This is a genomic window from Thalassotalea fusca (genome assembly GCF_053485835.1).
The window spans coordinates 115,344-173,014 of record NZ_JBQRUN010000004.1 but is presented as its reverse complement, the minus strand read 5'-3'; the positions used below and the strand labels follow the sequence as shown (position 1 = coordinate 173,014).

At 41.6% G+C, this 57,671-nt stretch carries 49 protein-coding genes (2 of these 49 cut by a window edge); 27 read left to right on the top strand and 22 right to left on the bottom strand.

The window, feature by feature from the left end; all coding sequences use genetic code 11:
- Positions 1-1,634, top strand: partial view of an Ig-like domain-containing protein gene (locus ACSLUK_RS06845; protein WP_448547797.1) — the 3' portion only. 544 nt of this gene lie to the left of the window's left edge; the window shows 1,634 of its 2,178 coding nt (coding positions 545-2,178); its start codon lies beyond the left edge, outside the window; its stop codon occupies positions 1,632-1,634.
- Positions 1,635-1,714: 80 nt separating this feature from the next.
- Here ACSLUK_RS06845 and ACSLUK_RS06840 read toward each other — a convergent pair whose 3' ends face one another.
- Positions 1,715-2,824 carry an arginase family protein gene (locus ACSLUK_RS06840; protein WP_448547796.1) on the bottom strand — a complete coding sequence of 370 codons (1,110 nt, stop codon included), beginning with the start codon at positions 2,822-2,824 and terminating at the stop codon, positions 1,715-1,717.
- A gap of 403 nt (positions 2,825-3,227) precedes the next feature.
- Here ACSLUK_RS06840 and topA point away from each other — a divergent pair, with 403 nt between their 5' ends.
- Positions 3,228-5,882, top strand: coding sequence for a type I DNA topoisomerase (gene topA / locus ACSLUK_RS06835; protein WP_448547795.1), 2,655 nt, complete (start codon positions 3,228-3,230; stop codon positions 5,880-5,882).
- A 344-nt stretch (positions 5,883-6,226) separates the two neighbouring features.
- Here the strand turns inward: topA and ACSLUK_RS06830 are convergent, their stop codons facing one another.
- Positions 6,227-6,595 (bottom strand): ribosome recycling factor family protein, encoded by a 369-nt coding sequence (locus ACSLUK_RS06830; RefSeq protein WP_448547794.1) that lies wholly within the window; start codon positions 6,593-6,595, stop codon positions 6,227-6,229.
- Positions 6,596-6,694: 99 nt separating this feature from the next.
- On the bottom strand, positions 6,695-7,459 hold the full coding sequence (locus tag ACSLUK_RS06825; RefSeq protein ID WP_448547793.1) for a hypothetical protein: 765 nt from the start codon (positions 7,457-7,459) through the stop codon (positions 6,695-6,697).
- Positions 7,460-7,781: 322 nt separating this feature from the next.
- On the opposite strand from ACSLUK_RS06825, the gene cysB reads away from it, so the two are divergent.
- On the top strand, positions 7,782-8,756 hold the full coding sequence (gene cysB / locus ACSLUK_RS06820; protein WP_448547792.1) for an HTH-type transcriptional regulator CysB: 975 nt from the start codon (positions 7,782-7,784) through the stop codon (positions 8,754-8,756).
- Positions 8,757-8,833: 77 nt separating this feature from the next.
- Here cysB and ACSLUK_RS06815 read toward each other — a convergent pair whose 3' ends face one another.
- The 3 genes from ACSLUK_RS06815 to pabB form a co-directional block, all read right to left on the bottom strand.
- A complete protein-coding gene (locus ACSLUK_RS06815; RefSeq protein ID WP_448547791.1) occupies positions 8,834-10,210 on the bottom strand; it encodes an L-serine ammonia-lyase in 1,377 nt (458 codons plus the stop codon).
- A 154-nt stretch (positions 10,211-10,364) separates the two neighbouring features.
- Complete coding sequence (locus ACSLUK_RS06810) at positions 10,365-10,955, bottom strand: CoA pyrophosphatase (protein ID WP_448547790.1); 591 nt, start codon at positions 10,953-10,955, stop codon at positions 10,365-10,367.
- 58 nt (positions 10,956-11,013) lie between these two features.
- Positions 11,014-12,402 carry an aminodeoxychorismate synthase component I gene (gene pabB / locus ACSLUK_RS06805; RefSeq protein WP_448547789.1) on the bottom strand — a complete coding sequence of 463 codons (1,389 nt, stop codon included), beginning with the start codon at positions 12,400-12,402 and terminating at the stop codon, positions 11,014-11,016.
- Positions 12,403-12,530: 128 nt separating this feature from the next.
- Between pabB and ACSLUK_RS06800 the strand changes: the two genes are divergently transcribed.
- From ACSLUK_RS06800 to ACSLUK_RS06785, 4 genes are all read left to right on the top strand, one after another.
- Positions 12,531-14,063 carry a fumarate hydratase gene (locus tag ACSLUK_RS06800; protein ID WP_448547788.1) on the top strand — a complete coding sequence of 511 codons (1,533 nt, stop codon included), beginning with the start codon at positions 12,531-12,533 and terminating at the stop codon, positions 14,061-14,063.
- Between the two features lie 148 nt (positions 14,064-14,211).
- On the top strand, positions 14,212-16,308 hold the full coding sequence (locus ACSLUK_RS06795) for a S9 family peptidase (protein WP_448547787.1): 2,097 nt from the start codon (positions 14,212-14,214) through the stop codon (positions 16,306-16,308).
- 156 nt (positions 16,309-16,464) lie between these two features.
- Entirely contained in the window at positions 16,465-17,856 is a 1,392-nt protein-coding gene (locus ACSLUK_RS06790; protein ID WP_448547786.1) for a DNA recombination protein RmuC, read from the top strand.
- 119 nt (positions 17,857-17,975) lie between these two features.
- On the top strand, positions 17,976-19,166 hold the full coding sequence (locus ACSLUK_RS06785; protein ID WP_448547785.1) for a GGDEF domain-containing protein: 1,191 nt from the start codon (positions 17,976-17,978) through the stop codon (positions 19,164-19,166).
- A 200-nt stretch (positions 19,167-19,366) separates the two neighbouring features.
- Here the strand turns inward: ACSLUK_RS06785 and ACSLUK_RS06780 are convergent, their stop codons facing one another.
- Complete coding sequence (locus ACSLUK_RS06780; RefSeq protein WP_448547784.1) at positions 19,367-20,704, bottom strand: sodium-dependent transporter; 1,338 nt, start codon at positions 20,702-20,704, stop codon at positions 19,367-19,369.
- A gap of 215 nt (positions 20,705-20,919) precedes the next feature.
- On the opposite strand from ACSLUK_RS06780, the gene ACSLUK_RS06775 reads away from it, so the two are divergent.
- From ACSLUK_RS06775 to ACSLUK_RS06755, 5 genes are all read left to right on the top strand, one after another.
- Positions 20,920-21,561: an MBL fold metallo-hydrolase gene (locus ACSLUK_RS06775; protein WP_448547963.1), complete on the top strand. Its 642-nt coding sequence runs from the start codon at positions 20,920-20,922 to the stop codon at positions 21,559-21,561.
- Positions 21,562-21,568: 7 nt separating this feature from the next.
- A complete protein-coding gene (locus tag ACSLUK_RS06770) occupies positions 21,569-22,393 on the top strand; it encodes an ion transporter (protein ID WP_448547783.1) in 825 nt (274 codons plus the stop codon).
- Between the two features lie 172 nt (positions 22,394-22,565).
- Positions 22,566-23,681 carry an efflux RND transporter periplasmic adaptor subunit gene (locus tag ACSLUK_RS06765; protein WP_448547782.1) on the top strand — a complete coding sequence of 372 codons (1,116 nt, stop codon included), beginning with the start codon at positions 22,566-22,568 and terminating at the stop codon, positions 23,679-23,681.
- Positions 23,682-23,739: 58 nt separating this feature from the next.
- Positions 23,740-27,012 carry an efflux RND transporter permease subunit gene (locus ACSLUK_RS06760; protein WP_448547781.1) on the top strand — a complete coding sequence of 1,091 codons (3,273 nt, stop codon included), beginning with the start codon at positions 23,740-23,742 and terminating at the stop codon, positions 27,010-27,012.
- A gap of 7 nt (positions 27,013-27,019) precedes the next feature.
- Positions 27,020-30,124: an efflux RND transporter permease subunit gene (locus ACSLUK_RS06755; protein ID WP_448547780.1), complete on the top strand. Its 3,105-nt coding sequence runs from the start codon at positions 27,020-27,022 to the stop codon at positions 30,122-30,124.
- Positions 30,125-30,181: 57 nt separating this feature from the next.
- On the opposite strand, the gene ACSLUK_RS06750 is transcribed toward ACSLUK_RS06755, so the two are convergent.
- Genes ACSLUK_RS06750 through ACSLUK_RS06740 form a run of 3 tightly spaced genes read right to left on the bottom strand, consistent with a single transcriptional unit; the run spans position 30,182 to position 31,667 of the window.
- The gene (locus tag ACSLUK_RS06750; protein WP_448547779.1) at positions 30,182-30,709 is read right to left on the bottom strand and encodes a GNAT family N-acetyltransferase; all 528 of its coding nucleotides are present in this window, start codon (positions 30,707-30,709) and stop codon (positions 30,182-30,184) included.
- 4 nt (positions 30,710-30,713) lie between these two features.
- On the bottom strand, positions 30,714-31,025 hold the full coding sequence (locus ACSLUK_RS06745) for an Mpo1-like protein (protein ID WP_448547778.1): 312 nt from the start codon (positions 31,023-31,025) through the stop codon (positions 30,714-30,716).
- A gap of 9 nt (positions 31,026-31,034) precedes the next feature.
- Positions 31,035-31,667 carry a LysE family translocator gene (locus ACSLUK_RS06740; RefSeq protein WP_448547777.1) on the bottom strand — a complete coding sequence of 211 codons (633 nt, stop codon included), beginning with the start codon at positions 31,665-31,667 and terminating at the stop codon, positions 31,035-31,037.
- A gap of 136 nt (positions 31,668-31,803) precedes the next feature.
- Here ACSLUK_RS06740 and rsuA point away from each other — a divergent pair, with 136 nt between their 5' ends.
- Both rsuA and ACSLUK_RS06730 read left to right on the top strand, forming a co-directional pair.
- On the top strand, positions 31,804-32,496 hold the full coding sequence (gene rsuA / locus ACSLUK_RS06735) for a 16S rRNA pseudouridine(516) synthase RsuA (RefSeq protein WP_448547776.1): 693 nt from the start codon (positions 31,804-31,806) through the stop codon (positions 32,494-32,496).
- 133 nt (positions 32,497-32,629) lie between these two features.
- Entirely contained in the window at positions 32,630-32,917 is a 288-nt protein-coding gene (locus ACSLUK_RS06730) for a hypothetical protein (RefSeq protein WP_448547775.1), read from the top strand.
- A 103-nt stretch (positions 32,918-33,020) separates the two neighbouring features.
- Here ACSLUK_RS06730 and ACSLUK_RS06725 read toward each other — a convergent pair whose 3' ends face one another.
- On the bottom strand, positions 33,021-34,727 hold the full coding sequence (locus tag ACSLUK_RS06725) for an alkaline phosphatase (protein ID WP_448547774.1): 1,707 nt from the start codon (positions 34,725-34,727) through the stop codon (positions 33,021-33,023).
- A 229-nt stretch (positions 34,728-34,956) separates the two neighbouring features.
- Between ACSLUK_RS06725 and ACSLUK_RS06720 the strand changes: the two genes are divergently transcribed.
- On the top strand, positions 34,957-35,487 hold the full coding sequence (locus ACSLUK_RS06720; protein ID WP_448547773.1) for a GNAT family N-acetyltransferase: 531 nt from the start codon (positions 34,957-34,959) through the stop codon (positions 35,485-35,487).
- A gap of 73 nt (positions 35,488-35,560) precedes the next feature.
- On the opposite strand, the gene ACSLUK_RS06715 is transcribed toward ACSLUK_RS06720, so the two are convergent.
- The 3 genes from ACSLUK_RS06715 to ACSLUK_RS06705 form a co-directional block, all read right to left on the bottom strand.
- Positions 35,561-35,941 (bottom strand): YciI family protein, encoded by a 381-nt coding sequence (locus ACSLUK_RS06715; RefSeq protein WP_448547772.1) that lies wholly within the window; start codon positions 35,939-35,941, stop codon positions 35,561-35,563.
- A gap of 17 nt (positions 35,942-35,958) precedes the next feature.
- Complete coding sequence (locus tag ACSLUK_RS06710; protein ID WP_448547771.1) at positions 35,959-36,804, bottom strand: YciI family protein; 846 nt, start codon at positions 36,802-36,804, stop codon at positions 35,959-35,961.
- A gap of 100 nt (positions 36,805-36,904) precedes the next feature.
- Positions 36,905-38,149 (bottom strand): RNA polymerase sigma factor, encoded by a 1,245-nt coding sequence (locus tag ACSLUK_RS06705; protein ID WP_448547770.1) that lies wholly within the window; start codon positions 38,147-38,149, stop codon positions 36,905-36,907.
- 153 nt (positions 38,150-38,302) lie between these two features.
- Here ACSLUK_RS06705 and ACSLUK_RS06700 point away from each other — a divergent pair, with 153 nt between their 5' ends.
- The 5 genes from ACSLUK_RS06700 (at position 38,303) to ACSLUK_RS06680 (ending at position 41,393) form a co-directional block, all read left to right on the top strand.
- Complete coding sequence (locus ACSLUK_RS06700) at positions 38,303-38,770, top strand: DUF6265 family protein (protein WP_448547769.1); 468 nt, start codon at positions 38,303-38,305, stop codon at positions 38,768-38,770.
- Positions 38,771-38,819: 49 nt separating this feature from the next.
- A complete protein-coding gene (locus ACSLUK_RS06695) occupies positions 38,820-39,464 on the top strand; it encodes a glycine-rich domain-containing protein (RefSeq protein ID WP_448547768.1) in 645 nt (214 codons plus the stop codon).
- A 25-nt stretch (positions 39,465-39,489) separates the two neighbouring features.
- Positions 39,490-39,840 (top strand): hypothetical protein, encoded by a 351-nt coding sequence (locus ACSLUK_RS06690; RefSeq protein WP_448547767.1) that lies wholly within the window; start codon positions 39,490-39,492, stop codon positions 39,838-39,840.
- A 128-nt stretch (positions 39,841-39,968) separates the two neighbouring features.
- A complete protein-coding gene (locus tag ACSLUK_RS06685) occupies positions 39,969-41,063 on the top strand; it encodes a serine hydrolase domain-containing protein (RefSeq protein WP_448547766.1) in 1,095 nt (364 codons plus the stop codon).
- Positions 41,064-41,183: 120 nt separating this feature from the next.
- Entirely contained in the window at positions 41,184-41,393 is a 210-nt protein-coding gene (locus ACSLUK_RS06680) for a glycine zipper domain-containing protein (RefSeq protein WP_448547765.1), read from the top strand.
- Positions 41,394-41,435: 42 nt separating this feature from the next.
- Here the strand turns inward: ACSLUK_RS06680 and ACSLUK_RS06675 are convergent, their stop codons facing one another.
- From ACSLUK_RS06675 to mfd, 4 genes are all read right to left on the bottom strand, one after another.
- Positions 41,436-42,143, bottom strand: coding sequence for an aspartate/glutamate racemase family protein (locus tag ACSLUK_RS06675; RefSeq protein ID WP_448547764.1), 708 nt, complete (start codon positions 42,141-42,143; stop codon positions 41,436-41,438).
- An 18-nt stretch (positions 42,144-42,161) separates the two neighbouring features.
- Positions 42,162-42,449 carry a DUF1244 domain-containing protein gene (locus tag ACSLUK_RS06670; RefSeq protein WP_448547763.1) on the bottom strand — a complete coding sequence of 96 codons (288 nt, stop codon included), beginning with the start codon at positions 42,447-42,449 and terminating at the stop codon, positions 42,162-42,164.
- A gap of 1 nt (position 42,450) precedes the next feature.
- Positions 42,451-43,983, bottom strand: a complete 1,533-nt coding sequence (locus tag ACSLUK_RS06665) for a CsiV family protein (protein WP_448547762.1) — start codon at positions 43,981-43,983, stop codon at positions 42,451-42,453.
- A gap of 112 nt (positions 43,984-44,095) precedes the next feature.
- Positions 44,096-47,617, bottom strand: a complete 3,522-nt coding sequence (gene mfd, locus ACSLUK_RS06660; protein WP_448547761.1) for a transcription-repair coupling factor — start codon at positions 47,615-47,617, stop codon at positions 44,096-44,098.
- Positions 47,618-47,844: 227 nt separating this feature from the next.
- Between mfd and ACSLUK_RS06655 the strand changes: the two genes are divergently transcribed.
- Genes ACSLUK_RS06655 through ACSLUK_RS06635 form a run of 5 tightly spaced genes read left to right on the top strand, consistent with a single transcriptional unit; the run spans position 47,845 to position 51,007 of the window.
- On the top strand, positions 47,845-48,486 hold the full coding sequence (locus ACSLUK_RS06655) for a YehS family protein (protein ID WP_448547760.1): 642 nt from the start codon (positions 47,845-47,847) through the stop codon (positions 48,484-48,486).
- Between the two features lie 29 nt (positions 48,487-48,515).
- The gene (locus ACSLUK_RS06650; RefSeq protein WP_448547759.1) at positions 48,516-49,457 is read left to right on the top strand and encodes a 2-hydroxyacid dehydrogenase; all 942 of its coding nucleotides are present in this window, start codon (positions 48,516-48,518) and stop codon (positions 49,455-49,457) included.
- A 1-nt stretch (position 49,458) separates the two neighbouring features.
- A complete protein-coding gene (locus ACSLUK_RS06645) occupies positions 49,459-49,809 on the top strand; it encodes a hypothetical protein (RefSeq protein ID WP_448547758.1) in 351 nt (116 codons plus the stop codon).
- A 29-nt stretch (positions 49,810-49,838) separates the two neighbouring features.
- The gene (locus ACSLUK_RS06640; protein WP_448547757.1) at positions 49,839-50,435 is read left to right on the top strand and encodes a GNAT family N-acetyltransferase; all 597 of its coding nucleotides are present in this window, start codon (positions 49,839-49,841) and stop codon (positions 50,433-50,435) included.
- Positions 50,432-51,007 (top strand): dienelactone hydrolase family protein, encoded by a 576-nt coding sequence (locus tag ACSLUK_RS06635; protein WP_448547756.1) that lies wholly within the window; start codon positions 50,432-50,434, stop codon positions 51,005-51,007. Before ACSLUK_RS06640 ends, ACSLUK_RS06635 begins: the two co-directional genes overlap by 4 nt.
- A 209-nt stretch (positions 51,008-51,216) precedes the next feature.
- On the opposite strand, the gene fur is transcribed toward ACSLUK_RS06635, so the two are convergent.
- Positions 51,217-51,660, bottom strand: coding sequence for a ferric iron uptake transcriptional regulator (gene fur / locus ACSLUK_RS06630; RefSeq protein ID WP_448547962.1), 444 nt, complete (start codon positions 51,658-51,660; stop codon positions 51,217-51,219).
- 156 nt (positions 51,661-51,816) lie between these two features.
- On the opposite strand from fur, the gene ACSLUK_RS06625 reads away from it, so the two are divergent.
- A complete protein-coding gene (locus ACSLUK_RS06625) occupies positions 51,817-52,275 on the top strand; it encodes a DUF4442 domain-containing protein (protein WP_448547755.1) in 459 nt (152 codons plus the stop codon).
- 107 nt (positions 52,276-52,382) lie between these two features.
- On the opposite strand, the gene ACSLUK_RS06620 is transcribed toward ACSLUK_RS06625, so the two are convergent.
- Entirely contained in the window at positions 52,383-54,386 is a 2,004-nt protein-coding gene (locus ACSLUK_RS06620) for an extracellular solute-binding protein (RefSeq protein WP_448547754.1), read from the bottom strand.
- A 271-nt stretch (positions 54,387-54,657) separates the two neighbouring features.
- On the bottom strand, positions 54,658-55,962 hold the full coding sequence (locus ACSLUK_RS06615; protein WP_448547753.1) for a M20 metallopeptidase family protein: 1,305 nt from the start codon (positions 55,960-55,962) through the stop codon (positions 54,658-54,660).
- 347 nt (positions 55,963-56,309) lie between these two features.
- Between ACSLUK_RS06615 and ACSLUK_RS06610 the strand changes: the two genes are divergently transcribed.
- Positions 56,310-57,089, top strand: coding sequence for a hypothetical protein (locus tag ACSLUK_RS06610; RefSeq protein ID WP_448547752.1), 780 nt, complete (start codon positions 56,310-56,312; stop codon positions 57,087-57,089).
- A gap of 102 nt (positions 57,090-57,191) precedes the next feature.
- Here ACSLUK_RS06610 and fldA read toward each other — a convergent pair whose 3' ends face one another.
- Positions 57,192-57,671, bottom strand: partial view of a flavodoxin FldA gene (gene fldA / locus ACSLUK_RS06605; RefSeq protein ID WP_448547751.1) — the 3' portion only. 48 nt of this gene lie beyond the right edge of the window; only the last 480 of its 528 coding nucleotides appear in the window; the start codon falls outside the window, past its right edge; the stop codon is at positions 57,192-57,194.

The window sequence follows — 57,671 nt, the reverse complement described above, 5'->3', positions numbered from 1 at the left end:
TTACCGAATCAGTTGAACTGGAATTTACCTCTGTTTGTGCGGAAGAAGAAGTGCCTTCGTCGACGTTAAGTTCGCCAGTTGTAACAACGAACGGGCAGGCAACGAGTACCTATTTGGCTAAAGGTTGTGTAGGTGATGACCCTATTACTGTTAATGCCATCGTGAATGGGCAAAATTTGCGCGCAATAGGTACTATTAATGTACTTCCTGCAGACGTAGGTAGTGTTGAATTTGTTTCGGCTACACCCACATTTATTGCAATTCAAGGAACCGGAAGTAGTGAGCGCCCGGAAAACTCAACGGTTGTCTTTAGGGTATTAGATACCAATGGTAACCCAGTAAACAACCAAGATGTTACGTTCTCGCTTAGTAGTGATACGGGTGAAATTCAATTGAATCCATTATCGGCGACGACTAATAATGAAGGGTTAGTGCAAACTGTCGTAAATTCTGGCACTGTTGCTCGGGCTATTAGAGTTGTAGCTCAAGTTACGGGGAGTGATCCAGTTATACAAACTCTATCAAGTGAGCTTAAGATTTCCACCGGATTACCAGATCAAGATAGTATTAGTTTATCTGCGGATTTAATTAACCCTGAAGCATGGGATTTAGATGGTGCAGAAGTGAGAATTACAGCTCGATTGGCTGATGCTTTTAACAATCCTCCGCCTCCTACAACGGTTGTTTTCAAAACTGAAGGTGGCTCGATTGAAGAGCTAGGGCAAGAAGCAACATGTGTTACAGGGGGTGACGGATCATGTTCAGTTACATGGAGAAGTCAATACCCTCGCCCGGAAGGTCATGTGTTAGGGGATGCTAATAACGTTGACCATAAGCCCGAAGTGATAAATACAATGGGGCAAAAATATGGCGGGCGTGTAACAGTAACAGCAACGGCAATTGGGGAAGAGTCATTCCCAGATTTAAATGGTAATGGTCGATTCGATGTATGTGAAGTCCCAGCGTTTACTGGTGGTGTAGGCAAACCATGTGATGCGAACGGAAACTTTGATGAGAGTAAAGCTGATATTGTTTATTCTGGTAATGATGTTAGTGGTAATCCATATGATGTAGGAGAAGCTTATCATGACTATAATGAGGACGGTTTTTTTAACCCTGGAGAAGAAGACCCAGCAGAACAAGCCGGCGGCGAGCTTGAAGAGTTAGAAGACTTTAATAAGAATGGCTTATATGACCCTAAAGATGGAAAGTACAACGGTGTACTATGTGCTATACCTGCACATGACGGTTGTTCTGATGTCAAATCTATTGATGTCAGAAGCTCTATTGTATTAGTTATGTCGGGTACTACACCAATAATAACTACATCAGATCCGGCTGACGGCGTTCTCGTTATTGAAGGAGAAAGCACTGAGAGTGCAACAGTAATTATTGCAGACTTACACAATCAACCAATGCCAGCAGGAACCAAAATAACATTTGATTCGACAGTTGGTAGCGTTGTGGCAGGCGCTGATCAGGATTGGGGAAATGATAACCACAATGGTGGTGCTGCATATTCTGCACTTATTAAAGGTGAAAAAGAGCCTAAAACAGGAGTACTGACAGTTACCGTGGAAGTACCTAGTGGAGCAAAAATTACGTATATTGTTGCTAACATTGTTATAAATTAAGCATAGAGACTTGATAAGTCATAAAAAAACGCCGTATCAATTGATACGGCGTTTTTATATTGGATGAAAATTTTATTGAATTAACGCTTATCCATCTCACTCAACAAGAAAGCAGAGATTTCAGCGCCAACTTTCAATGTTTGTTCTGCACTGCTTGCACCTCGACCAGAGCTGTCAGTAAATGGTGCGATTTCCATCATGTCAGCACCTGTAATCGGGTATTTAGCACCTAGCTGGCGTAGGATATCCATTGCTTCTTCTGGATATAAACCGTCAGGTTCTGGAGTTCCTGTGGCTGAGGCAAAGCTGTCATCAATTGCATCAATGTCAAAACTTACATAAAGCTCATCGATATTCTCTGCTTCTAATTGTGCAAGGATTTTATCGATAATAGATTGAACGCCGTTTTCTCTTACTTCGTGTGCCCAATGTTGTACTACACCAAATGTGCCTTCCCAATGCGATTTAGGTTTGCCGCTCGAACGAATACCAATTTGAATCAGGTGACTGTTGTCATGTAAATCATCAAGAATGTGAGTACACCAAGATCCGAAGCATAAATCGATGCCTAGGCGCTCTACTAATAAATCTGTGTGCGCATCGAAATGAATGATTGCTGCGCGCTTACCTTGTTTTTTCTTAGCTTGTAAATACGCCTTAGTAAGCGGATAGCTGTTTGAATGATCTCCACCAATACCAAATATGCCTTTTTGTGGAAAAACAGCGTAGAAGTCGTGTAACACGTCTTCAGTAATGGTTAAAGGGCTTACTGCATAGTCACTTTCGGGATCTTGATAAAGCGCCTTTCGACAATTGGTGATTGTTGGATCATTTAAATACTTGTCATGTAACAGATGAGGAATAATTCGAACGTCACCCATATCAAACGCATTTAACGCAGGGTACTGTTCAAGTAGTGTTGTACGAACAAAGAGTGGTCCCCAGTTTGCGCCACGCAAAATACCGCCGCCACAATCAGAGGCTATGCCCATAATAACGGCATTTGACGATGTTGGTAATTGTTCAAGAGACTCATGCCAAACGGATTCCACATTTTCTGTTTGACCATACAGCGTATTATGAAGTTTTTCTTTACGTTCTTTACCTGTGTTTACGGTAAAAACGCCGTTGCCTGGTGGGCAAAGGCATTGCTTTAGCTTTTGATTTAAAGAATTCCAGGGAGTTGTCATAATTTGTCTCTTTTGCTTACTAGCCATTTGTAGCTATTCATTGTGAGGGTACAGCGATACCTCAACCTAAGTGTATTTTGTTTTAATATATAGGCAATGTGAATATCATCATGAGATATATCGACCACAAATTAGTAATCGCCTCTTACGTTTTCGGACAAAGTCCATTATGATGGCGCCGAAAACGAACACATTATAACTAAAAGCTGTAATAACGCGAACTGATATAAAATAATTGCTTGTCAGTTTGCTTATTTGCAGATATATCTAATAGTATCTATAGCATTTTGAATTTAAGTCGTATTGTTTGCTTGTTTTAAACTGTAAAGCTCGCGCAGTTTTTTATTAGCACACAAACGCCACGGCTCATGCATTGAGCGGCATATTAGGATAATAAGAGTATATGGCTAAATCTCTGGTAATCGTCGAATCGCCAGCCAAAGCAAAGACAATCAACAAGTATCTTGGTAAAGATTTTATCGTGAAATCAAGTGTTGGACATATTCGTGATTTACCTACGGGTAGCACGGGTAAAAAGGCACCCACAAAATCCCCAGCTGAAGTGCGCAAAATGTCGCCTGAAGCAAAAGCTAAGTACAAGGCAAAACGTGATAAGCAGTCGCTGGTCAATCGAATGGGAATAGATCCTGACAAAGATTGGAAAGCTGATTATCAAGTACTTCCGGGCAAAGAAAAAGTTGTTAGTGAACTGAAAAAACTCGCTGATAAAGCTGAAATTGTTTATCTCGCAACCGATTTGGATCGCGAGGGAGAGGCTATCGCCTGGCACTTGAAAGAAATTTTAGGTGGCGATGACAGTAAGTATAAACGCGTCGTATTTAATGAAATAACAGAGAATGCTATCAGACAAGCATTTGCTACGCCTAGCATGTTAAGTATGCCGGGAGTTAATGCTCAACAGGCGCGTCGATTTTTAGATCGCTTGGTTGGTTTCATGGTTAGCCCACTATTGTGGAAAAAAGTTGCCCGAGGATTATCGGCTGGTCGTGTACAGTCTGTCGCGGTTAAATTGGTCGTGGAGAAAGAACGTGAAATTAAAGCGTTTAATCCTGAAGAATTTTGGGAAGTTGAAGCGGATACAACGACCTCAAATAAAGAAGCTTTAGCATTAGACGTCACGCACTTTCAAGATAAAGCATTCAAGCCAACGAATGAAAAAGAGGCAATGACTGCTGTTGCCACGCTTGATAATTCGACTTACAAAGTTGCTAAACGCGAAGATAAGCCCTCTAAAAGCTCGCCGTCAGCGCCATTCATTACTTCAACACTTCAACAAGCAGCAAGTACGCGCTTAGGGTTTGGGGTAAAGCGCACTATGGGCTTGGCACAAAAATTATATGAAGCAGGGCACATAACCTATATGCGTACTGACTCAACTAATTTGAGTCAAGATGCCGTAAATGCGTGTCGTGGTTATATCGCTGACAACTTCGGTGAAAATTATTTACCGGAAAAGCCGAAGGCATATGGCAGTAAAGCGAACGCCCAAGAGGCGCATGAGGCAATTCGTCCATCTAATGTGAAACTCGAAGCTGCTTTTCTAACTGATATGGATGCGGATTGCCGTAAATTATATGAGCTAATTTGGCGTCAGTTTGTTGCCTGTCAAATGACGGCAGCGCGCTATACCGTTAGTACGATAACTGTTGAAGCAAGTGATTATTCTCTTAAAGCCAAAGGACGGGTAATGCAGTTTGATGGTTGGACACGTGTTCATCCTCAGCTATCTAAAAGTGACAACGATAAGCACTTACCTGATTTGGCGGTGGGTGAGCAACTAACGTTAACTAAGTTAACGCCATCGCAGCATTTTACTAAGCCTCCGGCAAGATTTGGTGAAGCCTCACTTGTTAAAGAATTAGAAAAGAGAAGTATTGGTCGCCCGTCAACTTATGCCTCTATCATTTCTACCATTCAAGATCGTGGCTATGTACGGTTAGATAAGAAGCGTTTTTACGCTGAAAAAATGGGCGAAATTGTAACAGATCGCTTATCAGAAAGTTTTACGAACTTAATGAGTTACAACTTTACTGCTGAGATGGAGCAAGAGCTCGATGAGATAGCAGAAGGCAAAATTAACTGGAAAGAAGTGCTTAATGAGTTCTATAAGAACTTTACCGAGCAGTTGACTATTGCCGATTTGTCTTCAGATGAAGGCGGCATGAAAACCAACGAACCAGTGTTAACGGATATCGATTGTCCTACTTGTGGGCGTAAGATGGGTATTAGAACGGCTTCTACAGGTGTGTTCTTAGGCTGCTCAGGCTACGCATTACCACCTAAAGAGCGTTGTACGCAAACGATGAACCTGACACCGGGTGAAGAAGCTGTAAGCGTTTTGAGCGAAGATCATGAAACCGATGCACTGCGTGCGATGCATCGTTGTCGAAAATGCTCAACAGCAATGGATAGTTATCTAATCGATGAAACGCGCAAGTTGCATGTTTGTGGTAATAACCCTGTTTGTGATGGTTTTGAGGTGGAAAAAGGCACGTTCAAAATCAAAGGATATGATGGTCCTGTTTTAGAGTGTGATCGTTGTCACGCAGATATGGAACTCAAGTCTGGTCGTTTTGGTAAATACTTTGATTGTACTAATAGTGAATGCAAAAACACGCGTAAGTTATTAGCTAACGGTGAAGCTGCTCCACCGAAAGAAGACCCTGTACAACTACCTGAACTTCCATGCGAAAAGTCTGATGCGCATTTTGTGTTGCGTGATGGTGCTGCCGGTATATTCTTAGCGGCGAATACTTTCCCACGCTCAAGAGAAACGCGCGCGCCTAAAGTAGCTGAATTAAAACAGTTCCGTGACAGAATTTCTCCTAAGTTTTATTACTTGGCAGATGCGCCGGAAAAAGATCCTGACGGTAATTTAGCGATTGTCCGTTATAGTCGTAAGAATAAATCGCAATACGTGATGACCGAAGTTGAAGGCAAGGCGACGGGCTGGACGGCGATTTATGAAGACGGTAAATGGCAAGAAACACTAGCAAAGAAAAAGGCTACTAAGTCTAAAGCAAAAGCTAAAAGCTAAAAGCTAAAAGCTAACGTCGAACGGTAGAAAATATTGGAAGTAAATGCTGAAACAGAAATGTTTCAGCATTTTTTATTGGTTATACCAATCAGTATAAAGAATAGCCCTCTAAGAATGACATGGGAGACATTAGAACAAACGAAATAAGTGTAAATATAGTTGCTCTCGACTTTTGCCAACCAACTGATCATTCAAAAGCTTAGTGGCAGTATGCTTAGTGGATATATGTATTCGGTCAGGAAAAACCAACCATTACAGGATGGGACATTCTCCTTGCATAAACTACGCTAGCGCAGAGCTAGTTAACAATAGAAACAACTAGACTGAATTCTTAGTGGCGATGGTTATTCCTGCCACTCCAGCTCATCGATGACTTTTCGCGCTTCAGCAACGGTACAGTCAGTCTTTGACACCAGTTCATTAACAGTAATTCCTGGTTTATTCTTGGCGATACGAACTAGCGATTCATAGGTATAGGTTTGGTGATGTTTGCGAATGTGAGTGGCTACCCATTGCCACGTATCTTCTTCTGAGGATTCAATAAGATCGACGATTTTTTCGAGTTGTTCCAAGGTTGCAACAAGTTGCCAATTACGTGAGCGGCCAATTCGATTTAATTCACAGCCAGTTGAGCGCATCAATGCTTTAATTGCATAGGCACGCATTACGCGGCGTAAAAATGAAGGAAGGATAATTTGTATTGCTTTTGCCATATGAATTATCTGTAATTGACTAGGGTTAGCATCTGCACCAACGAATGGTTGTAGATTAAAAAAGCCAGCACGCGGCTGGCTTTGTCATTTCTTGTAAGCTTACCATTTCTTTTTCGGTTGAAATAGCACATCTAAATCATCTTCTGCATCTTTCGCTTTTTTCGCTGCATCACGTGCATTAGTGTTTTTAAGTGCGGCAGTGATTTCTTCTAGGACAGATTCAAGTTCTACCTTTTTGGTTTGACTGTACTCTGTCTGTCTAGGATGATCGTTTAATGTTTGTAATGCTTTTTCGTAGTATTGACGCGCAGAGCCTAACATATCTTTCTGATATGCAGCGTTACCACGTTTATGCATACTTTCTACGCTTATCTTCAATTGTATAGCATCCAATTTGTGATCTTCTGCCATAAATGCTTGCGCGTCGAGTACACCCTTACTTTGTTCAGACTTTAATGTCGCTCGTAACTTTTTAATGGTTTGCAATATAACCACAAGTTGTTGTTCGTTGTCAGGTAAAGTAAAGGTCGCTTCACCAGTACTTGATGCAGCCATCTCTTTAGAAGCATTTAGTCTAGCTTCCATTTCTTGCACACGCGAGGCAATTTGTTTCATCTCGGGCATAATTTGTTGCATAGCCTTAGCTGCGTTGTAGCTGCGGCGATTCAGAATTTCAATTACGACAGGGTTTGGCGGGAGATGAGCCATGTTCATAAGGAGCTCTTCTGTTTCATCGATAATCGCTTTTTGTTTGGCTGCTTTGGCGCGTTTTTCTTGTTCTAATTTTTCTTTATGCTGCTGAATTCCGTTAACAATCACAACAATGATGACTAACGCAATTACTAAGCCTATGATAATACCCATATTTAATACTCAGTTCTAAAAGAGTTAAGCTATCTCAACAGTCTACAAAAATTGTCTTGGGAAGCATAGCGTTAACTTGATATTTAATCTTTTAATTTTAATTCATATTCGAGCGATGCCCAGTAAATTTCAAAAAAAGGCTGGATATTTGAATATTTAGTCAGTATTCGCTTTCTTTTTAAGCTTATTGTTGTAATTTATTAACATAAATTGCATTTTTAGTCTGATTTATGAAATAAATTTACAAAAAGTGATAAATAAATATGGAATATATTTTGATTTAAGTATATATTTTTCGAATAAGCCACCTTTAAACTTAATTATGAAGCTGCAACAACTCCGTTATATCGTCGAAGTATTAAATAATAACCTCAATGTCTCTGCGACTGCTGAAAGTTTGTTTACCTCGCAACCTGGGATAAGCAAGCAAGTACGCATGTTAGAAGATGAACTAGGCATTCAAATTTTTGGTCGAAGTGGTAAACATCTCACGCATGTTACTTCAGCTGGCCAAGAAGTCATTAACATTGCCACTGAGATATTGTCGAAAGTTGAAGCGATTAAGGCGGTAGCTAGAGAGCATACCCAGCCAGACGAAGGGCGATTACGGATAGCCACTACGCATACGCAAGCTCGTTATGCTTTACCAGAGGTTATTCAAGGCTTTATGAAAAAGTATGCCAAGGTATCTTTGCATATGTATCAAGGAACACCTGCCCAGATTAGCGACGCTGCTACCAAAGGCGACGCAGACTTTGCTATTGCGACAGAGTCGTTTCATTTGTATAACGACTTAATTATGTTGCCGTGCTATCACTGGAATCGCAGTATTATTGTTCGTTCAGATCACCCGTTAGCACGTAAGTCTGACATTACTATTGAAGATATCGCGAAATATTCTTTGGTGACCTATGTCTTTGGATTTACTGGTCGCTCAGAACTAGACAGCGCATTTAGTAGTGCAGGGGTTGAACCAAAAATTGCGTTTACAGCAACCGATGCCGACGTAATTAAAACATATGTTCGTCTAGGTGTGGGAATTGGTGTCATTGCCACTATGGCGATGGATCCTAAGATAGATAGCGACTTAGTTACTATTGATGCCAGTCACTTATTTAAAGCGAGTACCACAAAAATTGGCTTTAGACGTGGTACATTCTTGCGTGGCTATATGTTTGACTTCATTGAACGCTTTGCGCCACACTTAAATAGAGATTTAGTTACGCGTGCAATTTTGCTGAAAAATAATGCGGAAATAGATGAGCTATTTAAAGGGATTGAACTACCAACGCGCTAAGTAGTTATACAAAGAACATAATAAAAAAAACGAGCTTTTAGCTCGTTTTTTTGTCATAAATTGTTGGTATAAAGTTTTTAACATTCAATAATGTTAACTGCTAAGCCACCACGTGATGTTTCTTTGTATTTTGTTTTCATGTCATTACCTGTATCCCACATGGTTTTAATGACTTTATCCAAAGTAACTTTACCTGTACCTGTTCCACGTAAAGCCAAGCGAGAGGCGTTAATGGCTTTAACTGCACCCATGGCATTGCGTTCGATACATGGTACTTGTACTAAGCCACCGACAGGATCACAGGTAAGGCCTAAGTTATGTTCCATGCCAATTTCAGCAGCATTTTCGACCTGTTGAGGAGACCCACCCATAATTTCTGTAAGTGCACCTGCCGCCATAGAGCATGCTACGCCAACTTCGCCTTGACAACCCACTTCAGCGCCAGATATTGAAGCATTGGTCTTATACAAAATACCGATAGCAGCAGCGGTAAGTAAATATCGTATGCAGTCTTCTTCTTCAACAGGCTTTATGAACTTATCATAATAACAAAGCACTGCTGGGATAATACCTGCGGCACCATTTGTTGGTGCGGTTACAACGCGGCTACCGGCAGCATTTTCTTCATTCACAGCCAATGCAAACAAATTAACCCAATCCATTGCGGTTAAAGGGTCACTGTTTTTTTCTACCGATAATGAGCGATACAAGGCAGGAGCACGGCGCGTAACTTTTAGTCCGCCCGGCAAGACGCCTTCTGTTTTTATCCCGCGTTCAACACAGTCTTTCATCGCTTGCCAAATTTCAACAAGCTTACGACGAATAGTTGCTTCATCTTGTAAACATTTTTCATTGTTTAGCATGATGGTACTTATACGCAAGCTCTTGTCTACCGCTTCATTAATGAGTTCAGTTGCGGTTGAAAAAAGGTGAGGGCGGGCAATATTGGCGTGTAGAGATAGCGCTTTGTCTTTTTCTTTTTCGAAGTCGCAATCCTGAACGATAAACCCACCGCCAATTGAGTAGTAGGTTTCTTCAAAAATCAACTCATCACCATTAAATGCATACATTGTCATGGCATTGGCATGCGCTGGTAGTGTTTTTCTTCGATGGTAAACAATGGAACCGTCTTTTGGAAACTCTACTGTCTTTTGACCATCAAGTTTAATCGATTGTGTAGCAACGACTTCATCTAAAAGGCTATCAATTTTTTCTACAGGTATATCTTCGGGAGTTTCTCCAGAAAATCCTAAAATAACAGCTTTACCTGTACCGTGACCAACGCCTGTTTGGCCTAAAGATCCGAACAACTCACATTTTACACGTGTAGTTTGTTCAAAAGTACCATTGTCTTTCATATGATCGATAAAAAGCTTGGCTGCTTTCATTGGGCCTACGGTATGGGAGCTTGACGGTCCAATACCTATAGAAAACATATCAAATACACTTATCATGCTTAAAACCTGAATTAATATTCGTCAATGACAAATAATTGAAATTATCTTCGGTAATGGTAACTGAAAGTTATCACTAAGAGAACCACCTTTCATTTATATTATAGTTAGAAAGCTTATTAATAGCTGTAGCTATACTAGGCCTGATATGTATTTATCGCTCAAGTGGGCAAATGAGGTTGGCGAGGTCATGCAGCATAGCAGCTGTTGCGCCCCATATATTGTGATGTTGGTAAGGCATGAAGTGAACTTGGTGATTACCTGTGCGATGGGGGACATCAACTGCTACGTGCGTTGAGCGCTCTAGAAAATGCCGAAGTGGTACGTCAAAAACTTCTGCGACCTCGTTAGCATCAATTTGAAATTCTTTAGGCTCTTCAATCAGTGCAACGTAAGGGGTCACTTTGAAACCAGAAATGGTACGATACGGAGCAAGTTGTCCAATGATATTGTCCATGCGGATATCAATACCTGTTTCTTCTTTCGCTTCTCTAATGGCGGTTTCTGTCGCCGATGCATCAAACGTTTCTTGTTTTCCACCCGGAAAGCTGATTTGTCCAGCGTGGTGACGTAAGTGTGCAGCACGTTTGGTGAGTAATACGTGGAGTCGTTCGTGTTTTTCGAAAAGACAAATAGCAACGGAGGCTGGTTTAAAAGAGTCCTTTGCACTTAGTAAATGTTCTTGCGCCTTAGAAAGTTGCAATTGGTGTAATTGAAAACGTCGGATAAATTCTGCTTTTTTCACAACGCCTCCTTAGCAAGACTACATTGGTAAAGTGCCATCACAGCACAAATCCCAATACTTAGCGTGTCCCTAATATTGGCAGGATCTTATTAACCTTGTCAAAGGTTTCCTGATATTCGGCATCGACTTGCGAATCAGCGACTATACCGCCGCCTGCCCAGCAATACATTTGGTTATCTTTCCCCACTAATGTGCGGATCGTTATGCTGGTGTCCATGTGACCACATGCTGACAAATAACCGATAGAACCACAGTAAATGCTGCGACGTTGGGGCTCCAACTCATCTATTATTTCCATGGCTCGAATCTTAGGTGCACCAGTGATTGAACCGCCAGGAAATGACGCGCGTAATAAATCATGTGGACTTTCATTTTCGGAAAGTTTGCCTTCAACTGTGCTCACTAAATGATGCACTGCCGGAAAGCTCTCTACGTCAAATAGCTTAGGCACTTTTACTGAACCTGCTTCGCACACCCGACTCAAGTCGTTTCGTAACAAATCAACAATCATGAGATTTTCTGCGCGGTCTTTTTCAGAACTAAGCAATTGCTTGGCATTGGCAGCATCTTGTGTAGGATCGTCACTACGCGGCACGGTACCTTTGATGGGTTTTGTTTGAACATGCCCATTTCTTACCTGCAAAAAACGCTCGGGTGAAATACTCAATATGGCAAATTCGGGTAAACGAATGAAAGCTGAGAAAGGGGCTTTATTTGCTTGGCGTAGTTTGCAGTAAGCAGCAAACTCGTCACCATCATAACTGGCATTAAATCGTTGTGTTAAATTGATTTGGTAACAATCACCTGATTGCAGGTACGATTGCACTTGTTGGAATTTTTGTTGATATTCAGCTTTTGTTATATTGGTTTGCCAAGCTGAAGTGAGTTTGAACTCAGGATTGTCTAATGCCTGTTGTAGCCACGCGTTTATCTGCTCGGTGATTGTCGAGCGTTGCTTTTCAGGGCAAATAAGCCAATATTTGTTAGATTTTCGGTCGAAAATAATCGCATGTGTGTACAGACCTACCGCCATTTCTGGCATGTCTATATCTCGAACTGCCTGTGATGGCAATGTTTCAAAGCGCCTGCCTAAATCGTAAGAAAAATAGCCTAATGCACCACCGTGAAAGGGTAAGGCTGACTGCTCAACGATATATTGTGCAAACAAAGCCTGTTGTTGTGATTCAAGTAGTTCTAGTGGGTCTCCGCTTGCTGTTTCGGTAGCTCGTGTAGCTGTGTCAAAAATATCCGTTTGCTTACCAACAGTAGTAATGGTTTTAACTGGTTGCCAAACCATAATGTCAAATTGGCTATCAACATGATCACTTGCACATGAGTCCAGCCAAATCGCCCACGGCAAATTTGCTATTTTTGCAAAAAGTGCTTGTGGCTTAATTGATTGACCTATATTCAGCGGTTTTGCCGCTATAATTTCTTTATGATGCATTTGATCGAACTTTACCTGAGTTTTGGGGCTGGCAGCCTAGTTTCAAGCAGGGTATCATATCGGCAAAAATTTAACTTTCAATATTTGAAGTTCAATATAACCTCCCGAAGAGCAAAAGAAGGGCAATCATGGCTATTATTAAACAGCAAGATTTAATCGACAGTATTGCAGATGCGTTGCAATATATCTCTTATTATCACCCACTGGATTTCGTTCAGGCGCTTGAAAAGGCTTATCACAAAGAAGAGAGTCAGGCGGCTAAAGACGCGATTGCTCAAATCTTGATTAACTCACGTATGTCGGCGCACGGTAAGCGTCCAATCTGCCAGGACACAGGTATAGTGACTTGTTTTGTTAAAGTTGGCATGGCAGTGCAGTGGGATAAGACTGACATGACAATTCAGCAAATGGTGGATGAGGGCACAAGAAGAGCATATAACAACCCTGACAACCCATTGCGTGCATCTATTGTTGAAGATCCAACAGGCGCTCGAAAAAATACCAAAGACAATACGCCAGCTGTTGTGCACATTGACATGGTAGAAGGTGATGAGATTGAAGTCATGATTGCTGCAAAAGGCGGCGGTAGTGAAAATAAAACAAAAATGGTGATGTTGAACCCAAGTGATTCCATTGCTGATTGGGTTGTTAAAACGTTACCAACCATGGGCGCCGGTTGGTGTCCGCCGGGTATGCTAGGTATAGGTGTTGGTGGCACGGCTGAAAAGGCCGGTGTACTTGCGAAAGAAAGCCTAATGGATCCAGTGGATATTCAAGAACTTATTGATCGTGGTCCGCAAAATGCCGAAGAAGAGCTACGTTTAGAGATTTATGAACGAGTTAACAAACTAGGTATTGGTGCACAAGGCCTAGGTGGCCTAACAACAGTCGTTGACGTTAAAATTAATTCAGCGCCTACACACGCGGCATCAAAGCCCGTCGTAATGATCCCTAACTGTGCAGCAACGCGCCATGTCCATTTTCATCTTGACGGTTCGGGTCCAGCGGATTTACAACCGCCTAAATTAGAAGATTGGCCTGAAATTACCTGGGAAGTGGGTGAGAACGTAAGACGTGTAAATGTTGATGAATTGAAAAAAGCGGATATCTCGGAATGGAAAACAGGAGAAACAGTCCTGCTTTCTGGCAAAATTTTAACAGGTCGTGATGCCGCACATAAACGTATTCAACAATTACTGGAGTCAGGTGAAGGTTTACCTGAAGGCGTTGATTTTACAGATAAGTTTATTTACTACGTTGGCCCAGTTGATGCGGTACGCGATGAAGCTGTAGGTCCAGCAGGCCCAACAACAGCAACGCGCATGGATAAGTTTACTGAAATGATGCTTACGCAAACGGGCATTATCGGCACTATTGGTAAAGCAGAGCGTGGTCCTGCAACCGTTGAAAGCATTAAAAAGCACAAGTCAGTTTACTTAATGGCTGTTGGTGGTGCTGCCTATTTAGTCTCTAAGGCAATCAAGAAAGCTAAGGTCGTTGCGTTTGAAGAACTAGGAATGGAAGCTATTTACGAATTTGAAGTAGAAGACATGCCAGTTACCGTGGCAGTTGATAGCCAAGGTGAATCGGCACACGTAACAGGGCCAGCAATATGGCAGGCTAAGATAGAAGAATTAGACAAAGAATTAGCTAAGCAATAAACTGCTAGCTCTTTACTGAACTCTATTCTTAAAAAGCGCTCTTCAGAGCGCTTTTTTTATGTTCATCATTCAGTTAAGCTAGAGGGCATTCGAATCTCTTACGCTAATAACAATAAGAGTACATGGACTAAGTAAGAATCAGAAAATTATGAAAAAGATTACGAAAGTTTTATCTCATACCATCATGGCAAGCGCGTTGGCTACCGCAGGCTTATATACGTCATCAGTCAATGCTGCAACGCTAGCAGACGTACTCAAAGTCGGTACTGTTGAGCCAGTATCCGCAAAAAGCAACGTGCTGTCGGTGGAAACACTAACACAGCTCAATCAACTCCATAACTTAGCTGTTTCGCCAGATGGTCAATGGGCTGTCTATGGGGTGAAAGAGGGTTTTGTTAGCAGTAACAACCACTTATACTTACATTCGTTAAAAGATAACGAGGTGCGCCAGTTAACTAGCCATAACAAGTCTGAAAGCAATGTGGTTTTTGCGCAAGACAGCCAAAGCATCTATTTTCTATCTTCTCGAAGCGGTAGCTCACAAATTTGGCAACTACCGTTATTTGGTGGTGAGGCAAAGCAAGTGTCATTCCTGCCGGTTGACATCAATGGCTTTAAAATCAGTCAAGATGGGAAGCAGTTTGCTTTATCGATTACAACGTTTGCTGGTTGCACTAATTTTGAATGTATCAAAACGGCCAAGCAAGAAGCTGAAAATGAAAAGCACAATACGCGTGTTTATGATCAGTTGATGGTGCGCCATTGGGATCACTGGCTTGATCGATTCAATGAGCATATATTCCTTGGCCACGTAAATAGCAAAAACCAACTAACCAATGCTCAAGATATTATTGCTAATTGGAAAAGTGATATTGCGGGGATTGGTCAGGTGGCGTTTCACCCTGATGGTAAGTCGTTAGTGTTTTCAGCCAAAGCACCAAGTAAAGATCAGGCATGGACAACTAACTTTGATATTTTCCAGTGGGATATCAGTAAACAAACATTGACGAATTTGACCGAGACAAACACTGCTTGGGATGCCAAGCCTGTTTTTTCTCCAAACGGACGTTACTTAGCGTATCTGGCGATGGCCAAACCTGGTTATGAATCTGATAAATTCGCGATTAAAGTTATCGACAATAATACTGGGCAAGTGAAATCTGTTGCGAGTCAGTGGGATCGTTCAGTAAGCGAGTTAGTATTTGCCGACGATAATCGTACGTTATATGCCACAGCACAAGATATTGGCCAAAAGAGCATATTTGAAATTCACCCAGAATTTGGTGATGTTCGAGCAGTCTATAGTACAGGAACGAATGGTGATATTCACGTTGTTGATAACACCATATACTTTACCCGCCATACGCTAAATGCCCCTAAGGATTTGTTCAAAATTGCTCGAGACGGCTACGGCCTAACGCAATTAACCACGCTTAATAAAGACAAGCTAGCAAACATCTATTTTGGTAACTACGAGCAGTTTGATTTTAAAGGCTGGAATGGTGAGAAGGTGTATGGATATTGGATGAAGCCTGCCAATTATCAGTCGGGTAAAAAGTATCCGGTTGCGTTTTTAGTGCATGGTGGACCACAAGGCAGCTTTGGCAACATGTTCCATTATCGTTGGAATGCACAATTGTGGGCGGCGCAAGGCTATGGTGTAGTGATGATCGACTTCCATGGTTCGACAGGCTACGGACAAGCATTTACTGACTCTATTGCGCGTGATTGGGGCGGAAAGCCACTTGAGGATTTACAAAAAGGTCTAGATTTTATCGTTAAGCAACAACCATGGCTTGATAGACAACGTACGTGTGCATTAGGAGCATCGTATGGTGGATATATGATGAATTGGATTGCGGGTAATTGGTCTGATGGCTTTAATTGTTTAGTAAACCACGCTGGTCTATTCGATATGCCAAGTTTTTATGGTTCAACGGAAGAATTGTGGTTTCCTGAGCATGACTTAGGTGGTGAAGTGTGGAAGCAAGGTTCTGATTATCAAAAATTTAATCCGGCGGCTTTTGTTGAAAACTGGAAAACACCTATGCTAGTCATTCAAGGTGAGCTTGATTATCGTGTGCCGTATGCGCAAAGCTTAGGCGCGTTCACGGCACTGCAAAGACAAGGTATTGAAAGTCGTTTAGTGATGTTCCCTGATGAGGACCATCATATTCGCAAGCCGGACAATCTGATTAAATGGTATCAAGAAGTATTTGCTTGGCTTAATAAATACACGAATTAACAAATCATCACCGAATGATTTAAACGGCTCACAGGGATTTTCTTGTGAGCCGTTTTTTTTATTACAATTTCATATCACTTGTGGTTTAATGGCTGTAATTATTTACAGTGTTTTTTTGTGTTTATGTCGCTAGATAACCTAACCAGTGAACAGTTAATGTGGGCCTTACTAGGCGCAATCGCCATTTTTATCATCGGCAGTATGATGGTGATAATCTTTTTACGACGTCTATATAAGTTACAGTCGCTGTTAGTTGCTAACCAGTCAGAATTTGCGCTCGGGATGTCAATGCGCTTCGATACTATCGACAAGCAGCAACAAGCGTTTGTTCAACAATCACAGATATTTGCTCATGGACAAGATAAGCAATATATCGAGCTTGCTAGGCAACTAGAGCAATATATTGCAGATCTTAAAATGAAGCTCATGCGCCAGCATAATGAATTTAGCCAACAACAAATGACGGCAATAGCTGCCCAAAACGAGAAAATTCTTTCAACGTTGCACGTTCACCAAAAGAGCTTTAATGAGAGCCAATTAAAGTCTGTTGACCAGCTTGTTGATCATTTAACCAAAGCGTCAATGATTAATCGTGAAGAACAAGCCAAATCGCTACAAGCTTCAAGTGATCAATTAACTAAACAAATGCAAGTATTAACGGAATCTACAGAAAACCGCTTGAAAGAAATCAGTGCGGAAGTAGAAAAAAGGTTAAGCGAGGGCTTTGACAAAACAACTAAAACTTTTAACGACATTTTACGCCGTCTGGCCCTAATTGATGACGCCCAAAAGAAGATTACTGAATTATCAAACAATGTCGTAAGTTTGCAAGAAGTGCTGGCGGATAAACGTTCACGTGGTGCGTTTGGTGAAGTGCAACTCAACGCATTAATTAGAAATGTTCTTCCGGAGCAGCATTTCGCGCTGCAGCACACGTTGTCTAACGGTAAAATCGCCGACTGTGTGCTGTTTTTGCCTGAACCAACTGGCAACGTAGTAATCGATTCTAAGTTTCCACTAGAAAGTTATCAGCGAATGATGGATGTCCAGCTTTCTGAAAGTGATCGTAAGCTAGCATTACGTCAATTTAAAGCTGATATAAGAAAACACATTAATGATATCAGTGAAAAGTACCTTATTGAAAAAGAAACCTCAGATGGCGCATTAATGTTTATTCCTGCGGAGGCGGTATTTGCAGAAATTCATGGTCATCATAGTGAGCTTGTCGAATATGCAAATAAAAAGCGTGTGTGGATTTCCTCGCCTACTACATTAATGGCGATTTTAACAACGGCACGTGCGGTTATTAAAGATGAAGCAACACGAGAACAAATCCATATTATTCAGGCGCACTTGGGCGAATTAGCCGCAGATTTCAACCGATTTAAAGGGCGTTTTAATAATTTAGCCAAACATATTGATCAGGCCGCGATGGACGTAAAACAAATTCATACGTCGGCTAATAAGATTTCAGGCCGCTTCGAGAAAATAGAGCAGGTTGAATTACAAGGCGAACCTAAACATGCGCTAGAGCGTGTTAATAGTTGATGCAAGTAGGTACTTGCCGAACACTTGGTGCATTAAAAGTTGCATCGTTTTGATTCTGGCATTAGCTTATAAGCTCAGAGGCGTAAAACAATAATAATTGACTGTGGTAGGAGTACTAATTGCTGCATAAATTAAACGGCATTAAAACAACGTTGTGGACGAGTTTACTCGTATCCTTAACGATGTTTTTTGTGACATATAGCCAAACTTTTTTACTGACAAAGCAGCCATTAATCGAACAGGTATTATATGGTCTAATTGGCGTAGCTCTCATATTAACAGCTCAGTTTGGGCGTAGCCGTTTTACCTTTTTAACATTGGTTTTGTTTGCTTATATCGTGGTTGTCCAGCACGAGCTTATACCTTCTGTGACCTTGTCATCGAATAAAAACTGGTTTTTCTTAAGTTTTATTTTTTTCTTAGTTTACCTCTCAATGGTGAAAGACAGAGGGTTAATGTCTGTACACTTGATAATGCGTGTGATAGGCATTGTTTCATGTGTGGCTCTGGCTAAGCTGTGGCTGATGGGACATGTTATTGCGATTGACTACCTTAAACATCATGAGTTTGCCGCTGCATTTTGGTCTAATTCTCAAATAGAGTTACCGCTATTCATATCAGTCATTATCTTGTTTTGGCACAGCATTCGTGACCCTAATTTGTTAAAGGCAGGGTTACTTACAACCTCAATTATTTGGTTATTAACGTATTATCAGCAAATCGACTTACCACTTTCATTTATCATTACATTGCTGATCGTACACTTTATCGCGGTCATAATTATCGATTCATATTATTTGGCTTACCGTGATGAATTAACCAAATTACCCTCTCGTAGAGCCCTTAACCAAATGGCGCTCTCGTTAGGGCGTCGATACACGGTGGCGATGATGGACATTGATCACTTCAAAAAGTTTAATGATACATATGGCCATGATATTGGCGATCAGGTGCTAAAATTAGTAGGAGCCAAGCTGGCGCAAGTCAAAGGGGGCGGGCGTGTATTTCGCTATGGAGGGGAGGAATTTACCGTAATCTTCCCACGAAGAACGGCAGAAGAGGCTGCTTTTGAACTGGAACGAATTCGCCAAGCGATTGCTGACTATAAGATAGTGATCAGGCACCCTGTTAGAAAGACAAAAAAGGCGCGCGCTTCGCAATCAAATGCCCCAAACAAAACGGTAAGTGTGACGATTTCAATTGGTGTTGCGATGCGACAAAACAAGAACACGTTTGAGCAAACCATTAAACAGGCGGATGAAGCGTTATATCGAGCCAAAAAGAATGGTCGAAATAATGTGAGTTATTAAGATGTAATACACCTTTCTTGCATTAATCGCCATCGCGATTATGCGAGTACCTAGCGCAGTTGGCCAAGAAGTGTTATTTGCGGTTGAAAATAGTTGGCCGCCTTATGCTGATATAAATGGCAATGGAATGTCAAAATCACTGAGTTACCTTTATGTGTTAACTCAGTGATTTCATAACCAGTTATTTTGAGAATCGTTAGCTAGTTTAAAATTGCCACATTAACAAATACGACACTTAGCAATAGCGGGCACACGTACCTCAAATAATTCCCCCATATCGGCAACCATTTGCGACCAGTTTGTAGCCCTTTATCACGCAGCTTATTACCTCGGTTCCATAACCAGCCAACAACGATAAAATAAAACAAACAGCTTAGCGGCTGCATAATGGTGGTTAATATACGAATAACCGCACCAAATAATGCATCGAAGAAGGCAATGAGGGTCATGCTGGCAATAAGCACAATAGTCGACACTAACAAAGTGGCTTTCTTTCGAGAAAACGCTTTGTCTTCAACTAAATAGGCAACAGGTACTTCAGTAGAAGAAATCGTAGATGTAAGTGCGGCGATTGATAGTAATGAGAAAAATGCGAATGCCACTACGAGTCCAATTGTGCCTAGCGTATTAAATAGCTCTGGTAAAATGTTAAAGATTAATTGACCTTCGCCAATTAACTTACCCTCACTAAATACATCTTGACCTGCATGTTGTGCAACGAAAAGTGCAGGAATTATGAGTAGGCCAGCTAAGAATGCAATACACGTATCTAATGCGGTGATAGACAATACTAACTTGCCTAGATCTTTATCTTTTTGCATGTACGAGCCGTAAACCATCATTCCGCCAACACCAATCGATAACGAAAAGAATGCTTGCCCCATCGCTGAAATAATTAATTCAGGGTCAGTGACACGATCAAAATCAGGAATTAAATACACACGTAGACCTTCTTGTGCGCCCGGTTGTCCCAAAATGTAAATGATCAATACAATCAACATCACAAGTAATAAAGGCATTAAGCGTGCAGACCATCTTTCTATACCAGCATTAACACCTTGGTGGATAATGGCGGCACCAAGTACAATGAAAATCGGTGTAAAAATGATGTTTCGTGCAGTACTTGAAGTGGCTAACCATTGCGATAAATCAATAAACCCGAGCAACTGCATCAGGGGTGACAGTGCATGAGAAAGCATCCAACCAGCTACGATTGTATAGAAACTCAGCATCATGATTGCACCGGTTAAGCCAAGTAATCCTGCGTATTTTCCTAAGGCAGGTTTCGTTTCTTTACAGGCCATGGTGAGAGCGGCTACAGGATTGCGCTGTGCCTGGTTACCAATGTATATTTCGGCATACAGAGCTGGCAATGCGAGTAAAACGGTCACAACGAGGTAGACAAATAAGAATGCACCACCACCATTATTTGCTGCTTGTGTTGGAAATCCCCATATGTTTCCTAGGCCTATTGCAGATCCTGCCGCAGCAAGTACAAAGCCAATTTTTGAATGAAAGGCGTCTCTTTGTAATGACATAACTACTTCGATTTTTGTTTTTATTGGCTCAGAGCTTACCGATTAAACGAGTTAGAGTGAAGTAATTTTCAATTAACAATTCAAATCAGCTGATTAACAAATGGACTATTCGTAAATGTTTGCAGACATTTTGACCTTGCCCCTTGAACATTGATAGATTTGCACCCACATTATCTGCTGTATTTTATTTTTTGAACATTGAGGTTGTATTAATGTTGCAATACCAAATTATCCCAGTAACACCATTTCAGCAAAATTGTACGTTGTTTTGGTGTGATGTTACTAAGAAAGCAGCAGTAGTGGATCCCGGTGGAGACATCGAACTGGTAATTGCTGCCATTGATAAACATCAATTGACCTTAGAAAAGGTGTTGCTTACCCATGCGCATATAGACCACGCAGGGGCAACTAATGCGTTGGCAACGCATTACAATGTGTCTATAGAAGGACCACATAAAGAAGATAAATTTTGGATTGATCTTATCCCTCAGCAAAAAGAACGCTTTGGCTTTGCACATGCAGAATACTTTGAAACGGATCGATGGTTGGATCAAGGCGATAAGGTCACCTTTGGTAATATCACTTTAGAAGTATATTTCTGTCCTGGGCATACGCCTGGGCATGTTGTTTTTTATCACCCTGAAAGTAAGTTAGCACAAGTCGGCGATGTATTATTTCGTGGCTCTATTGGCAGAACTGACTTTCCGCGTGGTGATCACGCAACGCTTATTAATTCAATTAAAAACAATTTATTTCCGTTAGGCGATGACGTTCAATTTATACCGGGCCATGGCCCAATGAGCACCTTTGGTGAGGAGCGTCGCAGTAATCCATTTGTTGGCGATCACGTTAGGTAAAAAGGCAATGAGTTCAGCAGTTCTAAACGTTCAAAACGGCTTACGTAAAATTGATTCTAGTCCTTGGTTTCAAGGAGTGGTAATTGCAGTTATTGTTATTTCGGCGCTACTCATTGGTGCGAAAACCCATGATTTGCCTGATAACATCTTGCAGTTTCTAATTGTACTAGATGTTGGAGTCACGGTATTTTTCTTAGTTGAAATAGTGATTCGATTTCTTGCATTTCCAGATAAAAAAGCGTTCTTTAAGAATGGCTGGAATGTCTTTGATACCATCATTGTTATTGGCAGCTTAATACCAACGGGCGGATCTGGTGTCCTATTGGCACGATTACTTCGCGTGTTTAGAGTATTGCGCCTTGTTTCGATGGTTCCTGAGTTACGCTTATTAATTAATGCGTTACTTAAAGCGATTCCACGCATGGGGTATATTGCACTCCTCATGTTTGTTATTTTTTACATTTATGGCGCGGTTGGTAGCATCTTGTTCCACGAAATTAATGAATTTTTGTGGGGCGACGTGTCGGTCTCAATGCTAACCCTGTTTCGAATCGCTACTTTTGAAGATTGGACCGATATCATGTACGAAACTATGGCGGTTTACCCACTAAGTTGGACGTTTTACATTTCTTTTATCTTCTTAACGGCCTTTGTGTTTCTTAACATGATGGTTGGTACAGTTTTGGAAGTCATGGGGCAAGAACATGAAGCACATCGTGCTGCGCAACATGGAGAGTCGCTTGAAGGTGGTGAGCCTGCAAGTCGAGCACAAATCGAGAAGTTAGAACAAGAATTAAGTGAAATAAAGGCGTTACTCAAACAACGCGCTTAACTTTTCTTCCATGTCAAAAAATGTGAAAGCCAGTTGCAAATGTCAGCTGGCTTTTTTATTTGGTCATATATTTTTACAAATTCGTTGTGCCCGCAATAGGCTGAAATTTGTATCCAAGATGTTAAAGAGGTTATGATTAGTCGATTTTATAATTATAAATTGATGGAATATTATGCGTGTGCTTACCTCTGTGGGGCTAGTGTCTTTGGCCTTGCTTCTTTCTGCTTGTAATAGCAGTGAAACTAAAAACAAATCAGAAAAAGAACAAGAATATCAAGTTCCTGTAGAAACGGTATTTGTAACAAACCAAGATATAGCGAATGTATATCGTACTACAGCTGTGTTGGAAGCACGGGTAGAAAGCAAAGTTACGAACAAAGTGACGGGGATGATTGATGAGATCTTCGTTGAAGAGGGAACATTTGTTGAGCAAGGGCAAGTATTAGCACAAATAGATCCGGAAAGTTACTTACTTGATCTGGAACGCGCGACACTGGATTTAGAATCAGTGAAGTCTGAATTCAAACGTAGTCAGCCAGTTAATGGTCGCCAGTTAATTTCGGCCAAAGATTTGGAAAAGCTTGAATTTCAGGTAAAAGTAGCAACAAACCAAGAGAAACTGGCAGCGATAAAAGTGCGTGATACTAAAGTAATAGCGCCGATCAGCGGTGTGATTGCAAAACGCCTCGTTAAGTCGGGCAACATGACCCCAAACGCGGGCAGTGAAATGTTTCATCTCGTGGCGTTAGACACATTACAAGGGGTTGTTTACTTACCTGAAGTCGAGTTAAGCAATATTAGTGAAGGGCAGATCGCTAAGTTAACTTTCCCAGCAATGCCAACAATAACGATTCCTGCGCGTGTTTCACTGATCTCTCCAATAATAGATACCGAATCTGGCACATTTAAAGTTACGTTATCTGTTGATAACCAAAAGGGCTTCTTAAAACCGGGTATGTTTGCCAAGGTCGCGCTAGAGCTTGATGTACATGCAAACGCACAAATTGTACCGCAAAAGGCACTGCAAGTTACCGACACTGAGACGAGCTTGTTTGTTGTTGAAAATAATCGAGCTAAGCGCATGATTGTTGAAACTGGCTATGAACACAATGGCGACGTAGAAATACTTACACCACTTGATGAAAAACTTCCGGTTGTGGTTGTTGGCCATCAAGGGTTAAAAGCTGACAGTTTGGTGCGCAATATTTCGGTGGAAACGCAGCAAGATGCGCCATTGAATAATACGACCATTGCGACAACTACAACAGACAACTCTTCATCTGAATAGTGGTAAATGGTGACTGGCTTCGGCTGGTCACTTCATTATTCTACCCAAGGAAATAACTATGAGCTTTATTCATACTGTGGTTAAGCGGCCTGTAACTGTGTGCATGTTTACATTGGCTGTTATGCTTTTTGGCATGGTGGGTTTTTCTCGATTATCGGTGTCGCTTTTACCTGATTTATCCTACCCAACATTAACGGTGCGTACAGAAAATCCAGGTGCTGCACCTGCCGAGATTGAACAACTTATTACTAAACCAATTGAAGAGTCGGTGGGGGTTGTTAAAGGTATCCGCAAGATTCACTCAATTTCAAAAGCCGGTCAATCAGACGTTATTATTGAGTTTGACTGGGGGAACGCGATGAATTTCGCAACACAAAATGTTCGCGAGAAACTTGATATTGTCACCTTGCCAGAAGACGTAAATCGTCCGGTTATCTTACGTTTTAACCCTGCGCTCGACCCAATTATTCGATTGGGACTATCGACAGAAAGCAAACATCCATTTGCGTTGAAATCATTACGTACTTTTGCTGAACAAGAAATTAAACGGCAATTAGAAACGATTTCTGGTGTTGCCGCTGTTCAATTAGGTGGTGGTCTCCAACAAGAAATCCAAGTAATTTTTGATCAGGAAAAAGCGGCGCGTAGGGGCATTTCTGCAGAAAACATTGTCAGCCGAATTGAAAGTGAAAACATCAATATGTCAGCCGGTAGAGTATATGATGGCCAGCAAGAATACTTAGTGAGAACGCTAAATCAGTTCGCGTCATTAAACGATTTGGGCAAGATGATTGTTAAGCAAGTTGATGGGCAAGCAATTTACTTGCGCGATATCGCTCAGATTATCGACGGTGAAAAGGAAAGAACCGATATTACGCGTATCAATAACAATGAAGCTATCGAACTCGCAATATACAAAGAAGGGGATGCGAATACTGTTGTTGTCGCACAAGAAGTTAGCAAAAAGCTCACGCAATTAGCGAAAACATTGCCTGAAACATTGTCATTTGATGTGATATACGATCAATCTGAGTTCATTGTGAGTGCGGTAGATGAAGTAAAATCGGCTGCCATCGTTGGTGGTATTCTAGCGATGATTGTGCTGTATCTTTTCTTAGGAAACTTCTTTAATACTATTATTATTTCTCTCGCGATCCCCGTATCTGTAATCGCAACTTTCAACCTCATGTTCGCCAACGATATTAGTTTGAACATAATGTCGTTGGGCGGTATTGCGTTAGCTGTAGGGCTATTGGTCGATAATGCGATTGTTGTGTTGGAAAACATTGCCCGTTATCGCGAACAAGGAAAGAGCATAGTTGATGCTGCCATCAAAGGCACACAAGAGGTTTCGGGTGCAGTTTTCGCTTCGACATTAACGACTCTTGCAGTATTTTTCCCATTGGCTTTTGTCATTGGCTTTGCCGGACAATTGTTTAGCGATCAAGCAATGACGGTAACGTTTGCGCTATTGGCTTCATTAGTCGTGGCACTAACATTGATTCCAATGTTGGCGTCTCGTCAACCAAATGGAGGTGCGTTGACAATACCATTCGAAGAAGAAACCGGTGCAGACTCAACCAAAGACACTAAGGTTAAACGTAATTTACGCAAACTAGTCAAAGTGTTGGTGTTTCCATTTAAGTGTATTTTTTATTATATTCCTAAGGCGATATTACACGGTTTGCTTGTTGCCAAATCTTTCTTAGTATGGCTATCAACGCGATTGTTTCACCCTGTACACCGCGCATTTAGTCATCAATTCCAAAAGTTATCAAATGGCTACCGCAAAATGCTCAAGCTAGCGCTTGCTAAACGGGGTATGGTCATTGTGGTCGCATTGGCCACAGCGGTGATTATCGGCAGTTTAGTACCAAAGCTAGGTGTGGAACTAGTACCGGATGTTGCTCAATCTGAATTTACACTTGAGATAACCTTACCGCAGGGCACCCCGATAGATGTCACTGACAAACGCTTGCAGCAATTAGCAAATGTTGTTGCGAGTGATGAGCGCGTTAAACACAGCTACTCGCTAGCGGGCACAGGTAGTTTAATGATGAGTAGTGCAAGTAAAGGCGGTGAAAACTGGGGACAGTTACTCGTTGCGGTTAAAGATAGCCGTGATATTAACGAGATCAAAGCGATGGTTAGAGCCAAAGTTGCCCAAATGGCAGACGTGAGTGCGGAAATTGCACAAGCTGAGTTGTTTACGACTGAAAAGCCACTAAAAGTGATTCTTTCTGGTTATAACCTAGATGATCTTAAACGATACAGCGACGAAGTGATGCGTCGCATGTCGCTTGAAGCTCAATTTACCGATCTCAATAATAGCCTGCGCGCAGGTCAGCCAGAGCTAAAAGTAACTTTTGATAATGAGCGATTGGCGAGTTTAGACCTCAAAGCTTCTGATATAGCGCAACAATTAGTGACCAAAGTTGCAGGTTCTGTTGCCAGCAAATACAACTTAGAAGACAGACAAGTTGATATTTTAGTGAGAGCTAATGAAGATTCTCGTAATTCTGCGCAAGCGATTGAACAAATAACGGTAAATTCAACGCAAGCAAGGTCAATTCCTTTGTCGTCAGTGGCAGTGGTGAGCGAGAGTGTTGGTCCAAATGAAATTAATCGTTTGGATTCAGAGCGTGTAGCAATTGTGAGCGCCGCTATCGCATATGGCGATTTAGCTGACGCCGCGAAAACCGCTGAAAATATAGTTAGCCAAATTCAACTGCCGACAAATATTAGTGTGACAGTGGCTGGGCAAAATGAAGAAATGGCTGCATCTTTTGAATCATTGATGATGGCATTAAGCCTAGCAGTTTTCCTTGTATATCTTGTTATGGCGTCGCAATTTGAGTCGTTACTCAATCCATTCATTATTCTATTTTCGGTTCCGTTAGCTATTTTAGGTTCAGTGCTTGGACTCTATCTAACCGGTTTAAATGTTAGTGTCATTGTGTTAATCGGGATCATCATGTTAGCGGGTATTGTCGTTAACAATGCCATTGTATTGGTTGATCGCATCAACCAATTGAGGCACAAAGGCAAAGATAAACTAACAGCGATTATGGAGGCGAGTGAATCACGATTCAGGCCGATCATTATGACCACTATGACAACGGTTTTGGGTTTGGCACCGTTAGCACTGAGTACAGGTGATGGTTCAGAATTACGTGCGCCACTCGCAATTACTGTTATGAGCGGATTGCTGTTTGCAACCTTGCTTACGTTGATATTGATCCCAGTGCTTTACAGTTTGTTCGATCACAAACGTTATCAACAGATAACCGACGACGAACTGCCGTTAGCGCCTGCTGGCATACAAGAGTAAGCGAGTTATGACTAACAGTAACGAGAGCTCAAAAACTGTGCCCAGTAAAATGATGAGTCAAACAAGTTGGCATCAACTACCCGTGAATGTTTGGTTATCTGTATTGTCGATTAGACGACCAGTGACAACAGTCATGGTGATGTTGTCGTTATTTATTACAGGGATTGTTGCAAGTAGATTACTACCACAAGAAAGCTGGCCGACATTAAGTGTACCGGTGGTATTTATCCAAGTGCCGTACTCTGGTGCAACGCCTGATGAAGTAGAGCGATTAATAACCCGACCTTTGGAAGAGGCTTTGGCAACATTAAGTGGTGTCACAGAAATGCATTCTCGGAGTCGTGCAGATTCGGCTGGTATTCGCTTGAACATGAAGCTAAATACTGATCTAGATAGCAAAATCTTGGAAGTACGAGAAAAAGTCGACATGGTGAGGCATCTGTTACCAGACGACGTACGTAGGGTATTTGTGCAAAAGTTTTCTACTGATGATATGCCTGTTGCCAGCCTAACGCTATCAAGCGAACAAGATTTAGCCTATGCGTACGACCTATTAAATAGAAACCTTAAACAGCCGCTAGAACGTTTGATTGGTGTCGGGAAAGTTGAATTTCGAGGTGTTGTTGAACCACAAATTCAAATTCAATTAGATGGAACGCGCATGGCGATGAACAGAGTCAACCAAGATGCGCTGGTACGAGACTTGAGGGCGAGTAATTTTCTCATTCGCTCTGGTGTGATTACCGACGGTGGCCGCCGCTATCGTGTATCACCACAAGGCGAATATAAATCGCTACAAGACATTCGTGACTTTCAGGTGAAAGCTGGTGTGAAATTGAGCGATGTGGCCGTTGTTTCACTAGTGACGCCTGAGCGAAATAGTCAAATACGTACTGACAGAAAGCCTTCGGTTGGCGTGGAGATATTTAAAGAGTCTGACGCCAATGTTGTCAAAGTCACTGATAACATCGTTGAGCTCGTTAATGAAATAAGCGCAAGTAAAGACTTACCTGGAGTTAAAATTGAAATCCGCGAAAATGCGGGTGAAGAGATTCAGGAGTCGTTAGCCGATCTGCTTGTTGCGGGTGCAATGGGCATAGTCATGTCATTCATCGTGCTGTTCTTCTTTCTGCGTAATGTACAAATAACGTTTATCGTTGTGGCGGCTGTACCTATTTCACTAAGTTTTGCTGTTGCCGGTATGTATTTTATGGGTTACACGTTAAACATGTTGACGTTGGCTGGTCTGTTTATAGCGGTTGGTTTGTTAATTGATAACTCAGTTGTTATTTGCGAGAGTATTCTTCAACAAAAAGACACTGACATGGATTTGTCCTCCAAAATATTGAATGGCGTGAACAAGGTCAGTATCGCAATTATTACGGGAACGCTTACTACAACGATCGTATTTTTGCCGTTATTAGTGGGCGAAGCCAATTTTCTAACATTGTTAATTGAGCAAATTGCTGTAGCTATTTGCTTACCTCTATTTGCTTCACTTATCATTGCCAAAACAGCTATTCCTTTATTGCTTAGCCGTGTTAATGAAAGCGCTATTTCTTCCGTTGTAATGGAAGGGCGTATGACCGTTTGGTATCGGAATGCGTTGCGATACATGCTTACGCATACTAAGAAGACTTTTCTGTTAATTTTTGCCCTGATTTTGAGCGCTGTATTTGCTAAACAAGCCATTAACGGTTACCAAGATCATGAGCGAGCAGAGCGAGAACTCTACATTCGCTACCATATTCAAGGTGACCATAAGATGGAAGAGGTCGCTAAAGCTGTCGATCAAATGGAAGCTTACCTGTACCAACATCAAGATGAATTTATGTTCACACAGGTGAATAGCCGTATTTGGTCTGGCTATGCATATTCTTCTTTAAAATTGAAAGAGGATATCGATATTCCTATCCACGAGCTGAAAGATAAGATTCGAGAAGGCTTTCCACCTATGGCGATAGCAAGACCTTCGTTTGAATGGTCAGAAAGTAAAGGGAAAGTTGTCCGAATTTCATTAAATGGTAGCTCTACTGAAAAGCTGAATGAATTAAGCGAAACGATCATTCCAATCCTTGCTGATATTCCAGAGTTCGCTGAAGTGGGAGTTGATGATGAATCTACTCGTCGAGAGCTGCTATTGCGGATAGACAGTACCAAAGTATCTCGATTAAATAAGTCTACCAGCGAAGTAGCAAGTCGCATTGCGACGGCATTACGAGGGGCCAATTTAAGGTCATTTAGAGATCCCAATTTAGGCGAAGTCGACATTCGATTGGTTTACCATGGCAGTGAATCTGTGCCATTGGCAGAGATTAAGGACTTGCCAATATTAGAGCACCAAGGTCGTATTATTACCTTACAACAGCTAGTCACTTTTGACAGCGAACCTGTGGCGCGTCAAATTACGCGTATCAATCGACGTACCTCGATGATGATTAATATTAACCTTAACGATATTAATCGCATGGAAGCGGCTGAAAAAATTGGCCATGTGTTGAAAGCCGTTGACTTCCCTCCGGGTTACGATTGGAGTTTGGGGAGACAGTTCCAAAATGATGATGAAGCCTTTAAAGACATGGGGACTAACATGATGTTAGCGCTGGCGTTAATCTTCATGGTGATGGCGGCACTGTTTGAATCGTTACTAATGCCGATTGCGATATTGTCGTCGATCGGTTTGGCGTTCATCGGGGTGTATTGGACATTCGCCATTATGGGCATGGGTTTGAGCTCAACCGCCATGATTGGGATGTTGATACTCATGGGGATTGTCGTAAATAATGGCATTGTTTTGATCGATCAAATCAACCAGTTGAAAGGTCGGGCTGATGATATTCTTGTGCCGATAGTGGAAGCGTGCGTCAGTCGTATTCGACCTATATTTATGACGGTAGCCACCACTATCATGGGTATGTTGCCATTGGCGTTTGCATCAACCAGCAATGAGGCTTACCCAATGTCAGTAGCCATTATTGGTGGCTTATTGTTTTCTACGTTTACTAGTTTATTCTTGGTGCCTTTTGGCTATTTAGTGTTGCTGAAACTCGGTGAGCGCACTGTTGCTAAATTTCGTCGAGCCAATGCATATGCTAGCAAACGCTTTTCATAATAAGGCGTAAGGAACGGGTTAGTATTTGGTTATGCTAACCCGTTAATTTGTTCACATTTAATCAGTGATTAATTCTTTGTAGAAATATACTGTTGCTGACATGCTGCCATCAGCATTTGAGGCAAAATTGGGAATTTCTCCAGCGGGTTGATATCCCAGTTTTCGATATAAATTTGATGCAGGATCGCCTTTTCGCGTATCCAAAACTAGTAAGCTGCGCTTATTTTTGCGGGCAAATGACTCCAATTCATTCATTAGCAATTGTGCTACACCTTGGCCTCTCGCAGTTGGGGCAACCATGAGCTTTTCCACCTCTGCGCGATGACGTCCGTTAGCTTTTTGTACCAAACCTAGCATAACAATACCTATAATCTTATGTTTGTTAGTGTTATCAATTGCAACCAAAAGGACTTGGTCTTCGCAGGTGATTTTACGCGATTGATCGAGCCAAAATTCTTGTGCCTCAGCTATCTCAAGTAGTGGAAGGAAGCCGATGGATGAGTCATCATCGACACATTGCACTAACAAAGTACTGAGCGCTGATATGTTTTCTTCAATGCTAGTGAGTCTTTCAATGGTAATCATTTTGTTATTGTCTTAATTTTCCTGTTAGTACATCTTTGAGCATGACCCAATCTGCTAAAAAGCTATACCACGGGTAGGTAAATGTGGCGGGTTTATTGTGTTCAAAGAAAAAATGTCCTATCCAAGCAAAGCCATAGCCCGCAACAGGCATCAGCCATAGTAATGTGTATATTTGCGTTATGATAGTGGTTACTAATAGCGCGATTACACACAAAGAGCCAATAACATGTAGTAAACGGCAAACGCGGTTTTGATGCTGACTCAAATAGAAAGGATAAAACTCTTTAAATGATTGGTAGGATTTTGTGGTTGGCATGTCTGACTCTTAGTTAACTTTGGTAAACAACACTTTTAAGCCTAGTAACGCCATAGCACCGCCCATTACGCGATCTAACCAATGTCCCATACGATGAAATTGTTCGCTAACTTTAGGTTGAGACAACATAATGCTAACAAAGCTAAACCAAGCAAACTGAATACACATTATCCAAGCACCATAAATGGCGAGATGGTGTAATGGCATATCGGGTGACAATATGATGGTGAACAGCGAAACAAAATAGATGGGGGCTTTTGGGTTTAGGGCATTACACACAAAGCCAAGACTAATGCTTTTAAGTGGTGTAGTTGCTTGTTTAGCTTGAGGGTTGCCTTGCGCTGGCGCATGGTTCGCCTTTGCAGTTAGCCCCTGGTAACCTAAATAGAGTAAGTACCCGCCACCGAGTATTTTAATTGCCCACAATGCTGTACTTGAATTAGCGATAATTGTCGCTAAACCAAACATAGAATATAACAAATGGATAGATAACCCTAAGGTAATACCTAAACTACACCACAACCCTGCAGCACGAGAATGATGAAGCGACTGTTGTGATACCAATACAAAATCTGGCCCGGGCGATGCGGCAGCAAGTAAATGAATTGATGAGATTAAGATCAGACCATGCATTAAATCCATATCTACCCCCAAAATCCTACGCATTAAACTGAAAACAGGGTTTTACTCTACCACTCACTAAAGCATGCAACAAACAGAACTTGCACATTGCGTTAGACTTTGGATAATGACGCGGTTGTCCACTGAAGGTATCGTAATGCGATTAGATAAATTTATTTGCAAAAGCACCGAATTAACACGTAATGAAGCAAAAAAAGTGCTGAAAATGGGAGAGGTTCGGGTTAATGGGGAAGTTGTCAAAAATGGTGCCACCCAAGTACATGAAAATAATGAAATCACGCTCGATGGTTATGTGTTAAGTGCGCGAACCTCTCGCTATATTATGCTGCATAAGCCTGCAGACACGATTTGTTCAAACGTTGATGAGGTATATCCTTCAGTACTGCATTATCTTGATGTTGATAAAGCGTTTGATCTACACATTGCCGGAAGATTAGACGCAGATACCACAGGTTTGGTGCTTGTTACTGACGATGGTCGCTGGTCGCACAATATTATTTCGCCTAAAAAAGCCTGTAAAAAGGTTTACCGAGTCTGGTTGCGCGATGCGATTGCAGATGATGTCGCCCAACGTTTTCTAGATGGTGTACAACTCCAAGGAGAGAAAACCCTCACATTACCCGCGCAGCTAACTGTAGTTGCAGAAAAGGAAGTGTTATTAACTATTGTGGAAGGCCGGTACCATCAAGTAAAACGTATGTTTGCCGCCGTAGGAAATCGTGTCGTTGGTTTACATCGTGAACAAATAGGCGACATTGTGCTTGATGAAACTCTAGATGAAGGGCAGTGGCGCTATCTTGATGAGAAGGAAGTCGCTCAATTTAAATAGGCTTGGATTTTTTATGATTTGTGATGCTTAAAAATCATTCAAAAAAAAGCTAAAGAAAACCATAGTGTTGCCGATTATTTGTTCAATGAGGTTTGATCATAACAATAACTAGATTGAATAAATGGGTAGTTGAATGGACTTTATCGATGATCTATTACCGGCTGCGTACGCGATGCGTTCGGAAGTACTTGCAAAAGACAAACGACAGCAGCCTAAAGCTAATAAACGTAAACAGTACAAATCAGTCAACCAAGATGTTGTTGAAACAACAACAGCTAGACAAAAGGATTCTTGGGATAGTGAAGAGCGTCGTTCTGGTGAAGATCGCCGTCAAAAAAAGCTAAATAGGGGACGCTTTTTGGAATCTCGTGAGGAAAAAGATCGTCGACAATTAGCAAATGCGTTGTTTTTAAAAATTTAGCACTCGTCACACACGTTCTAGTTTCTGCGTATCAGTAAAAAACGCCAAACAAAAAGTTGTTTAACCAAGTGATTGGCGTTTAGCTATATACGTGACACTGAGATCAGTCGTTTAACAAAGCAGCCATCATTTTTTGGCCTATTTCAACGTGGTGTTGCATAGTTGAAAATTGCTTGGTAACGCCTGTTGGTCCAAATGCATATACAGGCACAGGTGCGGCGGTATGTGTACCCGTTCCCCACACTACGTTTTGATCAGCGGCTAATGCACGACCAACTAAGTTAGCATGTAATTCATCACCATAGACGTAGAACTCTTTAAAGTCTGCAATCGCAGGGAATTCACTGGCTGCTAAGTATTTATGATCTGCTACATAGTACTCATTAGCTTCACGCTTGGTAACAATTTCGGCTTTATCGGCAGTCACCTTAATTTCACTGTGTGTATTAATGGCATCAGCCCATTGTTGGCCTGTTGTAGCACTGAAATCCCAATCAGCGTTAACCACTGTCATTATGTCGTAGAACGTGCCCGTTTGCGCGTGGAGTTTGTCTAATGTCGCTAGAGGACCGAAGTTAAAGTTTGGCTTGTATTCATGACCATTCATGCCATCGCCTGGTAACATTTGTCCTTCAGGCAAATCCTTACGCGAGTAGCTGAAGCCAAAGCTGCCTGTTTCATGGTCTGCCGTGACAACAACTAGCGTATCATCGCGATCTTTTACCCAGTCAAAAACAGCGGCAACCGCCTCATCGAACTTTAATAGTTCATGTAGCATCCAGCCAGCGTCATTAACGTGACCCGCCCAGTCGATTTGTCCGCCTTCAATCATCAGGAAGAAGCCATCTTCATCTTTTGATAAAATATCGAGTGCTTTAAGCGTCATATCGCGTAGTGAAGGTTGTGTACAGCTGTTGCCTTTTTTACATGCACTATAAGCAATACCGTCTTGCATACCTGAATTCGCAAATAATCCTAACAGTTTCGTGGCATCACTTGCCGCAAGTTGTTCCCCGTCAAATGCAAGTGCATAACCATGGTCGTTCTTTGCCTCAAGTATTAAGTTACGATCATCACTGCGCTTTGATTTCTTATACACGCTTTCTGGCGCACCAAGATCTGCCATCGCTTGACGGTCGTCTGCGTCTGTCTTGATATCTGATGGCAAAAATACGCGAGCACCGCCAGATAACATGACATCAACCGAACCGCTTGCAATTAATTGCTCAGCAATTTCAGGCTCTAGTGAACGATGTGGTTGATGTGCAGCGAATGCGGCAGGTGTAGCGTGGGTGATGCGCGTATCTGATACTAGTCCTGTGGCTTTACCCTGTTGCTTGGCTTTTTCTAAAATAGTTTCTACAACATTGCCATTATGGTCTAAGCCTATCATTTCTGAACCTGCCGCTAGGCCGGTTGCCAATTGTGTGGCCGAACAAGCCGAATCAACCACTAAACTACCTGTGTCACCATATGGCGCATTAAGTGATAAACCCAGTTGCCCAGCTTCACCTAGTTTAGATAAAGCAGTCGTACCGCCAGTGCTCTTGTAGGTTGAGTTAGGTGCACGACGCGCATATTCTTCCAGTAATCCTATTTGTTGAGCACCCATGCCATCACCAATCATTAAAATGATATTTTTTACTTGTGTGACTTCTACAGGCGGTACTTCTTTTATCACTTCAACTTCTTTGATTACTTCGACCTCTTTGATCACTTCAACAGTCTTAGTATCGTCATTACATCCTGAAAGTAGTGCGGTTGAGATGGCTAAAGCAAGCAAAGATTTACGTGTAGTAGACGTTGGCATATGTATCCTTTTATTCTTTGTTATTATGAAAATCGCCGCCAGTATAGGAATGAAATATGACAGATTTGTTGAGGATAATTGAACGTTCAATTACACGAACTGGTCGATAAGTGTATGAGTTTATTAGTATTGTAATATCGATAATTGGTATTATGATTAATGCAGTATTATTTGCCTAATTCGATTAGCAACCACTAAGAGCAAGTTGAATATTTCCGATTGAGTCACTATGAATTATCGAAAAGTCACTCGCGAAGACTATAAAGCGTTATCCGAGTATTACCGAAAAAACGAAACACACTTTAAACCTTGGCAACCCAAAACAGAACTTGGTTATCATGATGAAAGCCAGTGGAAGTCGCGTATTGAAGACCATTTAATCTCTCAAATGGCAGGCACCTGTTTTTATTTTGTTGCGATTGAACAAGGCAAAATTGTTGGCAATTGTACGCTTTCGCAAATTAGTCGAGGGCCTTTTCAAGCTTGTTATATTGGCTATGGTGTTTGTCGTTCGGTTGAAGGTAAAGGGGTCGCGAGTGGTTTGGTTGCTCATACGTTAAAGTTTGCTTTTGATACACTGCGGCTTAACCGTGTTATGGCAAACTACATGCCCCATAACAATCGTTCGGCGCGATTACTCAATAAACTAGGATTCATGCGTGAAGGCATTGCACGTAACTACTTAAAAATAAACGGGCGATGGGAAGATCATGTACTTACTGCACTGAACCGACGCGATTATGAGCATGTTTCATTTTAAATTGTGGCGGCAGGACTCAAGTTTTTGAGTATGCCGCCAACAAACTTTACGTTACTTGTTGTAAATGGAATGTTCAATTTGCAACATAGCGGTGGTTTTTCTCTTTTGCCAGTTCTCTAACCGGTCTAATTTCAATTGAGCCATAACGTGCTGGCGGTATTTGGCTTGCCACTTGTATTGCTTCATTGAGATCTTTCACATCTAACAGATAAAAGCCCGCCAGCTGCTCTTTCGTTTCAGCAAAAGGACCATCAGTGATTTGCAGTTTATTGTCACGTACCCGTAACACCGTCGCAGTTTGTGCCGACATCAGCGCCTCTCCGCCAAGTGAATAGCCACGTTCAGTGAGAGAGTCACCGCAATCAATACATTCCTGATTGAGTTCATCCCATTGTGATTGGCTGAATTCATCCATTTTTGATTCGTCTAAATAGACGAGTGCAACATATTTCATTGGCTATTCCTTCGTTATTATGGCTGTTCGCTTTCTTGCATGATCATCCAGGCAATACCAAATTTATCGGTTACCTGTCCGTATAATGGAGACCAAAACGTTTTTGACAATGGCATTTGAATATTCCCACTGTCTGCCAATGCATCAAAGGTACGGTGGGCTTCGTCTGCACTAGGTACTGTTAGGGTAATACTAAACCCACCAGCCCCCATGCCTTGGCAATCGTGATCGGTAGCCATAAATTGAGCATTACCGATCGAGAATTCACAATGCATGACTTTATTCTCATATCCTTCAGGAAGCATACCTTCAGGCATTGGTTCAGGACTCTCTGAAAATCGAATTAGTGCTGAAGTAGATGCACCCAAATGTTGTTGATAGTAGCTCAATGCTTCTTCACACTGGCCGTTGAAGAATAAATAGGTCTTGCAATCAAAGTTACGACTGCTGATGGCATTTTTAAGTTGTTCCTCTTGTTCACATACTTTACCGTCGGCGTCTATTTCCGAGAAGTCTGCCATTTCGAACAATGGACGAATTTCAATGTCTGACTCTTCTTCCATTGGGTTGGGGCACTTTTGCAACCATTCAATAGCTTCGTCCATAGAAGCTACATTCCATAGCCAATAGCCTGCTACCAGTTCACTTGTTTCAGGAAAAGGGCCTTTAGTTACAATGCGCTGTTCACCGCTAAAGCGTACTCTACAGCCCTCACTGCTTGGTTTTAACCCTTCGCCTGCTTCCATAATTCCTGCTTTGACTAAAGTTTCGTTAAAATTGCCCATTGCAGTTAACAATTCATTGCTAGGCATTTTACCTGCTTCTGAGCTCTTAGAAGCCTTAACTATTACCATAACTTTCATTTGTGATTCCTTATGTTAAATAACGTTAAAATTACGTTTGCACTAAATAGTCGAATAGAAAGATAGCAGATCGACATTTTTTCAAAAAAGGTGAAAAAATTTATTTATTCATTGCTTGGCCTTGTACTTGCTGAATCTTTCTGCGTAACAATCGTTGTTCTGGTACTTGGCTGGTTAAAGCCAATGCTTTGTCATACGCGTTTTCAGCTTCCGAATGCCTACCAAGTCGCGACAGCATTTCGCCTTTAGCAGCAAAAAGTAAATGGTACTTACTAAGTTTGCCGTCTGTGATGAGGTTTTCAATGATAGCTAACCCTTTAGCAGCACCTTCATGCATTGCAATGGCGATGGCGTAATTTAGTTCAACGACAGGTGTTGGCTCAACTTGGCGTAGAGTGGAATAAAGCGATACGATCTGTGACCAATCGGTTTGCTCGAATGATATTGCATGGGCATGAGTAGCAGAAATAGCTGCTTGAAGTGTGTAGAAACCGTAATTGCCTGACTTCAGCGATTGTTGAATCAATGCTGTGCCTTCAGCAATTAGTGCTTGCTCCCAAAGTGCACGGTCTTGGTTTTCGAGTAGAATGATATCACCGAGTTCATTAGTTCTAGCTTTACGTCTGGATTCGTGTAATAACATTAATGCTAATAACCCCTTCACTTCTGAGTCAGGTAATAGTTGATTTAAAAGCCGGGCTAATCTAATAGCTTCTAGTGTTAGAACGATGTTTGTCACATTGTCGCCAGTCGTTGCATTATAGCTTTCGTTGAATACCAGATAGATAACTGCCAGAACGGCATCTAGTCGTTGAGGTATTTCTTGAGGTGACGGCACTTCAATAGGAATGTTGGCATCTCTAATCTTAGTTTTACCGCGAACGATACGTTGCGCCATAGTAGTAGCAGAAACGAAATAGGCGCTGGCGATTTCTTCGGTGGTTAAACCGCAAACTTCACGTAGTGTCAGCGGGATTTGAATTTTCAGATCAATTGCTGGATGGCAACAAGTAAAAATCAGACGTAGTTGGTCATCATTGAGCGTTTGATCATCATAGCTCGCTTCATCATAGGAATTAGGTGTTACTTCATGCGTCCATTCAGTTAGCAAATCGTGATACCTTGTTTGGCGACGCAAAATGTCAATCGCTTTAAATTTACCTGCGGAGATAAGCCAACTTACGGGATTACGGGGAACGCCCGTATTGCCCCATTGTGCCAGTGCATCGCTAAATGCATCATGGAGCGCTTCTTCTGCAACGTCAAAATCACCTAATAGTCGCACCAGGGTTGCAAAGATACGGCGAGAATCTTTTTGGTAAATTTTAGCGATGATTTCGTTCATGGCATTCTTATTCCTTTAACTGAGTAATACGACTTTAAATGCAATGATATTGGAAGAAAAGATGTATTTGTTTTGCCAAGCATTAAAACCATTGTGTACAGGTTAGGGACTTGCTAGTGTATTTAATTATGAGATCGTAAGTGACTAAATGATATGTATAAAAAGAGCGTAAGTATTGTATTTTCGTTGTTGGCGCTTCAAACGGACGCATCGGCAGAGTCGTGCCAACAGCTTGAACAAGTAGCATGGTTACTTGGAAATTGGCAAGCAACGAGCGAAAAGTACATCACAAAGGAGACTTGGCGAAAAGTAAGTGCGAATACGTTTGAAGGGCGTGGTGAAACTTTAGCGACTCAGTCAAAAAAAATTGTTGGCATGGAGTCACTGCGATTAGTGGAAATGTCTGATGAGGTATTTTTTCTGGCGAAAGTAAAAAGCAATTCCTTACCAGTGGCATTCAAACTTATCCGCTGTGGTAATGATATTGCTGAGTTTTCTAATCCTGCGCATGATTTTCCACAAAAGCTGGTATATGAGCGTCACGGAGAAAATGCCTTAAATGTATTAGTTGCTGGTGAGCATGGTAAACAATTCTCGCTAGCGTATAAATTGGTTGAATAGCTAGTCGATAAACGATAAAAGATAAGCGATAAACGAAGGAAATATATCTATGGAAAACTTCTTTCTTGCTGGTTTTACAGCGTTATTTTTATTCATTTGGTATTTATATCGACGACACAAAGCACGTTTAGCTTTCATTCAAACGTATCAGTTTCCTGAAGCAATTAGTCGCGCAGTCAGTACTACTTACCCACATTTGGACGACAAACAAGTGGGTTTAGTGCTTGATGCGCTCAAGTCTTATTTTTTAATTGCGTATAAATCCAAGCAACAAGCGGTTGCCATGCCGTCGCAAGTAGTAGATGTTGCGTGGCATCAGTTTATTTTGTTTACCAAGAATTATCAGATGTTTTGTAAGAAAGGTTTGGGGCGCTTTCTTCACCATACACCTACCGAGGCAATGAAGTCGCCGACAAAAGCGCAGGAAGGGATTAAACGTACGTGGCGTCTAGCTTGCGCGCAAGACTTAATAAACCCGAAGCTACCAACCAAGTTGCCTATGTTATTTGCCATTGATGCACTACTTAAAATCGAAGATGGTTTTTTCTATTCACTTAATTGCAAAGACAAAAATTCACCTGCATATGGCAACAACTACTGTGCTTCACATATTGGTTGCTCATCTGGATGTAGTGGCTCATCGGGCGACTCTGGATCAGATAGTGGCTGTAGCAGTGGTTGCGGTGGCGATTAACATTACATGATTTTTGGAGTTTGAGATGGAAGATGTTTTTCAAGCGCTCGCAAGTATTCTAAAAGCACACTCAGAAGAATTGCATGTTGTAACAGACAACGAATGCCAGCTTTATGTTAATTCGCACAAACTCGACGCTAAGAAAAAAGCCATCTTTTTTGGCATGGTAAAACAAGCTAATGGTAAGGTGGCTTACCATTTGATGCCTGTGTATTGTAACCCTGAGTTACTCAATGATATTTCACCTTCACTTAGGAAAAAGATGCAAGGCAAGTCATGTTTCAGTTTTAAAGCTGTAGATAAAGAACTTTTTGAGGAATTGGAACAACTTACTGCTAACGGTTTGGCCGATTACGTTAAAAATGGAAAAGTGTAGGAACTACTAGTTCATCCTAAAAAGTAAGCCTTTTACCGCATTTTTCATGCAATATTTTTCAGTCTGACGATTATCTACAGCATGGCAATTAGTTGTTAACAAAGTTGTTTGAATGATAGGTATTTCAATTGGATAAAAGAACAGTGAACAAAGTCAGACTTACACTCCTGCTCAATATTTGCTTAACTGCTATATGTTTTGCAAAAAATGAACTTGATACCTCAATATTAAAAGCAAATGTTGAGACATACCTACAACAACAAGTTGAAAAAACTAATGCGCCTTCATTGTCGATTGCTGTGGGGCATAAAGGTCGGGTGCTTTTCTCAGCAGTTGCAGGACTTGCTGACAAGTCGCGTAATGTAAAGGCAGATATTTATACGCAATATCGTACAGGCTCGGTCTCGAAAGTAATTGGGACGGTGGCTTTCATGCCATTAATAGAACAAAACAAGGTGCGTCTTGACGATAAAATAAGGCGCTATTTGCCGTATTTGCCAACACATTATGACGACATTCAGGTTAAACACATCCTAACGCATACCAGCGGGATCAGGCATTATCGTTTTGGTGAATATGGCACTAATACTCATTATTCTACGTTGCAAGAGGCGACACGTGTTTTTCGAGAGGATCCATTGTTATTTGAACCTGGCAGTCGTTATACCTACACCACTTATGGGATAAACTTAATTCAAGGCATCATTGAAGAAAGGACACAACAGCCGCTATCTGATTATCTTCAAAACGTATTATTCGAGCCATTACAAATGACAAACACCGAGCTTGAAATTAAAGGGAATGCATCTAAGCACTACGCGGTTGGCTATCGTTCATTCCTTTCTTCGTTGCCCGTTAAAGAAATTGACGTTAGCAATAAATATATTGGGGGCGGTATGCGAACCACTCCAACAGATCTTGTAAAAATGGTGCAAGCCGTTGCGCACGGAAAAGTCATGAGTGAAAAAACGAAAGCACTTATGCTAACTGTACCTTTTTCCCAAGTAGCAAGTGACAGAGCGCTTGGGTGGCGCTGGTTGAATCACGACGGGCACAAAGGCATAGCTCATGGTGGTGCAATAAATGGCTTTGAATCCTTTTTGGTACATTTCATTGATACAGACATAACTGTTGCTGTTATGGTTAATCAGGATGGTTATGACCATACCAGCGACACACTGTATTCAGTCTTCGATATTGTAAAGACTGCGTCACAAAAATAATCTTTCGTTTTGTATCGTATCGAGATTTTAGCTACAACAAATGAGTATGTTTTCTACTCATAATACAATTGACTGGTATAAGATATAAATACTAGCTTGTTACGCACTAGAGAGAAAAGTATGGAACCTGAAACGGAAGAGCAGAAGCGGAATACAAAACGAGGAACCGAAAAGGGCATTGGTGTAGGGATCGCTCTTGGGGTTGCACTTGGCGCAGCATTTGACAATGTTGGTGTTGGATTAGCGCTCGGGATAGCGTTTGGTGTCGCGTTAGGACCAATGGTTTTTGGTAGAGGTTCAACAGACAAACCTGACAATGATGTTGAATAAGCGTCAGTCAAGTAAAAACCTAGTTGTTACTAAAAACTAGTTTTATTCGTCATTGCCGGCAAGTGCACGCTTCACCGCTGCTAACGCATGTACTTCTGTGGTATCAATAAGCGGTAAGTCACACATGTGTTGCTTAACCAGTAGACCTATTTCGGTACAACCGAGAATTGCTGCCTCAGCGCCTTGCGTGCTTTGTAATTCTTGTAACACGCTTAGATAGTAGTCTTGCGAACTAGGTTTTATTTCACCTAAACACAGCTCCTGATAAATTATTCGATGTACTTCGGCGCGTTGTGTTTCGTTAGGTGTGATGATCTCTAATTGGTAACGGTCTTGAAGACGTTGTTTGTAAAAAGGCTGCTCCATGGTAAAGGCTGTGCCGAGCAGAGCGATACGCTGAAAGCCTTTTGCAGTTATGTAATCGCCTGTTGCGTCGGCAATATGAATAAGTGGAATTGAAACCGCTTGCTGCACCTGTTCGGCGACAATATGCATGGTATTGGTACAAATTAGTATAAAGTCAGCACCTGCGGCTTCTACCTGTTTAGCGGCTGTAGCAAGTAACTCGCCAGCAGCTTGCCAATTACCCTGACGTTGAAGTGTTTCAATGGGGGCAAAGTCTACACTCACTAAGACAACCTTCGCTGAATGGAGGCCACCACATGTTTCCTTTACTGCGGTATTTACCAACTGGTAATAGTGTTGTGTGCTTTCCCAGCTCATGCCGCCAATTAGGCCAATTGTCTTCATTAGTGATAGTGCCTAGGGTTATTTCTTATTTTTAGCATTGAATATGGCTAATTGCTCTTCAGTTGCAGGCAACTGGTATTTTTCTTTCCATTCGGCGTACGGCATGCCATAAACTTGCTCGCGTGCTTCGTCAATGTCTACTTCAACGCCAAGTTTTTCGGCTTCTTGCACTGTCCATTTGGAAAAACAGTTGCGGCAAAAGCCTGCTAAGTTCATTAATTCAATATTCTGAACATCTTTACGAGCGTCTAAATGCGCCAGAAGACGTCTAAATACGGCGGCTTGAATTTCAATTTCTTTATCCATGTTATTCCTCTATTAAGTCTTGGCCAGAGTTGGCTTCTTCGATTGGTTTATCATAGCGTCTTACTTGCACTATCATGCCCATGTACGGGTGATCAAAGTAGTGAATTTCGCGACTGATAATACGTCGAGTCTGACTAAAATGAATTTGCGCTAATTCAACATCGTTTTCTGGCTGCAATGCAAGCGTTGCCTGCTGTGCAAGCGTAAGGTTTAAAATATTAAAGTCAGCCGTGATATTCAGAAAATTCTGGTTTAAATGTATGCGGAAGAAACCGTCCAAATACCATGGTTGAACAGGTGTTTGTGGTGCATCCAACAACGATTCATCATTTACGTGTTGCGTAACGTCATTTACTTGCAACGTTGCCAAGGTTTCAATTGGCGTGTTTTCCGGCGAAATACCCGGGAACTGTTGTAAAACCTTGTTAATGTGCTGAGCTGTTTGAAGTGCCTTGCTGTCAACGTTGTTTGTTAACGGTTGAGGAGTAGTGGTGCCATTTTCGAATATACTTGCGAGCTGTGCTTCTTGTTGTTCAAGTGCTTTTTTATCTGCCAGATATTGTTCTACTTGTTTCACGAAATTAGCTTGCAAATTGTCACCAGCCGACAACCTAACCGGTGTAGCCTTACTAAGTTCGTAGGCTTGCTGACGCCAGCCTAAGTGTAAAATAGGACGAAAATCACGACTACGGCTTAGTTGTTTAACAATATCTTGGAGCTTTAACGATTCTCGGCTTAATAAGTAAGGCTGTGTGCTGCTGGTGTCTTCTACACCGTCAATCCAACGTGGCATTGCTTCTATCAAGAAACCATTATATGAATACCGTGCAGGATTGACGTCTAGTTGATTAAATTGGTCTCGTGTTAACACACAAAAACTTGCTGGAAATGGTTCGACTAATTTACTGTAGTTAAGTTGTATCGGATCTAACGCTTCTTCGGCTGCCGCCAACCACATTTGTTGCTCTGGCGTTAATCCTTCCTCAATCGGGGCGACTTCAGGTGTAATGTCTGTGTGAACTTCATCTGTGCTGCTTGTCTGATCAGATTCTGCGAGCTGCGCTTGCTCTGAAAGAGTATTTATTACTGGCGAATTTTCAGCGGTTAGTTCACCGTGGGTAAAATTATTATCAGCGGAAAGGTCAGTGTCTGTATCTGCCTCTTCTTGTGGTAATACAGGAAGTTGTTCGATCTCTTTTAGCGTTTTAACTTCAAACAAGGAAGGTAGCTTTGGCATAGCGGCTAATGCAGCCAATGGATCTTTTCCGTCACTGCACAGAGGCAGAACTTGTTTTAGGCTGGCAATATCCGGTTGTAAATACGGTGACAATAAATCATAGAATCGACGGTACTTTGGTAATGGTTTTGCTTCGTCGAAATGCTCTCGAATGGTCGATTTGTCGGCTAACTGACTTAATAAGATAACTTCAACTTCAAACCATTTGCCGCTCCACCTGTCGGCTTGAGCAACAGGAGAATTTGTAGCAATGATTGCAGCGAGCAAACTCAATAATTGGATACGTTTGTTTCTCATTAAATTTCCAGCGTTTTAAAAGTCTTAATAATTAACCGCGTAGTTAGTTTATCAGAAGTTGTAATAATTTTATGTTTTATCAAGCAACTACTTTTCTATTCAGTCATTCAGATTATTTCGTTTTTTTACTTAAGTCATTCAGTATTTGTGTGACCAGTGTAAACCTAGATTGTGCATCAGCGGTTTTTTTATTGAGCTTAAGTTTGTTAGCTCCTTCCATTTTAAACACACTTGGTTGCTGTTGAATTAGGCCGATAATGAACATCGGGTCAATTTTTGTATCGTTGCTAAACTCCAGCGAACCACCTTGTGGTCCCATATCAATTCGGGATATACCAAGCTTCTGTGCTTTCAATTTCAACTTGGCGATCTGCACTAAGTTTTTGGTCGCCTGTGGCAATAAACCAAATCGGTCGATGAGTTCTACCTGTATGTCGTCTAACTCTTCATTTGAATTACTGCTGGCGATGCGTTTATACAAACTTAAACGCAAGCTAACATCAAAAATGTAGTCTTCAGGCAGTAGCGCAGGAATGCGTAAATCGACTTCCGTTTGTTTTGCCGTTACCTGATCCAGTGAAGGAGTTTTCCCTTCTTTAAGGGCTTGTACGGCGTTATCAAGCATTTCCATGTACAAGCTAAAACCTACCTGACTCATCGAGCCGCTCTGTTCTTCACCCAGTAATTCTCCCGCGCCACGAATTTCTAAGTCATGCGTAGCTAAGGTAAAGCCAGCGCCTAAGTCTTCCAATGATGCGATGGCTTCTAAACGTTTTTTCGCATCTTTAGTGATGAGTTTTTCATGTGGCGTGAGTAAATATGCATATGCCTGATGATGCGAACGACCTACACGTCCGCGTAATTGATGAAGTTGGGCAAGACCCAAGTGATCAGCGCGGTCCATGATAATAGTGTTGGCACTTGGTACATCGATACCGGTTTCGATAATCGTGGTACAAACCAGTACATTAAAGCGTTGGTGATAAAAATCACTCATGATGCGTTCGAGTTCACGCTCGCGCATTTGTCCATGTGCTGTAGTTACTTTCGCTTCCGGCAATAAAGCTTGTATTTCTTGTGCAGTACGTTCGATGGTATCTACATTATTGTGCAGGAAATACACTTGTCCACCACGCAATATTTCACGAAGAATTGACTCGCGGATAAGTTTTTCATCACGTTGTCTTACAAAGGTTTTTACCGCTAACCGTTTGGCTGGTGGCGTAGCAATGATTGACAAATCTCGCATGCCGCCCATCGCCATATTTAATGTGCGCGGAATTGGCGTTGCAGTGAGTGTGAGAATATCGACATTACTGCGCAGTTGCTTGATTTTCTCTTTTTGCTTAACACCAAATCGATGCTCTTCATCTACGATCAACAACCCAAGTGACTTATATTTGATCGTGTTTTGCAATAATTTGTGCGTGCCAATAAGTATATCAATTTGTCCTGATTCTACTTTGGCGACTATTTCGTTTTGTTGTTTGGCGGTTTTAAAGCGTGACAACACCTCAATAGATACGGGTAGGTTGGCAAAACGATCTTTAAAGTTTTCATAGTGTTGTTGGGCAAGTAGGGTGGTTGGCACTAACATCGCTACCTGCTTTCCGTCATTGACAGCGATAAACGCCGCACGCATGGCCACTTCGGTTTTACCAAAGCCAACATCACCACATACTAAGCGATCCATGGTCTTATCAGATAACATATCTGACACGACGGCGTTGATCGCTTGCTCTTGATCTAACGTTTCTTCAAAGCCGAAACTCGCGGCAAAGGCACGATATTCTTCTTTATCACGCTTAAAACTGTATCCTTTATTCGCCGCTCGATTGGCGTAAACATCTAGTAATTCTGCTGCAACGTCACGTACTTTTTCAGCGGCTTTCTGCTTAGCCTTACTCCAAGTGTCGTTACCTAACTTGTGTAACGGAGCGTGTTCAGGATCGTTACCAGAATAACGGCTGATTAAATGCAAAGAGGCAACTGGCACGTACAGTTTGGCATCGCCTGCATAACTAAGGGTTAAAAATTCGGTAGTAATCCCGCCAGTTTCAATGGTTTGTAGTCCCAAATACCGACCTATGCCATGTTCGATATGGACCACAGGTTGCCCAATAGACAATTCTGCTAAGTTTTTAAAGATGGCGTCTGTCTGCACATCTTTTTGTTTATGGCGACGGCGTGTTTGTTTGACGCGATCACCGAGTAGCTCAGTTTCAGTTATCAGTGCGATGCGATTTTTTTGAGCGGTGCCCTTACTTTGAAAAATAAAGCCGGTGGTTAAGGCATTGACGGTAACACCATAGTTGTCATCTGCCTCGATAAAGGCTTCGATACTAGAAAATACCTTGGGCGTTATGTCATTGCGTTTAAGTAACTCAAGTAAGGTTTCGCGTCGACCAGCACTTTCTGCGATAAAGAGTACTTTTTTCGGACTATCGTTGTCGCTCAAGAACACATTGAGTAGGTCGAAAGGCTGTTTTTGCTGTTGATCAATAGCAACAGATGGTAATGGTACTACGTCATAAACAATCTTGCCGCGCTCTGATGACGTTTCAGCTTCGTTGATAACACTCTGTGAAGTGTCGATGGTGACACGGTCAAATGGTTTTATGGCTGTGTAAAGCGCTTCGATATTCAGAAATAATTCGTTTGGCGGCAAAAGCGGGCGCGTTGGATCGTAGCGACGATCTTCGTAGCGGTAATCAATATCTAGCCAATATTGCTCAAGCGCTTTGTCGATATTACCATGTAAAATAACATTAGTGTCTGCAGGTAAATAGTCACAAAGTGTCGCTGTTTGCTCGAAAAATAATGGCAGATAGTATTCAACGCCAGCAGGCATAATACCGTTGCTTACTTGATGATAAATAGACTCTTTGTTAATCGTGCTTTGGAACGTGTCGCGATAACGTTGACGAAACAGATTAATGCCGGTTTCGTCCATTGGAAACTCATGTGCTGGTAGCAAGTGAATGTTGTCGACTTTATCGCTGGAACGTTGGTTTTCGGTGTCAAAAATGCGAATTTCTTCGATTTCGTCATCAAAGAAATCTAAACGATAAGGTGTTTGGCTGCCCATAGGGTACAGATCCAAAATCGACCCTCTGGCGGTAAACTCACCATGTTCCATTACCTGATCAACGTAACGATAACCACTCGCTTCAAGCTCAACTCTTAGCTGGTGTAGGTCTTTCTTATCGCCTTTATTCACCACAAAGCTATTGCTTTCAATATACGAACGTGGCGCCAATCGTTGGGCCAGTGTAGTTACAGGCACGATCACAATGCCGCTAGCTTGGCGCGACAACTGATAAAGGGTGGTTAACCGTTGAGAAATAATATCCTGATGGGGTGAGAATGAGTCATATGGGAGTGTCTCCCAATCAGGAAATAAACTCACGCTGATTTGGTGTTCAGCATTGAGGCTTAATAGCTCTTGTTCTATGCGAATAGCCGATGGCGTATCGCTGGTAACCACCAATGTTAAACGGTCACTTTGTCGCGCTGCATAGCTTAAAGCAACGCTAGCGCTGGAGTTGATTAAATTCAGCCAAGTCTTTTTGTCAGGAGATTTGCCACGACTGTGCGGAAGAACAGGGGAGAAAAGAAGATGACGTTTACTCATTTTTTCGCTATCGACTGTCTATTTCATTGAAATAAAAGGGGCACATCATAGCAGAGCCGTGGCAAAAACTTAACGATTGTTGATTAATTTTTATGACTTAAAACCAATAAAAGTGAAGCGAATGAGCTGATATCGGCGTATAATGGCGATTAATTTTACAACGCATGCTAAAAGGATCTGGCAAGCGGCATATTTTTGCTCATGTTATTCTGCTTTAGGAGCCACACTTGACCAATAACGACGTTATTCGCCGTATTCGCTATACGCTAAACCTTAAAGACAAACAAATTCAGACTATTTTTGCGCATGTTGAGCGCTTGGTCACGTTTGAACAAATTCAATCATGGTTACTCAAAGACGAAGATGAAAACTTTGCAGCGATTACCGACGAGAACTTAGCTCACTTTTTAAATGGCTTAATTATTGAGAAGCGCGGCAAGAAAGATGATGTTATTCCTGTTGCAGAGAAAACGCTTAACAATAACCTGGTTTTGTTGAAGCTAAAAATAGCATTTAACCTTCAGGCAGAAGATATCATCAACTTGTTGAAAAAGGCTGAGTTTACTATTAGCAAACCTGAACTTTCGGCATTTTTCCGTAAGCCAGAACACAAACATTTTCGTCAGTGCAAAGCACAATTTTTACGCAAGTTCTTAATGGCGTTGCAGCTAACTTATCGACCTTCTACAGGTAATAGCGGTAACCAAAAAACAGCTCAGCCTAAATACAAACCGAAGCATGAGAAAAAGGCGGCAACGCCAAAACAAGTTTATGTGAATCCAAAAGCACAGCAAACTAAGCAAGAAAATACATCAACACGTAAAGTATTAAAGCTTAAACCGAATCAAATTTGGAAAGACCACCAGTAGGCCTGTAACGTTAGAGAGCTTTTAGTGATATGCGGGTAATTCCATTCATTAGTCAGCTTGCTGCTCACGAGCAAGAACGATGGTGTGAGGCGCTTAATATGCGGCTAAAAGCATTTCGTGTAGTATTGCCTAAGACCATGTCACATGAACAAATTGCCCAATGCGAATGTGCGGTAGTCGCCAATCCTCTGGTGAATGAACTATCGCAGTATCCTTCTCTCAAGTGGGTACATAGCTTGTGGGCGGGTGTTGACAGTCTAGTAAATCAACTAGAACACCCAAAGTTCAAAATTGTACGCTTAGTTGATCCCATGTTAGCGACAACCATGGCTGAAGCTGTGCTGACTTGGTGTTTGTACTTGCACCGACACATTCCATTGTATCGGGAGCAGCAGCGACAGGCATTATGGCAACAGCATGAGAGTTCGCCAGTTTCGCAGCACCGAGTCGCGATTTTAGGGCTAGGCGAGCTAGGAAAAGCAAGTGCTGTGCTACTCAATAAAGTAGGCGTTAATGTGTTGGGCTGGAGCCGGACTGCTAAACAAATAGATGGCATACAGTGCTTCTTTGGCGATGAAGGATTACAGCAAGTATTGTCAGCAAGCGATACGGTTGTTGTGCTTTTGCCCTTAACCCAAGCGACTTATCATCTGATTGATCAAACTACTTTAAGCCAAATGAAAAAGGGCGCAGCACTTATTAATTTTGCGCGTGGCGCTGTAGTATCTACAGCTGACTTATTGCAAGCGTTGAATGATGAACAACTTTCACATGCCGTACTGGACGTTTTCGAACAGGAGCCATTGCCATCTCAGAGCACTTTATGGCACCATCCCAAAATAACGGTGACCCCGCACGTTTCAGCGCCTACCAATCGCGCAACTGCATGTGATATTGTAGCGGGTAATTTAGAGCGTTATTTTCAAACAGGCCAAATACCTGAAGCGGTTAGTTTTAAACAAGGATATTGACGTGATTATGTACTTGCATCGACTTGCGGGCGTTTTTCAATGGTTAAGTTGGCCTGCGCGGTTTGTAGCGGTGTTAGCGCTGGCAGCGATCGGCTATTTGCTGGTTATACTGCAAGACTCACAACTGCAGTCGATTTGGCTTACACCATCATTCTTAGTTTTCTTATGGGCGTTAACGTTATCAGCATTTCTCCATATTTTTCAGGGTGACATCGGTAAGCTACCTGAAAAAGGCTGGTGGAAACGCCTGAAATACAGAGTCTCTTACTTTTTTAAAACACTCGTAAGCGTAGTGTTTATTGTGCTTACGTTGGCAGTAATTTACTTTACGTTGCGCGTGCTACGTACTTAGATTTGTTGTACTTAAGGGGTGGGTAAGTTATGGATTTATTGAATAATTATCAAGTGCTCGAAGGGGAGATTGTCTCGTTAAGGCCGCTTGAGTCCAAACATCGAGCGGAGCTACTTGCAGCATCGAGAGATGGCGAACTTTCGTCGTTATGGTTTACTAGTGTACCCGATGAGTTAAAAATTGATAAATACCTTGAAACCGCCTTTGAACAGTACAAACAACAAACCGCATTGCCTTACGTGGTTTATCACAAACATGCCAAACGCATTATCGGTATGACCCGAATTTGTAATGCTGACGTGACTAATCGACGCGTCGAAATCGGCTACACGTGGTATGCCAAGAGTTTCCAACGCACAGGCGTTAACACTGAATGTAAACTGCTATTACTCACCTTGGCGTTTGAAAAGTTAAACGCCATCGCGGTCGAATTTAGAACCCATTGGCATAATTTAACCTCTCGTAATGCGATTGCGCGCCTTGGTGCCAAGCAAGACGGTATTTTACGCAACCATAAAATACATCCTGACGGCCAGCTGCGCGACACGGTTGTATTTTCCATTATCTGCTCTGAATGGCCAATGGTAAAAAAATCGCTGCAATATAAACAGTTTCAGCACCGATGATAACGTTCGCATTACCTGAAATTTACGGTATCACGCCAGAATTTATTGCTTTGTGTGAGCAACTGCCAGGGAGAGTAATTTCAATCTCTCCCTATCAAGATAAAGACCTCATTTTTGAAGATGAACAACAAGCTTATACGTATTTCATGTCGCGCGTTGGTGTTGAAGAATACGCCCGCAAGGTTATTCATTTTATTGAACACACGCTACAAAGTGAGTTGGTTCAGGTTCAAAACGCGCAGCCAGTTAATCTGGTTGGCTTTAGTGTGGGTGCATCCGCAATTTGGTTGATGGGCAAGCAAACGTTACCATTTTCTGTTAACAACGCGGTGTTGTTTTATGGTGGGCAAATTAGAAAGTACCTCACACATGCACCCGATTTCCAGAGCACTATTGTAATGCCTGAATATGAACCACATTTTGACGTGCGAAAACTCACTCAGCAATTACAACAATTTTCGAATGTGGATGTTATAGGCTGCGATTATCTTCATGGTTTTATGAATAAACGTTCAGCAAGCTTCAGTAATGATGGTTATCATCATTTTATAAAATGGCTAAATAACGGCTAACGGATTTGTTTTCGTTCGAGTTGCTTGCTGACTGATTTATTTTCGTTCGTGCGGAGTGCGCCCTTCGATACGTCGTTCCTCCTACTCAGGACGTACGGGATTAATTGCTCTTCGACAGTTCGTTCCACACGCTCAGTATGAACGGAATTTTCATCTGAAAAAAAAGCCCTGCATTGCAGGGCTTAATGAATAGTTATTGCTATCAACGATTAGCTATGTGATTGGCGGTACTCTTCACAAGCATCTTTGTCTTCACACTCGCCGTAAAGATATAAGCTGTGGTTAGTTAGTTTGATATTGTGTGTCTTGGCGATTGACTCTTGGCGATCTTCAATCACGTCGTCTTCAAACTCTACTACCTTGCCGCACTTTAAGCACACTAAGTGATCATGGTGCTTTTTATGGCTCAGTTCAAATACTGATTTGCCACCTTCAAAATGGTGACGAGTCACGATGCCCGCATCATCAAATTGGTTCAGTACACGGTAAACAGTTGCCAGACCGATTTCTTCTTGTTGTTCTAATAGAATTTTATAGACATCTTCAGCGCTAATGTGTTGATTTTCAGGGTTTTGTAGTATCGCTAAGATTTTAACGCGAGGTAATGTTATTTTCAGACCAGCTCTTTTCAGCTCTTCGTTTTGATCGGGCATGTTTCTTTTATCTCGATACGATTTGATATGTTCTAGATTATAGGGGGTAATGTAGCGTGATAAAAGGTGTAATTGCAAATGATTATTAACTTTAGCATTTTCACCGGTCATTCAATCTGGTACGATGAGTTGTTTTGATTTAATTGAGTTGTACAAATGTTCAAGTATTCATGGTTGTTTAAATTCTTGCTGAATTATTGGCCACCTTTTCTTCTAACTGGCATTCATATTACCAAGCTAACCAAAAACTTCGACTATGCGCGCGTAGAACTTAGAATGCGTTTTTGGAATAAAAATGCGGTAGGCACGCACTTCGGTGGTTCCTTGTTTGCTATGACCGACCCATTCTATATGCTGTTATTAATGGCTCGCTTGGGTAAAGACTATTATGTCTGGGATAAGTTTGCTGATATTGATTACGTAAAGCCAGGCAAAGGTGTTGTACATGCAGAGTTTCATATTACTGACGAACTTATAAACGACATTAAAAAGCACACAGAAAGCGGGGAAAAGTACTTGCCTGTTCTTCCTGTGAGAGTAGTAGATGAAAAGGGTGATACGGTCGTCACGCTTAATCGAACACTGTATATCCGCAAGAAGAAAAAACACCGTTAATTAAGAGTTTTTGGGGTAACACAATTGTTAGGCGCTGTAGCAGTTTAGACCTCAGCGCCTGCTAATGTTATATCCCCAAGCAGCGGTATCACATTAACGGGAATACGCTACTGAGCGTTGTCTTCATAGTATCCAGATAAGGCCATTTGTAACTGAGTATAGTTTTGTGCTTTTTTTAATGCGTTATTGGGTTTTATCTTCCCTTGAATGACCTCTGAAACCAATAAACCAACTTGATTGGCAATTGCCGGAAATTCATCAATTTCAACAAATTGAATACCCTTATATGGCTTGTCATTATCAATCTCTATTTGCTTGCTGGCTTCTAGCATTGCATCGAACATGACATCAGAATATGGCACGCTGGCGCGATAGGCTTTGTTATCGTATGTAGATCGTCTAGTACCTTGTGGAATAGCCTTGATGCCTTTTTCACTGGCAACGAGGTTATTATAATCGTGAGACGTAGCCCAGGTGATAAATTGCTGTGCAGCTTGTTTATTATTTGAAGATTCAGGAATAGCAAACGACCAGGCCCACAGCCAATTGGTGCCAGTTTTACTTTTTGCTATTGGCGCTTTTACTACACCTACGATATCACTAACGTGTGATAACTCGGGATCAAATATGCTACTTGAAGCGATAGTCGCATCGATCCAAATACCACATTTACCATGTATAAATAGTTGTAGGTTCTCGTTATAGCCATTTAGAGTAGGCTTTGGTGGCCCGTACTTAGTGAGCAATGAAGTATAATTTTTTAATGCTTCTTGCCATGGCTTGGTATTAATTTGTGGCTGCCACTTGTTATCAAACCACTTTCCGCCATACGCATTTACCATGGTGGTAAATAGTCCCATATTTTCTCCCCAGCCCGGTTTCCCTCGTAAGCATACGCCATATGTACCATCTCTTGGGCGGTGCAAAGCCTTAGCAAACTTCATTATGTCGTTGTAAGAAGGCTGTTTAGGCATAAGGAGTTTGGCTTTAGCAAATAGATCTTTTCTATAATAAGTGACTGAGGATTCAGCATAAAAGGGTAAAGCGTACAGCTCGTCCTTGTAGGAATGAGCCGCGATCAAATGTGAGAAAATATCGTCAACTTCGTAAGTATCTGGCAAATTCTTAATAGGGGCTAACCACTTGTTTTTAGACCAAACAGGTAACTCTTGTAGGCCAATAGTGACAATGTCAAATTGCCCATCTGAAATGGCTAAATCACTTAGCGTTCGTCTTCTAAGCGTATTTTCATCATATATACGCCATTCCAATATGATATCGGTGTGGGCTTTTTCAAAAGCAGATGTTAGCGTTTTTAACATCAACATATCATGGTTGTTAACGGTACCTATGGTTAAGGTTTTATTATCTGTATGACGCTTTGATGGATAAAGGCCATGTTTTTGATTTAATTTCTCGAGCATACCATTTTGTGTAATTTCTTTAAGGCCATTGTTGAAGCTGTCTCTTAATAATAAATGGTTCGGGTTTTTTCCTGAAAATGCGATGCGAAATCCTTTGTTGGAATCTCGAGATTGAAGGAATTCAAACTTACCAATTAAATGTGGTCTTTGATTAGTAATAATTTCAGCTGCTGAATACTTGCCAATAACGATAAAGTCGACTTTTCCTTGCATTAGATTATCTATGTTTTCTAGGTCGTTCGTAGCAAGTGTGACATTACTAGCGGGTAATGCTTTGAAGCGGGGAGAAATAATACTGCCCTTGATAATGCCAAATCGATAATTAGCAAGCTTTTCGAGGAAATCATCAAACTGATTAGAAAGTGATTCAAGCGGGGGAACGCTTAACGATTTGGGTTTTAGTAATCCCATGCTGTCACCATGAAACGGCAACGAAAGTAGGTGGTGTTCAGCTTCTTTAATATTATTGTAAGGGGTAATATAACCGTCAACTAAGCCTTGTTCTAATAGCTTTCTGCCACGAGCCAAAGTAACAAATTCAATATTAATGTTGTAGTTTGTATGCTCAAATGCGGCTTTAATCACCTCTGCGGTATAGCCATTGTTGGGCAATTGGGTGCTGATAAAAGGGGCCCATTCTAATGTCGCAATTCTTACGGGCTCTTTAGCTGACGCAACACTTGTCATAAGACAGCTAAATAATACTACAATACCGCTAAGTGTATTTTTACCTAATAGAAGCTGAAACATCTTTACCTAATTTATTCATACATATCTAGATTAAGACTAGTCTAGTTCGGTATTGAGATAAATAGGTTAGCCAAATACTCCTAAATTGAAATGCGGTATGAGTACGGAAAATTGGCTGTTGTGTTGAGGGTTGTCAGACCATACCAATGGGTTAAGTCTGACAATCAACCTTTTCTTAGTTACCTCACCGGACCATCGAGCGGGATTATTATTTGTTAAACAAATCCATTGCTGTTTTGGTCATTGCTCGAATACCCGTGGGTAATGCGACTTTATAGTCAGGTGCAAACTTACTTGAGTGCAAAGAGGGCAGTGGTGTACCACTTTTCTGGCTTTGTTCATACGTATCTGCTGCTACACCACCAAGCCAAAAAATCGTTATAGGTACGTTTTCTGGCGTGCGACCGTAAAGACCAAAATCTTCTCCGGCCATAACCGGATCAGACATCACGATTTTATCTTGTCCAAGCTCTGCCGCTACGCTGTCTTTTACGTGAGTAACAAGCTCAGGGTTATTGTAGGTTGACGGGATGCTCTCTTCTTCATGTACAAAAACTTCTGGGTATAACGATTCAGGTAACCCTGCGCTCATGGCAATACCATTAGCGATTCTTTTTATTGTGGCAATTTGCTGGTTACGTACATCAGGATTATAAGAGCGTAGCGTTAATTGGAGCTTCACTTCATTTGAAATAATATTATGCTTTGAGCCGCCATGAATTGAACCTACGGTAATAACATTAGGCTCCAATGGCGATACTTCTCGGCTTGGAATTGTTTGCAATGCCAACACTAAACGCGAAGCAAGAACTACTGGATCTACGGTAGTATGCGGGTAAGCACCATGACCGCCTTTACCTTTTACTGTGATATCGACTGAATCTACGTTAGCTAATGTGTATCCTGACACTAAGCCCACTGAACCTGCGGGCAACGATGCACTTACGTGTAAACCCACAACATAGTCAGGAAGGGCGAATTTTGAAAATAAGCCATCTTTAAGCATGTGTTTGGCACCAGCGCCCACTTCTTCAGCTGGTTGTGCCACCATCATTAATGTGCCTTGCCATTTATCTTTATTGCGCATGAGTTGCTGTGCGGTACCTATCATGCTCGACATATGAATGTCGTGGCCACAACCATGCATTACGCCGACCATGTTGCCATTCTTGTCTTTTACTTTGACCTTTGACGCGTATTCAACGCCAGTTTCTTCAATTATTGGCAAAGCATCTGTATCGGCTCTGATCATCACTGTTGGGCCTTCACCATTTTTGAAAAGGCCAACTACACCGTGACCGCCAATATTGGTTGTAACGGTAAAACCTAACGCCTCTAATTTCTCCGCTAATACTTTAGCGGTTTTTTCTTCATGATAAGAAAGCTCAGGTGATTGGTGTAAATGACGGTAAAGGCTGTATATACCATCTATATCATTTGCTGGAATGGTAATATTAGATGCGGCTACCGGTAATGCGGCAACGAGTGACAAACACAGTGCAGAGAGTTTCATATAATCCCTTTATTGGCAGTTATACACGTATTGATATGTGCGATGAACGAATCGAATAATACTAATTTGCCTTAGAAGCTTGAAGTTGGCAAATTTAAAACAGCTTTCATTTCAGCCTCTGATAAGATCTTTGCAGATATTCCGCTTATAGTGTCAGTAATTTTTACAATTGAACACTTCATATATGAAACGCAAAATTTATAACACTGATTTGTATGAATAATGTCAGTGTTGTATGAATTTCGCACACAAATGTCCAAGCGCAAATATGGCGGACATTGATTGTCTTGTGTACTGCCAAGGATATTCACAATGTGGAGATCATCATGCTTGTTACTTTGAAATATATGTATTCCAAATTAATTGGAATAATTCTGGCTCTTATCATCTCAATTCCTGCTCATGCAGGATTAATTGATCTATCTAGTTGGGTTATAGATGGTTCAGGTAATTGGGTACTGCCCGGAGCGCCTAATAATTCAGTACTTCAAACTTTAAATAGCCGACCAACAGTATTTTTTAATGGTATGGATAGTCAAGGGCTGTCACTTTCAGGCTCTATCAAGGTAGAAACGACGGGAGATGATGATTTTGTCGGTTTCGTTCTTGGGTATGATGATAATGATTTGTTCGGTAGTAATGCGACAACGGACTATATATTGGTTGACTGGAAACAAGGAACACAAGGAGGGTGGGACGCAGGTATGTCCATTTCCCGTGTTACTGGTTCTATTGACGCTAGTGGTGTAGACACTAACGCTGATGCTTGGGATCACGTTGGAAATGTCTCCTTTATTGAGCGAGCGGCGACGTTGGGTAATACTGGCTGGAGTGATAATACAGAATATTTATTCGAAATTAGCTTTACTGCATCGAATATTAAAGTAGAAGTAGATGGTGTTGAGCAGTTTAATATAAACGGTAGTTTTGAAAACGGCTCTTTTGGCTTCTACAATTTTTCACAACCCAATGTGAGATATGCTGGTATCGAAGAGGATATACTTCCACCACAATGTGGGGAGCCAGGCCAACAACCTTGCCCGATTTCAGAGCCCGTATCAGTGAGCTTGTTCTTATTTAGTATGATTGGGTTAGCTGTCTTACGTAGAAGTATTTTATTAGAATAGCGTGTACTCGTGCAACGAGCGAAGATACAAAAACGGCGCGTATTTCTGAAAGAAATCACACGCCGCTTTAGTGTTTGTAGAAGATTATTGAAAGATTAAAAATTAATCTTCAAGCTCTGCTAAACACATTTCATCGTAGATTTGTTTAACCCACTTATCAACACGCTCTTCGGTTAGCTCAGGTTGACGATCTTCGTCAATACATAAGCCAATAAACGTGTTTTCGTCGATTAATGCTTTTGAAGCTTCAAATTCGTAACCGTCAGTTGACCACTGGCCGACTAAAATCGCGCCGCGTGATTCAACGATATCACGAAGTGGTTCCATTGCATCACAGAAATATTCTGAGTAATCTTCTTGGTCACCCAGTCCGAAAATCGCAACAAGCTTGTCATTGAAATCAATTTCTTCAAGTTCAGGTAAGAAATCATCCCAATCGCATTGGTTTTCACCGTAATACCATGTTGGTATGCCAAGAATGATCAAATCAAACTCAGCGATTTCTTCTTTCGTGCTTTTGGCGATGTCTTTCACATCAACCATTTTTTTACCCAGCTTTTTCTGGATCATCTTACTGACTGC

What these genes read in the sequence shown, in the direction of transcription:
- ACSLUK_RS06640 (WP_448547757.1), top strand. Translation starts at nt 49,839, where the DNA reads ATGGATTTATTGAATAATTATCAAGTGCTCGAAGGGGAGATTGTCTCG.
- ACSLUK_RS06635 (WP_448547756.1), top strand. Translation starts at nt 50,432, where the DNA reads ATGATAACGTTCGCATTACCTGAAATTTACGGTATCACGCCAGAATTT.
- ACSLUK_RS06750 (WP_448547779.1), bottom strand. Translation starts at nt 30,709, where the DNA reads ATGATTACCATTGAAAGACTCACTAGCATTGAAGAAAACATATCAGCG.
- ACSLUK_RS06730 (WP_448547775.1), top strand. Translation starts at nt 32,630, where the DNA reads ATGGACTTTATCGATGATCTATTACCGGCTGCGTACGCGATGCGTTCG.
- ACSLUK_RS06670 (WP_448547763.1), bottom strand. Translation starts at nt 42,449, where the DNA reads ATGGATAAAGAAATTGAAATTCAAGCCGCCGTATTTAGACGTCTTCTG.
- ACSLUK_RS06650 (WP_448547759.1), top strand. Translation starts at nt 48,516, where the DNA reads ATGCGGGTAATTCCATTCATTAGTCAGCTTGCTGCTCACGAGCAAGAA.
- ACSLUK_RS06625 (WP_448547755.1), top strand. Translation starts at nt 51,817, where the DNA reads ATGTTCAAGTATTCATGGTTGTTTAAATTCTTGCTGAATTATTGGCCA.
- fur (WP_448547962.1), bottom strand. Translation starts at nt 51,660, where the DNA reads ATGCCCGATCAAAACGAAGAGCTGAAAAGAGCTGGTCTGAAAATAACA.
- ACSLUK_RS06725 (WP_448547774.1), bottom strand. Translation starts at nt 34,727, where the DNA reads ATGCCAACGTCTACTACACGTAAATCTTTGCTTGCTTTAGCCATCTCA.
- cysB (WP_448547792.1), top strand. Translation starts at nt 7,782, where the DNA reads ATGAAGCTGCAACAACTCCGTTATATCGTCGAAGTATTAAATAATAAC.
- ACSLUK_RS06675 (WP_448547764.1), bottom strand. Translation starts at nt 42,143, where the DNA reads ATGAAGACAATTGGCCTAATTGGCGGCATGAGCTGGGAAAGCACACAA.
- ACSLUK_RS06620 (WP_448547754.1), bottom strand. Translation starts at nt 54,386, where the DNA reads ATGACAAGTGTTGCGTCAGCTAAAGAGCCCGTAAGAATTGCGACATTA.
- ACSLUK_RS06760 (WP_448547781.1), top strand. Translation starts at nt 23,740, where the DNA reads ATGAGCTTTATTCATACTGTGGTTAAGCGGCCTGTAACTGTGTGCATG.
- ACSLUK_RS06720 (WP_448547773.1), top strand. Translation starts at nt 34,957, where the DNA reads ATGAATTATCGAAAAGTCACTCGCGAAGACTATAAAGCGTTATCCGAG.
- topA (WP_448547795.1), top strand. Translation starts at nt 3,228, where the DNA reads ATGGCTAAATCTCTGGTAATCGTCGAATCGCCAGCCAAAGCAAAGACA.
- ACSLUK_RS06765 (WP_448547782.1), top strand. Translation starts at nt 22,566, where the DNA reads ATGCGTGTGCTTACCTCTGTGGGGCTAGTGTCTTTGGCCTTGCTTCTT.
- ACSLUK_RS06790 (WP_448547786.1), top strand. Translation starts at nt 16,465, where the DNA reads ATGTGGGCCTTACTAGGCGCAATCGCCATTTTTATCATCGGCAGTATG.
- ACSLUK_RS06710 (WP_448547771.1), bottom strand. Translation starts at nt 36,804, where the DNA reads ATGAAAGTTATGGTAATAGTTAAGGCTTCTAAGAGCTCAGAAGCAGGT.
- ACSLUK_RS06705 (WP_448547770.1), bottom strand. Translation starts at nt 38,149, where the DNA reads ATGAACGAAATCATCGCTAAAATTTACCAAAAAGATTCTCGCCGTATC.
- mfd (WP_448547761.1), bottom strand. Translation starts at nt 47,617, where the DNA reads ATGAGTAAACGTCATCTTCTTTTCTCCCCTGTTCTTCCGCACAGTCGT.
- ACSLUK_RS06610 (WP_448547752.1), top strand. Translation starts at nt 56,310, where the DNA reads ATGTATTCCAAATTAATTGGAATAATTCTGGCTCTTATCATCTCAATT.
- ACSLUK_RS06740 (WP_448547777.1), bottom strand. Translation starts at nt 31,667, where the DNA reads ATGGATTTAATGCATGGTCTGATCTTAATCTCATCAATTCATTTACTT.
- ACSLUK_RS06815 (WP_448547791.1), bottom strand. Translation starts at nt 10,210, where the DNA reads ATGATAAGTGTATTTGATATGTTTTCTATAGGTATTGGACCGTCAAGC.
- ACSLUK_RS06795 (WP_448547787.1), top strand. Translation starts at nt 14,212, where the DNA reads ATGAAAAAGATTACGAAAGTTTTATCTCATACCATCATGGCAAGCGCG.
- ACSLUK_RS06800 (WP_448547788.1), top strand. Translation starts at nt 12,531, where the DNA reads ATGGCTATTATTAAACAGCAAGATTTAATCGACAGTATTGCAGATGCG.
- ACSLUK_RS06755 (WP_448547780.1), top strand. Translation starts at nt 27,020, where the DNA reads ATGACTAACAGTAACGAGAGCTCAAAAACTGTGCCCAGTAAAATGATG.
- ACSLUK_RS06830 (WP_448547794.1), bottom strand. Translation starts at nt 6,595, where the DNA reads ATGGCAAAAGCAATACAAATTATCCTTCCTTCATTTTTACGCCGCGTA.
- ACSLUK_RS06770 (WP_448547783.1), top strand. Translation starts at nt 21,569, where the DNA reads ATGAGTTCAGCAGTTCTAAACGTTCAAAACGGCTTACGTAAAATTGAT.
- ACSLUK_RS06745 (WP_448547778.1), bottom strand. Translation starts at nt 31,025, where the DNA reads ATGCCAACCACAAAATCCTACCAATCATTTAAAGAGTTTTATCCTTTC.
- ACSLUK_RS06780 (WP_448547784.1), bottom strand. Translation starts at nt 20,704, where the DNA reads ATGTCATTACAAAGAGACGCCTTTCATTCAAAAATTGGCTTTGTACTT.
- ACSLUK_RS06690 (WP_448547767.1), top strand. Translation starts at nt 39,490, where the DNA reads ATGGAAGATGTTTTTCAAGCGCTCGCAAGTATTCTAAAAGCACACTCA.
- ACSLUK_RS06715 (WP_448547772.1), bottom strand. Translation starts at nt 35,941, where the DNA reads ATGAAATATGTTGCACTCGTCTATTTAGACGAATCAAAAATGGATGAA.
- ACSLUK_RS06695 (WP_448547768.1), top strand. Translation starts at nt 38,820, where the DNA reads ATGGAAAACTTCTTTCTTGCTGGTTTTACAGCGTTATTTTTATTCATT.
- ACSLUK_RS06615 (WP_448547753.1), bottom strand. Translation starts at nt 55,962, where the DNA reads ATGAAACTCTCTGCACTGTGTTTGTCACTCGTTGCCGCATTACCGGTA.
- ACSLUK_RS06680 (WP_448547765.1), top strand. Translation starts at nt 41,184, where the DNA reads ATGGAACCTGAAACGGAAGAGCAGAAGCGGAATACAAAACGAGGAACC.
- ACSLUK_RS06840 (WP_448547796.1), bottom strand. Translation starts at nt 2,824, where the DNA reads ATGACAACTCCCTGGAATTCTTTAAATCAAAAGCTAAAGCAATGCCTT.
- ACSLUK_RS06700 (WP_448547769.1), top strand. Translation starts at nt 38,303, where the DNA reads ATGTATAAAAAGAGCGTAAGTATTGTATTTTCGTTGTTGGCGCTTCAA.
- rsuA (WP_448547776.1), top strand. Translation starts at nt 31,804, where the DNA reads ATGCGATTAGATAAATTTATTTGCAAAAGCACCGAATTAACACGTAAT.
- ACSLUK_RS06665 (WP_448547762.1), bottom strand. Translation starts at nt 43,983, where the DNA reads ATGAGAAACAAACGTATCCAATTATTGAGTTTGCTCGCTGCAATCATT.
- ACSLUK_RS06825 (WP_448547793.1), bottom strand. Translation starts at nt 7,459, where the DNA reads ATGGGTATTATCATAGGCTTAGTAATTGCGTTAGTCATCATTGTTGTG.
- pabB (WP_448547789.1), bottom strand. Translation starts at nt 12,402, where the DNA reads ATGCATCATAAAGAAATTATAGCGGCAAAACCGCTGAATATAGGTCAA.